Here is a 57,671-nt window from a genome sequence, read left to right on the forward strand (position 1 = left end):
GATCTACGTTCAGGATGAACTGGCAATCACGGAGGCCCTTAAACTCAGTTTCGGCCTGCGCTATGATGAGGCACGCTTCGACAACGAGGACCGCCTGGATTCCGAAGATTCGGATTCAGTCAATATGAACGCGTTCTCACCAAAGTTTGGCCTTTCTTACCAGCTTTTCTCCCACACCACCGTGTTTGCCAATGTCGCCAAGGGATTTGCGCCGCCGACCGTATCCAGGCTTTACGGAAGCTCGGGCAATCCCGACCTGGACCCCGAAAGCGCCTTGAACTACGAGGTCAGCCTGCGCACCGCCCCAGTGGACTGGCTTGACCTGACCACGGCCGTGTATTTAATGGATGTGACCGATGAGATCATTACTGTCCAGGTCGATGGCGAGTCAAAGAATGTGAATGCCGGTGAGACCCGGCACAAAGGAATCGAAGCGGAACTGAACCTGCACCTGCCCTTGGGGATTTCGCCCTTTGTCAACCTCACTTTCCAAAACGTGGAGTTCACGGATTACAAGGTTTACAACAGTCGCAGCGATACCACCAATGTTTACGATGGCAACACGCTGCCCGATGCACCGGACTTCAAGATGGTGGCCGGCCTGCGGTATCACCATCCGGTCGGCATCAGCTACAGCCTGAGCGCCACCTACGAGGATGAGAAATACACCGACGAGGCCAACGAATATGAAATCCCCAGCTTCACCGTCTGGGATACCCGTCTGGAATTCAAGAGCAAGCTCAAAGGCATCGGCTATAGCGTGCATGCCTCGGTAAAGAATATTTTCGACAAAACCTATTTTGCCAGCGGTTCCGGAGCGGATGTGTATCCGGCCTCTCCGCGTACGTTTTTGGTCGGCGTATCGTTATCCTATTAAAACAGGAGAGTGCCATGACAGTAAAACTGGGCTCCATTATGTGGGCCAGTCATCTGCCCATGCTGGTACGGGCCGGAAAGCATCCGGAATATCTTGATCTTACCGACTTTTCAGGAAAATACCTGGATACAATCAAAGGCAGCGGTCTAGATCATGAAATCAAGGTGGATATTGGGGATGAAAACGGCCGGCAGCGGCCAAGGCCTTTGTGACCTGGATGAGCAAAACCGCCTGGCAAACATTCCCTTTGATCATATCACCCGTGCCGCCCACGGTGTTCTGTCGCGCATCCGCAACACCCAGATCCAGGACGGGATGCATGTCTTCGGCAAGCCGCCCGAGGGAGAAAAACGCGTAAATTACATCAACGCGATCCTGCGCTATGACGCGGGTGAGCACATATCGCTCAGGAAATCCGTGGCCGCCGGTGGTGTGCTAAAGCCGTTGGAAAATCGAAAGGCGTAATTTGAATTTCAGAACTCATATCAAACGATTGAATCGAAAGACCATCTGTTTTTCAAAGAACGAAGAAATCCATGACAACGTCATCGGCATGTATATCAACCGTTACTATTTCACTGGTGGAAGCTATCTGGAATCTATTTGATCAACAGGTTTGACCCACTACCCGAAATCCGTACCGCTTTTCCAATCAAATAGATAAAAAGTTCAATCCTTTAACCGCTTAATAGCGTACCACCTCGACAGTTCATCGGCGCGTTACAAAAAAACTTGACTATTGATGATGCCATAATTAATAATCAAGATATGTATACAGAAAGAATGCTAACCGATAAGCTGTATAACTTGGCTGAGTTCTTTCCCGTTGTGGTAATCAGTGGCGCACGTCAGGTCGGCAAAAGTACATTGATCCAGAACACATTGGGGAAAAAGACCGAAATCGTTGTTTTCGATCCTGTTATCGACATCGAAAATGCCAGGCAAGACCCCGAGCTTTTCCTGAACAACCACCCACCGCCGCTGATATTGGATGAGATTCAATATGCACCGGAGTTGGTGGCATCCATCAAGCGGCGTATCGATCGTGACCGCTCACCCGGCCAGTATATCCTCACCGGTTCTCAACAGTGGGGCGTCATGAAATCCATGTCGGAGAGCCTCGCCGGTCGGGCTGTCTTTTTGGATCTATACAGCTTCAGCCTTCTTGAAATCGGCAGGCACGATTCCACAACGCCCTGGATTACCAATTGGCTGCGTTCTCCAGAAGATTTCCTCGCAGCATCCCGGACACAACGCACCGCCGTCACCACCCTATACGAGCAACTGTGGCGTGGTTTTCTTCCTGAGGCCCAATTTCTACACGTCGACGTCATCCCCGATTTTCTGAATGCGTACCAACGGACCTATATCGAACGGGATGTCCGGCTCATCGCCGACGTATCGGATTGGCAGCTTTTCGGCCGGTTCCTCCAGCTGGCATGTGCACTAACGGCCCAAGAAATCAATTACAGTCAATTGGGTAGAGAATTGGGGCTGACGCCGCAAACCGCGCAGCGGTGGATGGCGATTTTGCAATCCACGTTTCAGTGGTTCGAATTTCCCGCTTATTCGGGAAATTTGATAAAAAGGGTGAGCAATAAACCCAAGGGGTATATCGCTGATACCGGGCTTGCCTGCCAGGCGCAGGCGATTTCAACACCAAGAACCATCGGCGGGCACCCTTTGTGGGGGGCATTGTTTGAAACGGCCGTGGCCGCCGAACTGAAAAAGCAGACGGCCCTGTTATCGCCGAGACCCAATTTCTACCATTGGCGGGCGTACAGCGGTGCGGAAGTGGACATTCTGATAGAATATGATGGGATATTTCACCCGATTGAAATAAAGGCCAAAACCAATCCATCCCGCCGCGATACAATGGGCATCTCCGCATTCCGAAAAAAGTATCCACAGCTAAACATTGCACCGGGCCTCGTTATCGCGCCATGCGAAAAAATAGTCCAGTTGTCTGAATCGGATTATGCGGTGCCATGGGATCTGCTTTAGTGCCTTATTCCATCAGTAAAGGGGTCAAGTCCGCTTTTGACTCATTAGATCGCTTTGAACGTTAAGGCCGATTGGGCGTTTGAGCGGGTATCCCTTTGAGCTGTTTAGCTTGAATGGCTGATGAGATAGAAAGAAGCTGATGAGCCTTTAGCTTAAACGTCATCAAAGATTGAACGACCTGCTTTCTCAGCAAAAAGTTCGTAGACATCTTTCCGATGTCCGACATAATGGATCTCAACAATCTGATCCGTTTCGTTAACTTTGTAGATTATTCTGAATCGTTTAGCCCGGAAGGACCGATACCCCGACAATTCCCGTTCCAATGGTTTTCCTGAAAACGGTTCATTCTTCAATTTGTCTATTCTTGAACGAATGATGAAACTTAAGGGATTTTTTCGTTTTTCTGTAACCAATCAAGTAATGGTGATGCCGTTGCACGGTTTCCAGGTTGAATAAGCCCAAACGATTCAGTCCCGATTGAAAAATGAATCCATCAGGGCTTTATAATGCTCTCCTTGCCAGGCGGAATCAGGGTTGGTATCGACGGAGGTCAGGATATCCTTGAACACAAAAGGCAGAAAATCTGAAATACCCGGCATGACGACCCGCACCACGGGAAATTTCACAACCGGGTGCGTGAGGTCCAAAACGATGAAGTCGGTTTCAAGCCTCTGGCATATCCCTTTGACCGATTCAATCTCGGAAAAAATATCTTTGCTCTTAAAATTTCTGTAAGCGATGGTCTCTCCCTGCTCCAGAAAGGAAATGTCCTTTTCTGAAATGCAGCATTTGAACAACAGGTAGAGGTTGTTGACACGGGTGCGATGCCTGACCGGCCGATCGAAATGCGGACTGGGCATGGCCAGTGTGTTGCGGCCCTGCATGATCTCGGTAAAGCAGCGGCTAAGGGCCTCATCCATATGAAAAGAAACACCGGGGACCAAAATTTTATGCTCCAACCGTCCCGGCCGCAGGTTGTGATTGATAAAAAGCACGCCAATGCTGGGAATCAGACCATCCAGTGAGAAATCTTTTAAAATGATCTCCACGTTTTCTTTCTCGTAAAAATCCATCATGGACTTTAAATGGTCGTTTGTCACGGTTTCTTTGTCAATGCTGGGGATCTCGGTTTCCGGCTTAATCACCTGAATTTGTGTAAATCTTTCGAACACTTCACAACTTGCTTGAATCATCGCCTCTTCCAGTGTATTGCCGGCGGCCATGCCGTTGGAGGCATTGATATAGGCAACAAAATTGATGGGCACCTTGACGGTTTTGTCCTGCACCACCGAATAGCCATCCACCCAGTGTCTTGCCATTTGGCTGTTTTTTATCTTTTCAATGTCCACCGGGCTTAAATGGGGTTGCCTGCACAGCAACGATTCAATGGACAGGTGATCGGCGTCCAGATCGTCCGGGTGGCTGTTCACATAGCCTGTCATCCATTCATAGTTTAAAAAGCGACTCACCTGCCGACTGTACAGGGCGGGCAGGTTGAAGCGGACCTGTTCTTCGAAGTCCTGATAAAACAATCCCCCGCTGAATCGTTCGGCCAGTTCGGCATGGGCGCTGGCCTTGGCCAGCTCGGGTGTCATGCCCTTGCCCTGGCACTGCAATTTAACCGAGTCAATGGATATCTGTGACCAGTGAATTCGATCCGCAACCGAGTATGGCATATACTGGATATCGTATCCCAGCCGATCGAAGCCAGTGACGATTTTACCGATGGTGTTTTCCGGCGTATCGGTTTTCTTAAATTCGTTGCGGATATAATTTGTAAATTTCATGCGATCCTTTCCGTGGGCACTTTCATGTGCTTTTGCGCCCTTTCTATCCACCCCCAAGTTGATCTCAGCTTGGGCCAATTCATCAATAACAATGGCAAGCTGTACGATAACGCGAAAAACAACGTAATGAAAAGGCCACGGCCTGTCCAGCAGAAATTGTGCATATTTTGCTATTTAGTGTCCGTCCAGAAATGGCCAATTTTCCCGATATCGGCGTTGCGCGAAAAATTTAATCCTCGGAATATCAACCATATGCCTGTGGTTAAATTTTTCGGGCGCCTTGATCTCAACCAAATTTTCCTATTTCTGGATGGACACTATTTAGGGATTATCTGATGCCTTTGAAAACGAATCGGCTGTCCCTGCATTTCAGGATAAATGCAGGGACAGCCTGCATGGCGAGAATCTAATGGGGGTGATTAATCGCTTGCCATAGGATGCGCCATGTACGGTGCCCATTTCGCCTTTTGGTCCAGGCGGGGAATCCACATGGGTTCACAATGGGGATATTGCCATTTAAAATTGTCTACTTTTTTGATCTGGAAACTTTCTTCCAAGGGGTGCGAAAAGACCTCCCTTAGATGCCGATATTGGAGCCAGTTGAACTCTTCTCTGACTTCATTGGGTTTTATTGTTGGGGTAGCCCCATCCGGCAGGTACTTCAGGTTGTCTTTCAGATCGCGCAAGCGCTGAAGCAGTTCCGGTTTCGTATATTTCCATTTTATTTTGCAGTCATCCATCTGGCTGGCCGGTGTATCCGGTTCATACTTCCATGCCGACCACTTTTTGTACGGCAATGGGTTGGCTTTGTTGGGGGTACCGAATATCTTCATGGCATTCCATGATTGAACGCCATCCTTCCATGCCCCCATCCAGGTTTCCTGTGTATCGATTCTCTGGAGGACCACGGCATGACCAAGGCTGGGGTCGAGATTGAGAGTCCCGAACTGGAGCCTGCCACCGGTAACATAGATAAGAGAATCGGCAATACAGGGCGACTTGCCCCCCATGCCTCTTAAGATCGTACGGTCGACAACGTTGTCCGCAAACAGCTTGTCACAGATCAACCGGCAAATGGCAGCCGTATAATACAACGCTTCGCAGGAATGGCCATGATACTTGATGATATCCTTCATGCCAAATTTCAGGGTATGTTTGAAATACTGGCCGGCGGTGCCTTCAGTGAAAATGGACTGGAATTCCGGCAGGTATTTGCATTCTTCCATAAGCGGGGCATAAAAGGTTGCCTTTGAATCGGTATAGTCTGTGCCCCTGTAGATATATTTGGGCGGCGGGCCGAACGCTTTATCTTTTTTCCTGCTTTCCGCCTCAACAGCTTCCAGTTTTTTCTGTTTTTTACGCCAATATTCGGCAATGGCGCTTTCTTCATCCGCCGCCACTGTTTTGGACGAAAATCCGCAGCCAATCACCGCCGATCCCGCTGCAAGCGCCAACGTGCCGACCTTTTTCAAAAAACCTCTGCGTTTTCCGACATCCTGCTTTTTCGGCTGATTCATTGATTCATTTCCTTGCTTTAGTGGTCATATTGTTTGGCATATTCCGCATCATTGTACATCCCCTCACCATACAGGCTTTTTCCGTATTCACCGATGATCTTCTGTCCTTTTTCTGAGGCTAGAAAATCGATAAACTGAGAAGCGATTTCCTGGGTCTTGCCGTTTCCGGCAGGCTGGCAAAGACCGTGATAAGTATTGATTAGAACTGGATCTCCCCTGAAAAGCACCTTGAGATGGTTAAGATCCTTCTTGCCGGCAACCCAGGTTGACGAGTCGGTCATAAAATATCCATTCACCTGATCCGCTTTTTTCAGGGTTGCCATCATAAAATCTTTGGTGATGATATACCAGCTGCCCGCCGGCTTGATGCCTGCCGCGTTCCAGATCGCCAGTTCTTTTTTATTGGTGCCGGAATTATCCCCCCGGGATAGAAAATTGGCGCCTGCGTTGGCAATCCTGGCATAGGCATCGGCAGCGCTTTTGGCCCCTTTGATCCCTGCCGGGTCATCTTTAGGTCCCACAATGTAAAATTCATTGGACCCGATCAGCGTTCGCTTGATGGCCCAGCCATCCTCAACCGCCTTTTTTTCAGCTGCCGGTGCATGAACCATGACAAGATCGACAGCTTTACTCTGCAGCAATTTTAATGATTTGCCGGACCCGGCTTTTACCCAGCACATGCTGGTGTTGTGCTGGGCGTTGAATGCTTCTGCCAGCTCTTTTAAAAGGCCGAGTTCTCCAGGGCTGCCGGTTGCCAGTTTGAATGTCGGTTCCCCATTACCGTAAGTGGCTTTGCAGGCTCCCGCCTGGCAAAACCCTGCCACCAACAAGATCAGAAAAAACGATAAAAAAATAAGTTTGCATGTCTTGATTCGTTTCATTTTGCCCTCTCTTGAATTTTGGGTAAGCAATAGTTTTCGCTATCCGATATAGGGAGCGATCGTCGGCTATTTGCCGTCGGATGCGTTGAGCGGAAATTTTTTATCATGCCGGGAGTCTAAATAGACGATATAAAACGAACCCGCTGTGTCTGGCAAGGCATAAATGATTATCAGCGTTCCCAGTAATATGGACAAAAAGCACCCTTTTAGCCCAACCATCATCAACGGCCCCAAGAAGACTCATTTTCATTGATTTTGCTTATGGCAGGAAAGTGGTCGCTATGATGATGAAATCGCGCTGTATCTGACTGATAAATGGCAGGTGGCAATTTTTCTCATTCTTAAACAACACCGGGGGTAACCCTTCACTTTTTATCGGGAGGCAGAAAATCCGGATATAATTTTCGAGCACAGTCCGGGCATATGCTATGACTGAATTCAGCCTCGGAATGCTCGCTGATAAAGTTTTCGATTTGTTTCCAGTAGCCTTTGTCGTCGCGGATTTTTTTACATGACGCGCAAATAGGCAAAAGCCCGCTGAGCGTTCGGGCCTTGTCGATTGCATCCTGCAGCTTTTCGATAAGCTGCTCACGCTCCTTCTCCATGCGTTTGGCATCGGTAATATCCCGCATGGACTGGATGGCACCCACCACCTGGCCCTGGGCATCGACCAACCGGGAGGCCGTGGAAGCGAAATAGCGTCCGTCTTGTCCCATGGATGGATGAAAGGATTCGCTGGCGATTAGAATTCCATTTTCCTCCTTGACGCTCAAGTGGTCCGCCTCCCATTGTTTGTCCCGCTTGAGGGCCAGATCGATCAACATGGGTCGCGGCCTGCCATAGAGTGGTATGGCATGGGCGTAGTTCCCTTTGCCCATAATATCCTTTTGGTTGATCCCGGTTATGCGTTCGATGGCCCGGTTCCAGGCAATCACGCAGCCGCTTGTATTAATGACCCAGGTGGGGTCGGGCAAAAATTCAATAATGTCGTTCAACCGCTGACGTGAATCGGCCAGCGCCTGTTCGGCCCGTTTGCGATCTTCCACTTCCTTTATTAACTGCCGATTGGCATTGGCAAGTTCGCTGGTTCGCTGTTCAAGCTTATCGGCAAAGGATTCCTGCAATTCCACCAGTTCCCGGGTGGAACGGCTGATTCGCCTGGCCGTGGTGAAGGTGAGCACCGCAAATAGAATCGTCATGCCCCCCATGGCCAGATGAAGGTCATCATCCAACAATAGAAAACGAATGGTGATCGGGGCCAGCGCGGGAATGCTAAAAGCAAGGAAAACCGGAATGATCGGGGAAAAGACACCGACTGCACCAGCGACCATACCGCCCAGGACAAAAGCGATAAATGCCTGATGGGCAACAGAATGAACCGGAAACAGAAAAAGCGCGGTTCCGCCCCACAGAACGCCTGGGATGGAAATTCCCCAAAACAGCACCCAGGTCCAGCGCCGAATGTTTTTTTCCTGGTCGTCTGCCCTTAGAAATTTCAGATTCAGAAAAAACCTTGAAATGGAGGTCAATAAAATCAGGGAGAACCAGATCACCAGATTCCAGGCAGGAATTTGCCACCGCAATATGAAAACAAGAAGCGCAGCGTTCACAACCGTTGCAAGGATCGCGATGTTCGAGCGCATGTATATCTGCTTGACGAGTACCGCGTTCACCCTATTGGTCATTGGGGAAGCGGTATCCTTCACATCGGTCATGACACCACCATACTCAGGCAATAGCGGACAAGGCCGTTGATAAACGAAATCGACTGCAGCTTCAGATCAAAGCAAAAATCATGAATTTAATAATTTTGTCATAAAATAAATTTCTGTCAATCGATGAAAATGCATGAGTAGATATGTGACTGACGTCACGGGGGCCTTTAAGCCAACACGAATTGTCTATATTTCAATAAGTTGAATTGGCTCTTTGTGTTATTGCATCAATGTTTGCAGGATACGGACAGACACGCTGTGCTGGATGGTTTTTTCAATTTTCTTTTTTTCCTGGGTCCCCTGACCACGTTCAATTGAAGCCGGTATATGATCGCCCCATAAATACCGGCCATGGCAAACAGGAACGCCTCCACCAACATAAACAACAGTTCCGAACGGATATTGCGCAGTGTCGTGGTAAAGATGGCAATGCCCAGAATGTATATAACCACAAGGTTTAACGCGCCTAAACGGGTTTGCTTTTTGCGGCCCGACATTTCCGCCAAAAGATATCCCAACAGCGTAAAGGCTGCGATCACCTCAACAAACCTTGCGATAAACAAAACACGCTCTGCCTGATATAGCGAATGAAAGTCTCCACGCAGTGTCCATTCGCCCAGCGGTATGGTGGTCGACCATACAGACAAAAGGAAAAGATAAAATAGGTAAATCGGAAAAAGACGTTTTAGTGTCGGCAACTCAAACCGCCGTTCCGTTGTATGGTTTTTTTTCCAAACACAGCATGAAAGCTGGGCGGCAAAACCAACAAGCAGCCCAACCCCCAAAATGGCCAGGGGAAAACGCGTCAAGGCCGGAGCGGCACCGATCATGAACCATCCAGCCGCATAACTGAAAACCGCAAGCCCTATCCGCTTTGAACTGTACATAGAGCGGTTCACGATTGCGGATGAAATCACTCCGCCACCGTAGATCCCAATCAGAACCATCAACCCAATACGAGATATTTCATTGCCCATTGAAAATCCCCCCAACCACAATAACGGAACGAGGAGATAGACAGACCATATCAACGGCAGGCGAAACCCAAAAATTTCCGGCACACGTCCTTTTCTAACCATTACCTGATGGTAGCCCGCAACCGCAGCCCCCAGACAGGCTCCTGAACCGTTCATGATGAAGTCAATGACCGAAGAACATCGTGAGGGAAGGAAAAGTTGACCGACTTCGAGAAGACCACTGACCACCAAACCAAAGCAAAGCGCCATAATCGAAGACTTCAATCCAAATTGACCATGGATGATCTGAAAGAAAAAACCGAGCGGAACAAAAAGAACGATATTGGTAAAAACATCTGAGAGATTACCGCGTAGTGTGAACTGTACGGACTTCGGGATGCTAAATGCGAAAGGGATTAGTGTGATGATAGCGATCATGAGCGTCATGTAGGCCAGTAGCGTATAGCCCAACACCCGTTGGCACCGCTGTGTGCCAAGCAAATCAGCAGAGCATCTATTTTCTTTTTGCGCGTTAAGCATGGGAAAGATAAATGGGTAAAATTCAAGGTAGAATACATAATATCAAATCAGCGTAACATTGAAAAGGATAAGCGCCACACGTTTTTTGGCACTACTGAAAGGGAATGGGTAAATGTGGAAGGATGGTGTTCAATATGAAAAACCGCCTGGCCCATATTGCGGGCAAGGCGGTTTTCGTTCACCAATCAATTTGAACTCACTATTTTAGAATCCGGTTATCCGGAAAGATCCAGCTGACATTTTTTCCAGCATAGCGGCATGATTTAACTGGTCTATGGGCCAGTGTGTTAACCCCAATGTTGCATAAAAAAAACTAAAAACCATAGGTAAAGCCTAAAATAATATCAAATTCCGGGGCAAAATCATCGAGTCCGATCCCGATCCCGCCTTTAATGGACAAGTCGTCCATAATCGCATATTCAGCACCACCGGTAAGCCGAATATCATCTTCATCATCATTTTTGGTGATCGTATATATGTTCCACCGTTGAGAAATATATTGTTTGCTATAGGTGCTATAGGGGTTGCTGGCATAGGAAAATTCACCATTGACACTCAGACTTGGGGTTACCTGACAAATTACTCCACCGCTGAGTTGATATTGGATTTCTCCTTCCCACTTGTCCGATCCACCATTTTTATATTCCACGTCCATATCAGCGTTTTTGCGAATGCCTAAGTGGGCAAGCACCGCCCACGCATCGTTTACGTGGTATCGAAGGCCGCCGAAGAGTTCAACGTTGAATTCACCGCTGGCAACCGGATGCCCAATACTATCATCACCCAAGGGAAGCGTAACCAACAACCCTGCGGACGTTTCCATTTGGCTGGTCTGCAATAGTTGATATTTTAACCAAAGGTCGATATCGCCCAGGCCAAAACCATCATCATAGTCATCGCTGTCAGGGTCCCAATGAAGCAAATAAAACCGTAAGCCCATCTCTAATTGATCCAACATCGGCATAGGCATGGCAAACAGTGGCGCCAGCATAAAATCCGTACCTTTATCATCCCAATCCTGATAACGCAGTTCCGTGCTCAGCCATGGGCCACTGACCACAGCGCCGTCCCATTCCGGACGCTGTAACAGACGACTATCATTGGCTCCTTCGTTTTTCTGGGTAACGGGTGTTTGGTATGTCGCTTCGGAGTCGATCGTTTCATAGGTCGCGTCGTCACTCTGGGCCATACCAATAGTGGGAATGACAAAAATGAGTATGAGCGCTTTCAAAATCGCTTTCATTTTTTTCCTTTCATGGATAAGTTTTTGGTTTATGAAAAGATGATAAAAATCAACGTTAAATGTTAACGACTAAGGCGACAGACAAAAGGGTATCGGTGTATTTTAGGTTTTCAGATTCCGGTTTAGGACGATTATTATAATTGACTTCGTATGAAACTTTCAGTTCCAGCCAACTGTTTAATCGCGATTTGATCGCTGATGTGGATCGAACCGTGTAGGCTGATTCTTCTTTGAAATTTTTCAGATATTCCACTTCTTCTGAGAATTCAACTTTATCGTTGAATTTATAAATGTAACTGCCAAAACCGCGGCCTTCGAGAAATTCACTGTCTTCTTCGTAAGGGGTCTCACTTTCCGGATCTTCGATATACACCTCTCTGGCATAGTTGACACCAAGTTCCATGGCCAGCGTGTGACGTTCTTTGAAAGTAACTTTATATCCCGTACCAGGACCAGCATAATAGCGGTCATCAATGCCCGCAAATTCATCCTGCGTCCAGCCAGTTACCAGGTAATAATAAAAATTCTTGTAAAAATTATGATCCCCACGCAGTTCGGTAGCGTATTTTTCTGCAGTTTTCTCATTGTCTGTTTCCCCGTAAAGCGCCGACGCTTTCCATTGCGTAGAGAAATTTTTTGAAAAATCGTATTTCAGGGTGTTCTTGCCATTAAACGTTGAGATATCCGTGTTACCGGAAGCTTGAACAAAAGAGAGTTCTGCTTTGTCGGTCAGCTTCTTATCATCGCACCAAACATTTTGCGTCAGGACGATCGTGGCTATACAAAAAATACAACAATTGAGGATTAAATTCAGATTCACCTTTGGTCGCATCCAGATTCTCCTTATGGCAGATTTCACGTCAATTAAGCATTTAAGTATTTGAGAAATGTTAATCCTTTATCAGCAGAAACACATGCAATGGATGAAATAATATTAAAATACGGCAGGTTGAGATAAAAGCGGCAGTGAGTATATCGATAGATCTTGTGCGTGTCAATATATTTGATGTTTGAGAGAGAATAACCCAATAATTTAATAGATCGGTTATATAAATGGCAGTGGCACTGCGATGTCATCGCTTTAGGAATATACCGAGGTCGATTTTGCCTCTTTTTAGACACTCCTATCCAACAGTTGAGAGAAGTTTGCCGTTCGAACTGAACGACTTTGCACTAAAAAAAATCGCTTTTTTCCCAAAGGCAATTGAAAAATAAAATCAGATCTCTTATTCTGGAAATGGAGAAAAAAAATGAACTCAAAGTCGATAAAAAAGACGAATTTTCTTATTATTGGAGAAGCATCAACAACATATTTTTATGATCGCGTTCCTTATTGGTATAATAAATCAAACGAAATAGAATTCGATGATTCCCTACCACCGCTTCCGGAACTCGTTACCAATGAATTACCTGACATTAAAATTATTATCAGCCTCCGTGATCCAGTCGATAGAGCCATATCCGCTTATTACCATTGGATGAAAACAGGTATCACATCACCACGCTTAGGCCTTAAAAAAGTTGCTAAAGAATATCCAAAAATGAGAATTTTAGAATACGGATATTACGAAGAGTATCTAAAAATTTGGCAAAAGTATGTACCACAGGAACGAATTCTAATTCTAATTTTTTAAAAAGAAATAGTAAAAAATAATGAAAAAACGTTGGAAAAACTATATAATTTTTTAGGCTTGGCCCCCGATTTCAAACCAGTAAACAGACAGACTCCCATCAATCAGCGGTGGACATGGTCGCGCATTCTGTATAGGCATTATACCAGACCTATTTCCAAAGTCAGCCGCTTTGTCTACGCCTACCCCACGAGTCATTCCGACTCAAAGCATGCGGCAAATACGGGTCACAGTGACTCTGCCAGGCGCCTTTAAACAGAAACACGAAGACCTTGAAATAGCCTATCACCAGTTTTCAGCCATCCCTATCGGAATAATAATGCATTTATTTACAGACAGTTAAAATCATTTTAAAAAAAATAATCCCATTTTCTCAATAGCCTGTAGCCGAATGGTTCGTCTTTTGCTTTTGTCGTTTGGAATTGATGAACACGCTTTATGGAGTGCGCTTTCGATCACCAAATCGGCATTCATCACAGCTGTGATCTCCAGGCGCACAATTTTCCGTTGTACATGGCAAAACCATATAAGCTTGTCACAAGAAACCCCATCCCTTTAGATTACTTTTCCAACCGAAAAGTTTAACGGGATAGCTATACCCCAACCAATATAACTACTTAATTTTATTAACTTTTTTTCTAAAGCCTATCTAAAACCAACCGATAACAACAATCAGTAATCCTTACAGCAACATTAAAACTTGAGGATTGCTTTTTCATACCATGATTGGATCCAAATTTTTAAAAGTCGATTATCAAGATCAACTATTTTTCTAATAAGGAAGGAAATAACAGTGAAATTCAAATCAGTGAGGACAAAGATCGCGGGCATAGCAGGCGTGTGTCTGATTATTTCTTCGGTCTTTTTGGTTGGTTACAGTATTTTTTCAGCTCGATCGACACAGACGCTCGTCAATACCCGCGTTTCTGAACTAATCGAATCACGATCCCTGGACGGCCTGAAAAGCCTGGCCGGTGATTATGCAGGGAAAATACAGGTTACGTTTGTAGACGCCCTGGTTGCCGCCAGAACCATGGCCGACACCTTCACAGTCGCTAAATCAAGTGACAACGGGGGCCTCGAACTAGGCCGGGATCAGATCAACGCCATTTTGCTCAAGGTGCTCGAAGTCAATCCAAATTTCAACGGCACCTATTCCTGTTGGGAGCCCGACGCGCTGGACGGTCAGGACGTTGCCTTCAAGACCGGCAAAGACGGCAACAACGCTCAGACCGGCCGTTTTACCCCATACTGGAACCGCGATGAGAACGGCAACATCGCTGTTCAACCGCTGGTTGAGTATGACACGCGGGATCGCCATCCCAACGGGGTTCTCAAGGGGGGCTGGTATATCAACCCCAAAGAAAACCATACGGAAAGCGTACTGGCACCATTGCCCTATATTGTGCAAGGCAAAAAGGTCTGGCTGGCCACCCTCTCCGTTCCCATCTTAGCTGATGGAAAGTTTCTGGGCGTTGCCGGCACAGACTACAATCTGGATTTTGTCCAAAAGCTATCCGAGAATGTGGACGGCAAGATCTTTGACGGCCAGGGTGAAGTGGTTATCGTCAGTAACGATGGATTGGTGGTGGCCCACAGCGAAAAGCCGGAACTGATCGGCCAGCATTTTAAAACGTTTCAGGCTGAAAATTGGGAGCAGTATCTGGAGCAGATCAAAGCCGGTAAAAGTACTGCTTCACTGAATCCCCAAAACCACCAGTTCGAAGTCTTTGCACCGATCGAATTGGGCCGGACGGACAAGCCGTGGTCCATCATGATCCGCGTCAAACAGGAAACGGTCCTGGCCGATGCACTCGCCCTGGACAAAGAAATCTCCGCCGAAGGTCAAAGCAGCATGATGATGCTGGGGCTGGCCGGATTGGGGACCTGCGCGCTGGCTGTTCTGCTCCTGTGGTATGCTGCCGGAAGCATTGTGCGCCCCATCCAGGGTACCGTTGGAATGCTCAAGGACATCGCCGAAGGTGAAGGTGACCTGACCAAGCGGCTGGAGATTACCAGTCAGGATGAAATCGGGGACATGGGACACTGGTTCAATGTATTCATGGAAAAGCTCCAGGGCGTGATCAAGGATGTCGCACAGAATACGGGCACCCTCAATGACGCGTCTTCCAATCTGGCCACCATTGCCACCGAGCTATCCGAAAACGCTGAATCCATGTCCGGCCGTTCAAACGGCGTGGCGACAGCGGCCGAAGAGATGAGCGCCAACATGACCAATGTTGCCGCGACCAGCGAACAGGCATCCACAAATGTCAACATGGTCGCGTCGGCCACGGAAGAAATGACCTCAACGGTCAATGAAATCGCACAGAATTCAGAAAAAGCCCGAGTCATTACGGAATCGGCCGTCACCCAGACCAATGAAGCCTCAACGGAAGTGGGTCAATTGGGCCGCGCCGCCAAGGAAATCAGCAAAGTAACTGAAGTAATTACAGATATTTCTGAGCAGATCAATCTGTTGGCCCTGAACGCCACCATTGAGGCGGCACGTGCCGGAGAAGCCGGCAAGGGATTTGCCGTGGTGGCCAATGAAATCAAGGAACTGGCCAAACAAACAGCCGAGGCCACCCAGGAAATCAAATCCCAGATCGATGGCATTCAGGGATCCACGTCGGCGACCGTCAACCAGATCAGCCAGATCACCACGGTCATTAGCGAGGTCAATGAAATCGTCGGCACCATCGCCACAGCAGTGGAAGAACAGGCTGTCACCAGCCAGGAAATCGCCGGCAATATTTCTCAAGCCTCTCAAGGTATTCAGGACGTCAATGACAATGTCGGGCAAAGCTCGGTCGTGTCGGGTACGATTTCCGGAGACATCGCCGAAGTCAACCAGTCTGTCCAGGAAATTACCAACTCGGCCGGTCAGGTAAACATGAACGTCGAGGAACTTTCAAAAATGGCGGGGAATCTTCAAGCCCTGGTGGGGCGTTTTAAAGTATAGGCAAAGATTTCTCATACACCTTGAACTGGAAAAGTTTTTCTTCTCTATGGGTGGTCACACACTGAACAACTGCACAAGGAGGATCAAGCATGACAATTCCAAATGAGAATCATCCGGGCTGGCTAAAGGCAATCTCAGGCGAGGGAGATTTTAAGTTTGAATTCCTGGCGACAAAAATGGTCATGGGCAGACTTAACAGTAATTACAAAAAAGATTCTTCTCCTGCCGCCACGAAGCAGCTTATCGCCGATTTACGTGATTTTTTCCAACAAAACAGCAAACTGCCCAAGGCCCAGGCTGACTTGAAAAAAATTGTCGAAGGGAGGTAAACCATGACAACAGGCATGCATTCTATCAATGAGGTCAAGGATATGCTAACAGCGGGGAAACAGCTGTTGCTGGCCGGTGATGAAGCCGGTCTTCGTGAACTTCCCAAAGGATCCTGGATTGGCGGGACCATTCCTTATTTTATCACCAAAGAAGGTGGTCTGTGCACCAATGATCAGCTTTTTGTAACCCAACTGCCGGATTATGTAACCAACATTAAAACCGCCGTATATGACGAAAAAACGATCGCCACCGTTTACAACGATGCACCGCAACATGGTTTCAGTACGATTATCATCCCCGCCAGCTGCCCCACGCATCTCGACTTTGCGCTGAACGCGCCCACGCTCGAAAATTTTGCCACCCGTCCGCTGATCGGCTGGATTTCGGGCGTCCTTCTCGACGATCTGGGGAAAGTCACCCCCAAAGTTTTCGACGGCACCCAGGGCAAGGCCTTTGAAAATGCCGCCGTGGTGCTCAATGCCGAACTTCCCGAAAATAAGATCGTTGAGATTGGCATCGTCAATATCTTTGAGCAAGGCGATGGAGACACCATCACCTTTGCACAAAATGGGTTCAGCGCCCGGGAGGCCATGATCAACGGCGGCAAGGTCAATTTCGCCGATTATCTGGCCGAAAAAAAGGTGGATACCAAGTTGCCACTGGTGGCGGATCTATACGGTGCGATGATTAACACCAGCTTCAAAGGGGTGGACGAAGCCAATAAACAGGTGGATTTTTACGCTCCGGTGTTTGAAGGTGTCGAGTATAAAATCGCCAAACCGGTCGGTGATTATGTGGAAGATTTTCGGACCCGTATCCCGCAGGGTGCCGGAGATCATCTTGTTTTTTCGTGCAACTGCATCTTGAATTATCTGTATGCCGAACTGGAAGGCAAAAAAACGGCTGAATTCACCGGTCCCGTCACCTTTGGTGAAATCGCTTATCAGCTCTTGAACCAGACCCTGGCGTATCTTACCATCGAAGATGCCTGATACGAACAAAGAGCCTCTAAAGCCGATCCGCCCCACCACCGCCCCGGGTAACTCCCGGGGCGTTTTTTTTGTATCGGTTGGGACAACAGGCTAGTTGATCCAAAACGTGCAAAAAACGGCGTATGGTAAGCAGGACAGCAACTAATCAATAAATATATCGCAGCCGCATACCAAAACGGACGCCATTTTCATCGTCCAACTTTCGCTGCCATTTCACTTCAGCCAGGCAGATCGAACGAGGGCGCGCTGTTTCTGCCACGGCGGTGGGCAAAGATGGATATCGGTCAACGCGAACGATAAGAATGGTTCCTGATTTATATTTATTGGTTGCTTCGATGTATAATCCATCGTTTGAAAAGCTTTTCATGACGCCGTCCGATACAGGCATCGGCCCATGGCTGCCGTAAGGTCGGAAGGTAATTTCGGTTTCAGTTGAATTGTTCAAGATATTTGGCTTTCTTTCGCTCTGCGCGGCTCTATCGGGCATTTATTTCACTCACCATTTTAATGACAATGCTTGCAAGTTGCAGCAAATGAATTTCAATTATTATATAATGCAAAATACATTTTGACGGGAAAAGCCACAATTGGAAAATTTCTGAATCTGATTAGGAATTTTTCTTAACGGCCATTTTCACCCAAAAATAAAGCAACAACATGTGATATAGTAAAAATTTAGACCAAAAGATGAGACGGCTCCCCCTTAGGTTTACCTATTATCGGATGTAAGGAACCGGGATGATAAAAAATTATCTTATTGTTATCTCAGGGTTGATTCTATTTATAGCCGGCCCCAGCACGGCGGAAACCGTCAGCATGCCACTCACACTCGATTACCCGCTGCTGGGCGCCCTGGTCGTTCATCAGGCATTTGTCGAGACCAATCAAACGGCCACCGTCCTGGATGAAAAAGACGGTTGCAACCGCGTAAGCCTTTCCCGGCCCACCTTCAGTGAAGAACATTCACGGGTTCGCTTTGAAACCCGCGTTCACATCCGCCTGGGCAAACCGTTTGGCGACAATTGTTTGATGCCCATCGAATGGGAGGGCTATCTGGTATTCCACCAGCAGCCCAAGATTGATTCCGCTAACTGGACACTCTCTTTTGAAACGATCGATTCCAAAATATATGATCTGAACCGACAACCGGCCAACATTGCCCAGACGGTATTCAATATTATCCGCACCGATGTCTATGCTTATTTGAACGGCATCCGCATCGACCTTGCCCCGCCGGTCTCGGAGCTGAAATCTGTTTTCAGCCGGTTTTTTCAGCCGGCGGTAAAAGACCGTTCAATGAAAATGCTGCAAAGTATTCGGCCTGGCAAAGCACATGTAAATGCCCATGCCGTGAAGATCGATATTCTCATGGATGTTGAAAGCGATGATGCAACAGCTATAGAAAAAAAAACTGAGCAGATATCTGACGAGAAACTTGAACGGTTTCTTGATCAATGGGAAGCCTGGGATGCGTTTTTAGTTCACATGTTCGGTGTTCTCGCATCTGAACCGCTGGCACCGGAAGAACGCCAGATTCTGTTGGACACCCTGCTTGACACCCGGCATCGGTTTATCGCCGGGCTTACGGATAAAAGCCTGAAAAACGATTTCGTGCGTGAGCAATTTATCGCGGCTTGGGAAAAAGTAGCACCGATTTTCAGGACTCACCTGGCAGACCGGCCGTCACAGGCGCTGTTGGGGTATCTGGCCTTTTTCACCGCTTGCGATGCCTTAAATGCTTTGGACGAGATCGGACCGGCCCTTGGAATTGAAATCAGCCGCAGTGGTCTGGTCCGTCTGGTCCGTTTATTGACCGACCAGGAAGACGAAGGGGATGTTCTCACCTATCGTACGGGTATAGATATTCCGTTAAGAGATATTTTGGGTTTGGGTCCGCCGCCGCCGGCCTTGGGGCCGGCATTCGATGCAGATGAACTTGACCTTGAAGAAAGATATGAAAGCGCGGTGGATATCAAATCGGTTACCGACGCCATAGGGTCATTTTTTTGCAACCCGGCCTGGGCAAAGCAAAACCAATCGGCAGACGCGTTGACTGAGATTAGAAGCTGGCTTTATTCGAAAAAAAATATCGCGCCCCACATTGAACGCACAAAAACCTTGCTGGCAAGTTCCGCTCGGGACACCTTAAAAAAGCGTAAAACCGACTATAATTATACTGAATTTTTTCCTTTGGTGGTGTTGTCCACAGCCTGGCAGGAAAGCTGTTTCCGGCAATTTCTGGTAAAACAAAAAAAGATTGTCTATCTGCGATCCTACAATGGATCTTCTGTTGGACTCATGCAAATTAATGAGCGCGTGTGGCGCGGCATGTATGATCCGCATCATCTGCGCTGGGATATTCGTTATAATGCGCTAGCCGGCTGTGAAATACTCGATCTGTATGTCACGAAATACCTGCTAAGGCATACGAAAAATTTTAAAGCCATGCAAAAAATAAACGATGAGATTCGTGCGGGGATCATTTATGCCATGTATAACGGCGGCCCGGGTCAATTAAACAAGTTTCTCACTCGCAGCACCAAGGGGAAATTGTATGATAGCGACAGGCTTTTTCGGGAAAAGTATATCTGGGTCAAAAACGGACAATTGTCGAATATCAATAAATGTCTGATCGGCCAATAACCGATCTGCAAAAATAATGGATTTTTCTATGCGTATCCCCCCCTTTACAAAACATGCCAGTCTTTCGCTGACCGCAGCCGTACTGCTTTTCCATGTTTTGTTTTTTTCCGCGACCATGGCCGATGCTGCTCAAGAAAAGAAGCCAAGTCAAACGGCGTCTTCGGAATCTGTAAAGGAATCGTTTGATGACGCACTCAGAGGCGAGCAATCGGATCTGGTCGGCATGGAGCAGGGGCTTGAACGCTGGGAGCAGCTGAGAAGTAACACCATCCAGGAAATTGAATCGTTCCGTATGCAAAATGCCGCCCACGAAAATCTTTTAATTGCCCTGCATACCCGGATTGAGCCACTCGAGACGGCATTGAATGCCAATCGAATAGCGACGACCAGTCTTTCGGAGCGGATCGTAGAATTTGAGAAGATTGGGACGATTGCGCCTGGCTGGATGGCACAGCTTTCAGACCGCATCTCCATCGCCGAAAAAAGAATGATCGAACTGAAGCGGGGAGATTTGTCAGGTCCCCAAAGTCGGGGAATTCGCCAAAAACTGAAAAGCCTGCTCGACATTTTGTATGAAAAGAAAAAACGGGGTCAACTATTTTTAAAAAGCTACACCGAACTTCTCGACAAATTAAAGCAAACACGCAATGACCTGATAGAAACCCGTCGACAGTTGGAAATACGCCTTCAATCACAGGAAAAGTCAAAGCTGTTTGAGAGGAATCTGCTGCCATTCAAAAGGCTCACTATCAGTACCCTTGTATCAGAAATAAAAACAACATGGAATCACAGTGCCGGCTTTCTAAGGACAGGTTTCTGGCAACAACAGTGGATTAACTTTCAACGCAGCGGAGGAACGGCACAGGCGATTTTTCTGATTGTGTTTCTTTCAGCAGTGATCTTGAGAAATAAAATATGGCGGTATTTCCAATCAATCGAACAACGAATGGAAGGCCCCGGCTATTCAATGCGACGGCTGGCATTGAATATGCTGAGACGATCTTTCCTGTTGATGTGCGCGGCGGTCCTTTTGTGGCTGTACGACCTTTTGAATTTTCCCCATGTCAATTATCATTTTGCACGGTTTTTAAGTCAGTCGGTATTTACCCTATTGGTTACAAAATGGGGGGTCGATTATTTCCAAAACAGGATCGATGATTCCGGCTCGCACCTAAATTTTTTCATCCAGAACCGATTGGTAACGTTTTTCAAAATTCTGTGTGCGCTGGTCATCACCCACCTTGTTTTTATGGGCATGTTTGGCAGCGAGAGTGTGACCGTTTGGGTATTCAGCCTGGCCATTAAGATCTTTTTGTTCATCTGGACAATTATCTACTGGCGGGCAATCGACAAGATGGTGAGCACCATCACCCGTCGTGGAGAGACGATGCCATGCTATGCTTTACACTATACCGCCCGTGGATGGAGCTATCTGGTTTTCGGCGGCGCGTTATTGATCGACCTGATCGGCTACCATACGTTGGCTGCACACTGGTTGGTATCATGGGCCGAGACACTCGCACTGCTGTTGTGGGCATCCATAGGCTGGCGATCCATTCAAGAATGGCACCTTTCGCAAAAAGGAATAGTTGAGGCACAAGAAAATGTGGACGTGCCGATAGTGGCTGCACCGGTCGGTTGGTTTCTGGTCCAGATGGCACGGCTCTTGTGGTTGTCTGCCCTTTTGGCCGGCATCTTGCTGGCGTGGGCGGGCACCGATTTTATGGTTGAATCATTGAAAAAATTTTTCCAGATGGATTTCTCGGTTGGCAGCCTGAGGGTCAGCGTCAAAGGAATACTGCTGGCAGTCATCCTCTTTTACGTTACCCATGTGGCCACACGCATAGGGAGGCGCTTTCTGAGTGAAAAAGTTCTTGATTCAAGAAACTTTGAAAGAGGGCTCAAAGATTCAATCGTTACCATATCAAGCTATGTGATTTGGGGACTGGGCATTCTGCTGGCGCTTGGAATGCTGGGTGTCAACGCAACCTCGCTGGCGGTGGTATTTGGTGCCTTAAGTATCGGCATTGGGTTCGGCCTGCAAAATATTTTTAACAACTTCATCAGCGGGCTAATTCTACTTTTTGAACGGCCCATTCAGGTCGGGGACTATGTTGAGGTGAACGGTTTGTGGGCCGAGGTTAAAAAAATCAATGTGCGATCCACGATTGTACAGACCTTTGACAACGCAACGGTCATCATTCCCAATTCCGACTTTATCAGCCAGCAGGTGACCAACTGGAGTTTCAAGGATCCACGCATGCGTCGCCATATTGATATCGGAGTGGCTTACGGTTCGGATATCGAACTGGTACGACGCACGTTATTGGAAATTCCCAAAACCATTTCTCATATTTTAAAGTATCCCCAGCCGGATGTTTTGTTTATGGACCATGGTGAAAGCGCATTGATCTTCAGGTTGCGGTATTGGATCCACGTGGATTACTATTTCAGTACGTCTACCGATGTTCGTTTCGAACTGGATCATCGATTCCGCGAACTGGGTATCGAAATCGCCTTCCCCCAGCGGGATTTGCATATCCGCAGTGACCATACCGGTTCTTTTTCGAAAAATTCTGACGCAAACGCGCCTGAACCATTGCCGGACGAAAAAGAAGATGCCGAAAAAAAAATAAAATCCTAAACGGGTTCAGTAACTATCAGCCATGAACAGCTTCCAGCGATGGTGGAATAGCCACATAAAATTGATGAACTCGTAAAAAGTCGCAGTTCAGACGGATTCGTAAAAATTTATCCTTATTCTTTCCCATCTACTACCGATAAAAAAGAAGACTGATATCTGGAATAAAATGGTTATCACAACACAATCAATGCATCGACACACTGTTTCGGGTTGATGGCCAGCAGCTTTTTTTTTTGAGGGGAAACTGTTCATGAAAATCATCAGCAACATGAAAATCAGAACCAAACTTTTGTGGGCATTCGGCATTATGGTGGGTTTTATGATGGTAATCGGCTTCACCGGGTACAAAAGTGTAAAAAACATTCAGACCGAGCTGGAAACGATCTTTTCCGTTCAATTGCCCAGCATCGACTATCTGATAGAGGCCGACCGTGACTTGCAGCAACTGCTGGTGGCGGAGCGCTCCATGATGTTTGCCGATCCCAACTCAGAGAGTTTCAGACAGTTCATCAATGAATATGAAACCAATTTCAAACAATCTGCCGATCGTTGGGAAAAATACCAGAACCTGGCCGGTACGCAAGCGGAAAAAGCGTTGTTCAGTGTCTATCAAAAGGCCCGTGAAGCCTGGCAGAAAAATTCCCGCCAGGCGATCGAACTGGCAGACAAAGGGGACACCGAGCAGGCCGTTGCATTGACCCTGGGTCCGGCAAAAAACGACTTTGAAAAAATGCGCGATCAACTCGATAAACTGACCGAAATCAATCTTAAACTGGCACAAAACGCGCAGGAGAATGCCAACACCACCTACCAATCGACCCTGGTCATGCTGATGACGGCCATATGTTTGGGTGTCGCAGCAGGTATTGTGCTAGCATGGTTCATTTCGCGGCTGATCACGCGGCCGGTCAATGCCATGGTTGAAGGCCTCAAGGACATTGCCCAGGGAGAAGGCGATCTGACCAAACGACTTGAGGAAGGGGCCAAGGACGAACTGGGCGAACTGGCCACCTGGTTCAACACCTTCATGAACAAGCTGCAACAGCTCATCAAAGGAATTGCCGGTGGTGTGGACACCCTGTCTTCTTCTTCCACTGAGCTCACGTCAATCTCCGAACAGATGAGCCAGGGCATCCAGAGCGCCTCCGAAAAAGCGAATACCGTCTCCGCAGCCACCGAAGAGATGACCACCAACATGAACAACGTGGCCGCGGCCATGGAAGAGTCCGCCACCAACACCAACATGGTGGCCACCGCCGCCGAACAGATGTCCGCCACCATCGGCGAAATCGCCCAGAATGCCGAAAAAGCACGCGGCATCTCCGACGAGGCCGCCCACAAGTCAGCCAATGCCTCAGCCAACATGGATCAATTAGGCGAGGCGGCCAACGACATCGGCAAGGTCATCGAGACCATCACTGACATTTCCGAGCAGGTCAACCTGCTGGCTCTCAACGCCACCATCGAGGCCGCCAGGGCCGGTGAGGCCGGCAAGGGTTTTGCCGTGGTGGCCAACGAAATCAAGGAACTGGCCAAGCAGACCGCCGCCGCCACCCAGGATATCAAGGAAAAAGTTGAAGGCATCCAGAGCACCACATCCATGACCGTGGGCCAGATCAGCGAGATCACCCAGGTAATTACCGATGTCAACGACGTTGTGGCCACCATCGCCACGGCCGTGGAAGAGCAGTCCGCCGCCACCAGGGACATTGCCACCAACGTGGCCCAGGCTTCGCAGGGTATTCAGGAAGTCAACGAAAACGTCAACCAGAGTTCGACGGTATCCGGGGAAATTTCCAACGACATCTCCGGGGTGAGCGTTTTTATGAACGAGATGTCCACCAGCAGCAGTCAGGTCAACCTGTCCGCCCAGGAACTGTCCAAGCTGTCCGAAACCCTCAAAAGCATGGTAGGTCAGTTTAATATTTAAACGCTGATCTGGCAGGGGGCGATACGGGGTAGAAGACGCTCCCTGCCAAGCGTAAATAGATAGTGTCCGTCCAGAAATAGGAAAATTTGGTCGAGATCAAGGCGCACGAAAAATTTTACCACAGGCGCCCGAAGGAAGTGCCCTTGGGGTGCATATAGTTGATATTCCGAGGATAAAATTTTTCGCGCAACGCCGATATCGGGAAAATTGGCCATTTCTGGATGGGCAATAGATAGCGCTGCGCCAAAGGGATCTGCTCTCCATTGAAGCCGGAAACAGACGACCGCTAATCCATGCCGGTCGTTGTCCTTGAACGATAAAAATAACGAACAACATCGCCAGAACGTTCATATCGGGATAATATGAACATTTTTTCATATCATATTGATTTTCTCTGAACTATACTTCTTAAAATGCGTCCACTATATCTGCTTACCCACCTTTCCCTGAAACGTTATAAACGTCTATTATTTATTACAATATATAAAAACCAGAACTTTTGGCACCCTTCTTGTTGGCAGTAATCGGGTATTCGCATTTTGATATACTGAAACGGTACGATTGTCGCGAAGTATAAAAAATAATGAAGGAAAGCAAGAAATGATCAAATTTGAAACATTACAAGAACTTATCGAAGCTTACGCCAAAAAAATCCACGAAAGCAATCTGTCGTCTGGAGATACGTTTACAAAAGAACCGGATATAGCCCAAAAAGATGGTTACGAAATCCGTACGGACGATAACCAAAAAGGCCTTTTTCGTATTTCAAACCTCAATACTGAACTTGATCGCGCCAAACGCCTGTGCGTCCAGACAAATTTTACTGTCAATAAAGGGCAAGGCTATCCAACAATATCTCCGGCGTTTCGCATTCGCACCTTTGGCTATGCGCTGCAATAATGGCCCCCAAAAAACACCGAAATTCTATGCCCCGCAGTAAAGTAAACAATAATGAGCAAAAGGCGGTCCCCTTCCCCTGCCGCCCTGGCTCAAATTTTTTTATAATGTTGTTTACAACCTACCCTTGATACGCCTTGGAATATCGACTCCGCTGGGATAAACTGCCAGCAACTGCAATATGGCTTTCAAAACGGAGGTACGAAATGGCTGCCAACAATGCGACATCCCTCGCCCTGCCCGACCGGCCCGTGCTGCTCGACGGGGGAATGGGACGGGAACTGCAATTCCGTGGCGTCGCTCTCTCGGAGAGGATCTGGTCCGCCCAGGGGCTCATCACCGCCCCCGATGTGGTCCGCCAGATCCATGCGGACTACATTGAAGCAGGCGCCGACATCATCACTACCAATACCTACGGACTCATCCGTGACGATCTGGCGCGGGTCGGGATGGCCGACCGGTTCGCCGAATTGAACCGGCTGGCCTGCCGGCTGGCCCGCGATGCCGTAAACAAGGCCCGGCGATCGGTTTGGATCGCCGGTTCCCTGCCGCCCCTGCGGGGCAGTTTCCGACCGGATCTGGTGGGACCGCATGCAAAGATTCTCCCCTGCTACCGTGAGCAGGCCCGTCTATTAGCCCCTCATGTGGACCTTTTTCTCTGTGAAACCATGTCCAGCGGCGCTGAAACCCAAGCCGCGGCTGAAGCGGCCTGTGAAACCGGCAAGCCGGTATGGGTCTCATGGAGTTTGCACGAGGACGAATCCGGCCGCCTGCGCAGCGGTGAGACCATCAACGAAGCGGCATCCCTATTGGCCGATCTGCCCGTTTCCGGATTACTCGTCAACTGCTGCTCTCCGAAAAGCGTGACCCGGGCCATACCGCTCCTGGCCGCTGCCACCACCACTGCGCAGCGCATCGGCGGGTATGCCAATACCTTTCACCCGATTCCAGCGGACTGGCGGCTGGATGGCGACAAGGCCACCGATGGCCTGCTCTCCCTGCGCAACGACTTGGGGCCGGACGCTTATGCAGAGCATGCGACCCAATGGCTGGCCGCCGGTGCCACGGTGATCGGTGGCTGCTGCGGCACACGGCCGGCGCACATCCGCAAGCTGCGCAGCCTGCTATAGTGTTTAAGATAAAGATGATCCGTATGACCAAAACGTTCAGACGGCTGGCACGGTAACCCATGCCGGCCAGTCCATTCACAGTCGTCCAGTGCTGGGACGACGGGGTGACCACGGACGCCCGGTTGACGGACCTTTTGCGCCGCCTGGGCATACCGGCCACATTCAACCTGTGCGCCGGTATGCACGACAATCAGCGCCGGTTCGGCTGGATGCATGCGGGCCAGGAGGTGTGGCGCCTGGGATGGGATGAAATGAACGGCGTCTATGACGGGTTTACCATTGCCAACCACAGCCTGACCCATCCGAATCTGTGCGAGATGTCCGCAGCAGCGGCACAGCATGAAATATCCGTCGGCCGTGAGCGGCTGCAGCAGTTTTTCGGGCAGCGGGTCGCCGGATTTGCCTACCCCTTTGGTGCATACACCCCCGCGGTAATGGCGCTGGTCCGCGAAACCGGTCACGTGTATGCCCGCACGGTCGAATCAAAGGCGGATGGCTTTCCCCCGGCGGAGCCCATGGCTTTTCACCCCAGCTGCCATTTTCTGGCGCCGGATTTCTGGCAGCGCTACGAAGATGCCAAACGCTGCGGCGTTTTCTATTTCTGGGGCCACTCCTTTGAACTGGTCGACGAGACCCTTTGGCAGGCGTTGGAGACTACATTCACGCGAATCAGTGCGGATCCGGATTCGCGCTGGGGCAACCTGCCGGATCTGTTTGGCGGATGACAATTATTTTTTTTATATCAATCGATGAAATTCCCGCTGAACACCTCCAAAATTGCAAGTGTTGCTTCACTGCCCTGGGATTTGACAAATTTGTTCCAATAGATATAGTATTACTTAGTAATAACCCTAACACCCGGAGCCGATGTTGAGAGTAACAAAACCCATAACCATATCAATAATGCCGGAAATGCTGGAACAAGTGAACCGGATAGCCAAAGAAGAGAGCCGCACCCGTAGTGAGCTACTACGGGAGGCTGTGCGCCGATATATTGCCGAAAAAGAATTGTCTCGGTTGGGTCGCTACGGCCAAACTAAAGCCCAAGAGCTGAACCTCGAGCCAAAGGACGTTGATCGCTTAATCAGAGAGTACCGTAAAGAAAAAGCGAATGCTTAAAGCAGTACTCGACACCAATATCATCATTTCCGGGCTTCATTTTAGCGGCTCGCCGGCACAAGTTTTAGAATTGATAGCTAAAGGGGCAATCCAAAATGTCATTTCCCAAGATATCTTGGATGAGGTTCAAGGTGTGCTGGTCCATAAATTTTTATGGGAAAAGGAAAAGGTTCAGGATACCATCAGTTGGCTCCGTCTTGTTTCCGAGATCGTCCAACCCCAAGAGAAAGTTTGCGCTGTTTCTTATGATCCGGATAATAGGATCATCGAATGTGCGATTGCAGGGAAAGCCACCTTAATTATTTCCGGCGACAAAAAGCACCTTCAACCACTCAAGGAATATCAGGGCATTTTGATTGTCGGACCTAATGAATTTTTAGATGTGTTCCACCAGCGCTGGTAATAAACAATCAAGGCCGGCAGAAAACCCGGGAAAAGCCTCCAGACCGGTATTCTTCGATATCAAAAATATTTAGAATCTCCATTTGGTAAAACGGTGTGAGACACATTTATCCATCCATGCTGGATAGTTCCGGCGATGTTGACGTGTATGTGTGTTGCAGAAACTGTTGCCCCGTAGGATGGGAGGATGACACAGCGTTATGCCCATCTGCGGGACAGCCCTTTTTAGAAAGGGGGCGAAGAATCAGAATTGAGAATATCGATTTATGATGTGGTTGATGGGTAAAGTGGTGACAAACCTATCATAGAAATCAGAAAAGGCACCTACAATCACCTGTAAGTGCCCTATATCATTCTTTGGTGATCCCAGCGGGATTCGAACCCGCGTTACCGGCGTGAGAGATCGTGCCGGCGCGTATTCCGCCTGATTTTATTACCTTTTTTGACCGTAAGAATCCGTTTAAGGGAACAAAAAGCCGTCAAAAAAGCCGTCAGAAAACCCCACCTAAGTTATTGATTCTGCGTGGCCATCCGGCTATGCCAGGGTTTATTTTGGTATCCGGAGCAAGCTGGCCTCTTTACTTGGTCAGTATTAACATATATGTTATTATGCGTAGCAAAAATGCCAACCAAAAGATTGATGAAAAATGCCGCTATCTAAAGAATTCAAAGAGTTGGTTGTCGCCAAAGCCGAAAACGATCCTGTTTTTCGCAAGGGACTTATTATTGAAGCTATAAACATGATCCTCAGCGGTGAGATCACAGCCGGCCGCATCATGCTCCGTGACTATATCAATGCGACCGGTGCTATGGATGACATTTGTAAACAGCTCAACAAACAAAAACCAGCGATCTGCCGTATGCTTGGTCCATCAGGGAATCCGACTCTTGAAAGCATTGTTCCAGTCATACAAGCATGTGCCGACCGTGAACAAATCAAACCAGTTGTCTGCATAGATAGCACCATCACATAAAGAATACCGAATGCCCTTCATAAACGTCCAGCTCCTAATACTTTATTATAGAATTCCAAAGAGTTGACGATGTAACAATAGATACAACGCCTTGAAGGGTAAGCGCATAACTCTATCAAAAGGGGCCGTTAATCGTGGACACCCAGTGGGAACCTTCTGAAATTATAATTGATCGGCGAGTCGAGAATGACTCGGTTACACGATCCATCATTGGAAAATGCCCATCGGTCCCCGTGAAATATGTCGATGATGCAAAACCTAATACAGTTGTTGCTGCATCGGATATTTTATCAAATGCTGGCAGCACCATGCTCGAAAAAATCATTGCTGGCAAACAGGTATTATTTGTAGCGCCCCCTTCCAGCGGTACGGTTGATCAGTTCGAAATGACCGACGATAGGATTCTATGCCCGCATTTTGACCGCCTAAAATATGCTTCAAACGGCTGCTTCTACCAATGTGATTGGTGCTATCTGAAGCTTACGTATCGTGCTAATCAACCATTCATAAAGGTTTACGCCAACTATGGCCAAATCATAAGACAGTTAGAAAAAACGCTTTCAAACAGGTCTGACCCAGTTATTTTTAACAGCGGCGAAATGGCTGATTCTCTTGCCTTGGAACATTTAATAGGCGCCGGCCAGAAATTCATTCCATGGTTCGGGGCAAGCGACAATGGTTATCTTTTCATGCTTACCAAGAGTGACAACGTAAATGAGATTCTGGACCTTCCGCACAATGGGCATACGATAATCGCCTGGAGTATGAACCATGATTGGGTCTCACGAAAATTTGAAATCGGCGCACCACCATTCATGCGTCGATTAAATGCCGCCCAAAGGTTACAAAACGCAGGATACCCAGTAAGAATTCGACTTGACCCCATAGTACCCTTCGATGGATGGGAAAAAGCCTATGCGGAAACGGTAAGAATAATTTTCGAGAAGATTCGACCTGAGAGGATAACTTTGGGAACGCTGCGTTTCGAAGCGGGCTTTTACAAGAATCGCCACAGCATTTTCACGTCTGGGCCTGAGTTGCCATCAATTTTGGAGGGAATGCAACCGATGTTTGAATCAAAATTGATGGACAGTGGCAAAACAAGCGTTGGAAAATATAGCTATTCTGAAGACCAGCGTATAGAAATATTCAGATTCATCATAGAGGAAATCAGGCGGTATTCAGATTGCCGAATTGCCTTGTGCAAGGAATCGGCAAGAGTTTGGGATGATTTGGGCCTTGAAAAATCGAGATGCAGTTGTGTCTGTCAACTGGATTATACGGATATGTCGTGAATAATTATTTCTCATGACTTTTAAAAAAAATCCTAAAATTATAGAGAAGGCTGCAAAAGAATTAATGGATACCCGCGCTAACGCCTCCGAACTGCAAGGCTGAGATAGAAGCCTTCCTCCTCATATATAAGCATAGCGCTCGTCAATTGCCGCAATGTTGACGCGAGAACCTCCCGGCTAACCCTCGGGAACTCCGATTCGATTTCTTCGAGATGACGAGGGCGCAAGCACATAAGATAGAGATCGCGAGCGCTCTTGGACAATCGGCGCGTCGTTGAGTCGCCGTTGACGTTCAGGTGAGTTACGATTAAAAAGTCGCCGCCATCTTGGTAGTACAGCAGCGGTGGCGAGTATGGTGTAGAACGAATGGAATTGTAGGAATCGGTCCATTGGATCAGCGCTTTGTGTACCGGGCTCCAAAGTGCTTCCAGATCTTCTTCGTCTACGTCGTACGATTGTTGGGGAAGCAGCACGGAATTAGCGATCGATTCTGGAAGAAGAACGCGATAATTGTCGTGATTCCTCACTCCGAAGATGCCAAACTGGTCCTGATCTCTCCAAATCCTACTGCCAGCGCCAAGCCAGAACCAATTGGGATTGAGGGGCCTAAACACATTCGCATAACTTATGCACCGTAGCGTTTCTGCGACCTCTGTTTCAGTGCTGCCAGGGAAGCCAAGGATCATGTTCGCTTGGCAAATCAGTCCGAGTTCCTCGCAATCTCTCATGATCCGCAGGTTATCGATTGCTTTTATTTTTTTGCCCATGCGTTTGAGTAGAGCCGTACTCAGCGCTTCAATCCCGACTTGAACACCCTTCCCGCCACCCGATTGGATTCGGTACAATACCTCCTTGCTAGTTTCGGCGCGCACGGACGGAAACACATGAACATCTTTCCCAAGCTTGCGCAGTCCCGCAAACAACTTATCCGCCATAGTGGGTGACAAATAGTTGTCCAATATGTTTATTTTTAATATTTGGTGCCGATTGATCAGCTTAGCAATTTCGCCGACCATCTGATCAGGTTTTTTTTTTCGATATCTAAGCCATTGATGGTTCATGTTGCAGAAAGCACATCCTCGTTCCTTTTTGGAGTTTACGTTCGACGCATAAGGGCACCCGCGCGCGCCCTCCACGGGTAGGCTGGGAAAAAACCGCTGTTGCGAGGTCACGGTGCCAAGTCGCTCGAAGTACTCCGTGTAGTCAGGCGCAGGGAGGGCGCGAATTTCGCATTCCTTTAAAGCCGTGGTTGTGTTAGGAAATGTGCCATGCAACCGGCAATGAACGTCTGGATGCGTTGGTCCACGATTCGGGCGCTCACTGAGCCACTCAAGAATGCTCAAGAGTGGGCTTTCACCTTCGCCCGTCACAACAAAATCTACTTCCGGGAAAGCGGCAAGCCAATCCCCTGCGCGTCCTCTAAAGAAAGTGGTACCGCCGACGATGATAGGTATTTCGGGGAACCGTACTTTGAGTTGGCGAATGAAATAGATGGACGAAAGAAGTTGATTGAACGTGATCGTCACGCCTACGATATCATAGCGATCCCAATCCACGGAACCAATGAGGGAATCGGTGGCACGTTGGACGGTTTTGCACAAATCGGGAAATGATGTCTGGTGAGAGAGTCCGCGCCGAAGGTTGTGGAGATGGTCTTCGCTTTCGAAAAGCGCCTCAGCGGCTCGGCTCCGATCGGGATATACCAATGCCGCGTATATGCATTCACCTGCCCACCGAGCAAGGGAGATCCTCCCGTAAAGGGCAAATCCGAGGGCCTCGGCAATCATCAAGTAGAAACTGTGCGTCGTTGCCGCAACGCGGGGATGCTCGCGCTCGACATACGCCTTGAGCGCGCCGAGTTGAATCGATGGTCGATCGTAGAGCTGCCACGGTAGGGATACGAGCGCGACTTGCAGAGGAAAACGTGTTTCTGTTTCGCGGGCATTCACTCGGGCACCCTCGCGTCGAAGTCGCCGTACCTTTGCGGATTCATTTCGAACAACGCTTGGCGAAAAACCCACGATAGCGACGATGAACGTGCATTCGATTGAGGAGAATGGGCGCAACCGTGGGCGAGTTCGAGGTAGATTCTTTCCTGAATTGTGGCATCGTAGAAGTCTCTTATACATTCGATGTAATCTTCAGCTCGGCCACCCAATTCCAAGCCCCCGATGCATCCGCCAAAACACATCGGGAGGTACGGACACTTAAGGCATGTCTCAGTTTCCCATCTGTAACGCGAGGGCTTGGCAACACGGTCGTCCGAGTTATCGGCGACAAACGAAACGGCCATTTCTTTGTGGCCAAGTCTAGCTGGGCAACGATAGACTATACCGTCCGGTGCGAGAAGATAAGAATTCGGCCGGTTGCCAACGCAGATACGAGGGCCCAATAACCGGTGATTGAAGCCATTCGCGAAGGTTTCCCAAACTAAATCCAGGGACGCCTGACGCAACCATGGCTCACCTTTACCAGTTGTGCATTCGTGGTACGCGGGTAACTCGACATTGTGGGGAGACTGTCTGAGAAAGCCAAAATGCACCGACCGCAAAGAACTGAGCGACACACCCGCCTCGACCAAACCTCGGAAAAGCCCATGCATTTCGTGGTGGTTTTCACAGGTTGAATTGGCGCGGATGGAGATATCGACCACATCAGCGCATTGCGCAATATTCTTGACAATGGTGTCGTACGAACCTCGGCCGGATTTAAAGGGACGATACTTATCGTGGTTGGACTTGGTGCCATCTAGCGAAACATCGACTTCGGTTATGCCGCACTTGCGCAGGCGGTGTGCCACTCGGCGAGTCAGAAGTGTTCCGTTGGTCACAAGAGTCTGTCGGTGAGAGGCCTGCAAATGAGCGGCGATCTCATTTGTTCTACGAGAAGCGTACTCAACAAGATCAAGAGTCAGTAGCGGTTCGCCACCGTACAAAAGGGTACGAATAGAGCGAATTCGGCGCCGGACTCGCTCGAATTCAACAGTCTTCAGCAAGAAATCATCGACCATCTCCTGAGTTACCGCTTCCCCTTTTTTCAGGTTTCCTTCGAAACAGTACTTGCAGGCGAGGTTGCAGCGGTAATTCAACGCAAACCCGAGATACAGTCTTTCGTCGCGTGAAATCCAATCCTCGTATTTTTTCCGCATCTGGAGCCTTTCGGATCGCGCTGAGTCTACGACGATTCCGAGGCGCTTGAGAGCGTTGAGGTCGCTTGCTGTTGGGTTCCCTTGTCGAATGGATTCGAATGTAGATTTCGGGACAAATGATTTTGACCCAGTCGTCGTGGAGAACACCAAGAACTCGCTGGGAGTTCGAGGACTGGGGAGGGTCACAATGTAATTGGACAACTCCAACGCCAGCTCCTAACACAAAAACGAAAAACCACGCTGTTGTAGGGTGATGGTGGTTTCGTCAAGAATCGCGCCAATATTTTATCGGCAGGTGGCTACCCATCATGTGATGCGGTAAGAACAAATCGCCTCAACCACGGACCATTGAAGCAGCCCCTTACGACGTTTGCAAGACGACAACGTCTGGGATACAGAAAATTACCTATTCGTCTGGGATTTCGGTTGCGTTATCATCATCACATGTGCAAGCAGGGGAATGGGTTCCAACATCAATTACGAAAACGTTCGAGTCGTCTCCGGAGACTTGGTTGACGTTTTCGGACCCAATCTTTGCCGCGGTACTCATCGCAGGGCCTGAGTTTGCCGAAAGGTTAGAAATGGCCATCGGTTTCACTCCTTTCCTCTTTTTCACGTTGATTCGATAGCACACACAAAACACGCCATGTCATCGGAGTTAAGAAGGTGATAGGAACTCGCTTTTCGCGGCTGTCCACATCACCACCCCCAGAATCGTGCCCTGTCAGTTTGTAGATCCAAGGTGTAGTACAGGCCGGAATCGGCCAAGAATATGATGGCATCATGTACCAACCGTTCGCGCCCGGTGTCAAGCCAAAATCCAAAGGCAAGGGGCGGGAAAATTTGGAGCCACGCAACTATGTCTTGGCTATCTGAAAAAACGCACCACTCCAAAACCTGGCATCACAACAACTGGCGAAAGGCTTGACTTTGATAGGCATCAAGACGTGGTGGTCGCGCAGAAGACCGCTCAGGTTGCGATTACACTTTGTAAAATTTGTATGGGACGCGAGCCAGGTAAGTGGGGTACATTGAGACTATTCCCAGGAACGGCACCTTTTCAATTTCTGGGATAGATTCCCAAAACGACCATACCCTGATAACACCAGACACGCAGATAGCATCAATGCTAAAAATGGTCCCCTCCCAATCCACTGACCAGGAGGGGTTCTCATATTACCATTGTCCAGAGCCTGGATCTTTAATGAAGCATCCCCAATATATTCCCGCCAACCCGCGACAACCTGAAACTGGACTCCGCCGACAAATCCACCCACTGCGCCGCCCGAGTGTAAGTGTTGACCACAGCAAACATCGTATCTCCCATCTCATGTGGCCACGCCCACTCCACCGCCTCCTTTTCCTGGGCATTTAGACCGAACTGACGATTGAAACTGGCCAGCGTCGATTCAGGGTCATCAACCGGTGATTCCATTGAAATCTTGAATTGCGATCGCTGGGCGCCCAATTCATAGGACACTTCATCCAACACCTGAGGGAATTCGTTCAGGATCTTGGTGCTTACGTGCCTGTAAGACGCCGATACATCAGACTTTGCCACCAACCCATTTGTGCAGACCAACCGAAGCACAAATGCTGCAATGGACAGGGACGCCAACCCGACTTCAGAATTGCTGATTGATATTCCTGGTTTGAATTTATCGCCGTTAATATCGAATGCCTGCTTTCCATCCGGTATACTCAACGACATGAATTCCGGGTCAAGATGGCACTGCACTTCAGTGTCCGGTCCATATCCCAGTGAATCCAATCGTTCGCAGACCTCGAAATTATCCACAGGAATATACTTGGTCGTAAATACCGCCCGCACATCCTGTGCATCAAAACGGAAAAGTAACTGGGCATTCTTTTCCTTAGTGATCCAATGATTAAGATTTTGGGCCTGCACATCGGGTGGACACCTACGCAAATACGGATACGGAATGCCAAGGCGGTTAGAAATTGATCGTTGTGCCACAGGCCGAATCTCATGGGGTTCACCGGCGATTCGGAGCACATCCAAGTTGTCAAAGGATACATCGGGGACATCGATATTCATATCACGGCAGTTTGCCGACATTTCATCGACGCGATCAAAAACCTTACCGAGAGTAGTTAATTGCTGCTGTTTCATAATATTCTCCATTGATTTTGAATCCGGGAGATACGCCTTTCACCACCTGGCGCATTATATTTCCCCTGACGGCTCTAACAGGGTGCGTATCCATAAAAGCGGACGGGTGGCTCCCGGAATAGATTTGGTTATCGATTTATTGATTCAGATTGCTTACAGGTGGGGATTGGTTGGTTTTGTAACGGTGAAAATTCGTGTGAGGTTTCTGCTTGACGAACAGGAGGCATTTTTAATAATTCGTCGCGATCCTTTTCATCCTTAAGCAGCTTTCTCAATTGTCTGTTTGTCATTTTTCGAAACGGATACGCTGCCATTGGGATTGCCCTCCTCATCGAAAATAATGGGATCGCCGGTGTCGATCATGCAGACCGCTACAGGTAGGTGAATTGTCGGATAAAGGGTTTCGATCTCAGTTTTGATCAGGTCGGCGGTGGAGCCAAGTGGACTTTTATCGCTGCGTTTGGCATTCACAAGAAGGATGCCAGCATCAACCCGCTGTTTGTCATACCCGATCTGCAAGCGCACCAGGCCTTCAAGGATGTATTCGTAAGCGGAAATATTACCATCGATGGCGATTTCCCGCTTAACACCTTTATACATATAGCGCCGGTTTTCGACTATTCGCATGCTGTCGGTATCAACGGTCCAGTCCATTTCATACAAGGCCATACGGAGCAATTCCCGCTTATACAATGCGCCGGTCAGCACATCATCGATGTATTGCATGGTTGCTTCGACATCGCTTAACATGTTTTTTTCTCTCAGTATTTCTTCGGAACCCCTGAAATGAAGGATCTCGAACATCGCTGTGCCTCCTTTAATAAATAGGTGGATCGTTCTGAATGATCGTATAGGGATAATTGCCGAACTGTCTCTATAGTCGTTGTGGGATGGTTTAGGCGGCGGATTTATTGGTGGTTGCAGGTTCGCGCTTACCGAGGATTTCGTCGAGGAAGATGGATTTCTTGGATGGTTGCCCAAGGTAGTTGAGCGGATATGACAGGAACAGCAGATACATGGCCCGGCTGATTGCAACAAAGCAGATTCGGCGCTCTTCTTCAAGATTACCCTTACCGCTGGGCATCAATCCTTCAACCAGTCCGATTACAAATACCACCGGGAACTCCAGGCCTTTTGCTTTGTGAATAGTCATCAAACTCACGCCTTCCTTGTCATCGGCCACGGCTTCATTCTGAAAGCTATCCGTGTATTCGAGAAAAGCGCCGATGGTTGAATACCTGGCCGCCGCAAGCTGAAGTTGGTTGATATTGGCGATCTTCACATCATCGGGACTGGGAATGTCCTCATCGACGATAAAACGGTCATAATCAAACGTGGTGCGAATCTGCTTTATCACCTGCATCGGTTCCAGGTATTGGGCGCTTTCAACCAACGGGTCCATGAACGCCAGCATCTCCTTAATGAGCTTCCTGACATAGGGCACCATGATGATCATGGTTTGTAGTCCACGGTAAAGACGGATACCACGATGCCTGCTATACTCCTTCAACTGGTCTTTTATGGCATTGCTGACATATCTGACAGGCACATTGAGGATGTTCAATAAAGCTTCGTCGCCCTCATCGGTATCGGGGTAAAGGATCACACGCAGATAATCGAGAAGGCAGCGTACCTCCCGGCGATCGTAAAATGTCTGCCCGTTTTGAACATGAAATGGGATTTTGGCCTGCATGAATGCTTCCTCGCAGTAACGACTCTGGAAATTGCACCGGTATAATACGGCAATGTCACTGTATTGATACCCACGACGTTCAACCAGATCGACAATTTCATTGACCACACCCAGCGCTTCGGTTTCTTCATTCGACGCTTCCAGCACAACCACATCGTTACCGTCAGGATTGTCAGTCTTCAGGTCTTTGTGGATCTGCTTGATGTTGAACTGGATCAGGTTTTGACAGGCCCGCAGAATCTGGGGCGTTGATCGATAATTGAGATCGAGGATGAACTGGCGGGAACCAGGGAACATGGATTGAAAATTGAGAATATTTCCGACAGATGCCCCGGTGAATGAATAGATCGCCTGATGGTCATCCCCGGCTACCCAGAAACTGGATGGATCAGGATTGCCATTATCACGAATCAGCAGGCGCAGGATTTCAAATTGTACGGGATTGGTGTCCTGGAATTCGTCAACCATGATCGACTGGAAACTGCCCTGGTATTTTTCACGGATTTCATCTTTGTCACGCAGCAGGCAATACGTCTCAAGCAACAGATCATCGAAATCCAGGAGCATCTTATTGGATTTTGCCTCCTCGTAGGCCTGATAAATGTTGGCCACCTGCATCATGGTCTTGTCACCTTCGAACAGGGCCTGGAATTCAGCCGGATCGATGATGTTGTTTTTGGCCAGGGATATCTCACGCAGCACTGTGCCCACGGTCAAATCCTTTACCCGTAAACGTTTCATAACGTTTTTAATGAACACCAACTGCTCTTTGCCAGACAGGATATCAAACACACGCCCTTCGACCTTGAGCAGATGCATGCAAAATGAATGGATGGTTGAAAGGCGTACACGTGTTGATAGATCACCCAATACAGGGACAAGGCGTGATCGCATTTCGTCGGCGGCATTTCTGGTGAACGTCAAACCCAGGATATGCTCTGGTGGTATCCCATATTCGTTGACCAGTATGCCGATCCTTTCCATCATCGTGCGCGTCTTGCCCGACCCTGGAACTGCAATCACCGCAGCAATGCCATCCTTGAATTGGGCGGCCTCCCGCTGTTTTGGATTCAATTCATCATTCATGCGGCCTCCTCACGTTCATAGTTGCGAATGGTATTGATGGCCATCTTGATCCTGAATCGTTTGGCCACCAGCTCATTTATCATTGAATTGGTCTTATCCGCCTGGATCAGCTTGGATAACTCTTTCCCATAATCTTTATGCAGCTCCTGAAGGAATGAGATGACCGCTTCCGGTGGATGGCGGCGCAATAATAACCCAACATTCAAAATTTCATAGACACGGTCCCCACCTGATTCTACAAATGTCAGAAATGCCTGAACGTCATTGATTGCTCGCTTGGTCATAGTTGATTTCTCCTTCCAGATATTCGTCACATGCCTGTTTGTAAGCGCATCCCTTGCATTTCCAGTTGGTATCGTTGGCGACAAACACGCCCTTGGATATACCGTCCCAGACTTGAGCAGCTTTCTTGATAAGGCGTCGTTCGTCTAACTGACTGCGGGATGTCCAGTATTGTTCAAATTTCGGCGTTTTCGTTTTAATGAGCGTATCGAAACGCAAAAGGATTTCCCGATCACCGTATCCATTGTGCTTGGCGGCGATTTGATACATAGTTAATTGCTGGTTAGATGAAATTTCATCCCGACTATAGGATCGACCCGATGTCTTGAAATCGGTAATGATGATGGTGCCGGCACTATCCTCTTCGACCAAATCCATAGCGCCGATAATTGGGATGGGTATACCAGGCAGGCGGATTTCGAACGCTTCCTCAATTGCCAGGATGGTGAATCCATCGTCGGGCAGTTTGTTGTACCATGTCGTCAACAGATCTTTGCCATACATCAACAGGGATTTATAATCATTGTCACCGCTGTAACGGATATCGTCGTTGCCCTTTGCAATGCCAGTCCACACGGTTTCGAAAATCTGGTGGACATCCTTTAACAGCATCTTCTCACCGATCATGCGGGCGCAGTAGAACTGCTCAAGGACCCGGTGGATGCATGTGCCGAATTCCAGAGCCTCTGCCTTGAACTCCATAGGCAATTTGTCGATCCTACCGAATTTGTATAGGAGCGAGCATTCCACATATTCACCTATAGACGATGCGGATAGGTGCGGTTGTTGCCTAAGCTCACTTAAAACCATTGTAAGTCTCCTTCATAGGCATCCTAAAAGCGCAGGATGCTGCGGATTTTTCAAAATAGAAAGGCGATAGGTTCCCTCCCGGTCGAGTTAGGATCCGCCTATCGCCTTTGGTTATGCATAAGTTAACATATCGTTTTCGTTAGGTTACGCGGCTTGCTGCAATTGTCGGATGAACGCTGAAGCATCGCTTGCCGTTAGGGTCTCAATTCCACACCCGTAGGCATCGGAGACCATCTGTTCCAACTGTTCAACGGATATGCCACGGCGTCTGGAAAGATTGTAAATGGCACGTTTCTGCGCCTCACTCATCCGAGGACCGGTATTACCCTTTCCAGCATTCTGGTCAGCAGGTTCTTTTTCGGTCTGGGTTTCCATGGTGGTTGCCACTGGCGCCGGTTTCGCTTTCGGTTTAGCAGATGCAGCAGGGGCTTTCTTTGGCGCTTTCGCTGCGGGTTTTTTAGTGGGTTTAATTTTTTGGTTAGGATTTTCATGTTGTCCTCCTTCGGGTATAGCTTCATTGAAATCGGCAAGCTCTTCAACCGCAGTCATGCCAATATTTGTGAATGATCGAAGTGCTCTGGCAATGGCTCTTGTACTGGCCAATCGTAGGAGATGTCGGACCACTTTGCTTGAACAATTGTTGGGGTTGGCATCTCCGATATCAATGAAGGTCTCGCCCATCTTTGACATGACCGTTGCCCGGCAGACTGCAAAATTCCCATTATCCTTCGTGGGCATCTTAACGATATCGACCTCAATCGATGAAATCCCTTTTTGATGACCCAGATCCAGCAAGCCGGGATATTTGACGAATTCTTTGCCTTCGATCTGCATGATCCATCGTTCGTCAAGTTTGGGAACCTGCTTTTCCAGGAATACGGCCCCCTCCACTTCGCGATTGGGCACAGATTGAAAAACGGCCAGGATATGCTTGCATTTGAAATCCGGATCACGTTTGGCGTTTTTGGCAAAGTCCCCGCATGTGCAGGAATCGCCATCATCAGAAACATGGACGTTGTAGAGAATTTTTCCCATTTCTGATTCAACAAAATATTGTCCATCATCTGTTTGAAGAACCCTCAAATGGTCTGCCTTTTCATTGCGTTTCTGTAGTTCGGTTGCGGTCATTTTTACCTTTCCTTTTCTTTTCCTTAAGCAAAATGTTGATCCAATCGACGACTTCGATGGCGATCCTTACGAACAGGTCAATGGTTCGTTGCGTCATTCCGCTCCTTCACATTAAAAGGGATGTTGCTGTTTCTCGTTCCGATCATCAAATCCACGGCCGTCTGTCTTAATGAACTCGATTGAATTGACGATCATCTCGAAGCTGCTGCGCTGTTCCCCTTCATTGGTTTTCCACTTGGATTGCTGCAGATAGCCAACAGCACATATGCGGGCGCCGGAATGGAGATACTTTTCTGCAATCTCGGCATTCTTGTTGAAGCAGACACATTTTATCCAGCTGGTCTTTTCACGGCCGGATTTGAATGCCAGGGAAAAGGATGTTACCGGGTCACCCTCAGATCCGAAGAAGATTTCTGGGTCGTTACCGAGATTTCCTGTCAGGATGAGTTGATTGATCATAGGATGTGGACTCCTTTCGCTATGGGTTGAGTGTAAATGGGGGTTAATGAAAATCGGGTATTTTTAAAAGAAGGGATGGGGTCTCTCAGGAAGTAATATGTATAGCTATCGTTGGAATAATTGGAATTTTTTAGAGGAAAGGGATGATAATCGGTCTCTGGAAAACGGAAATGCTTTTCAAACGAAAATTTTTGGCAACCCGGAAGCGAAGGTGAAATCCGTAGATCGCACTTCCGCAACTTGATGTCTTTTTTCTACGGACCTATAAACCATAAAAAGGCACCGTGTGACAGATTTGGTCCCCCCGGCACTCACATGCTGCTCCTAAAACAATTGAAAGGAGGAGCAGCCACCATGAATCTGGATCAATTGCGCCAACAGTTTCACAATGAGCAATCCTCTCTTCTGTTATTCGAATTGATTCTCTGGAAGGATTGACGAAAGTGCCCACGGTGCGGCTGTCAACAGTCATGTGTATTGAAGAGCCAAAATGTCGGGCCCGGTTTGTATGAATGCTATCGGTGCAAAGTCAGTTCACGGTCACAACCCCATGTTCAGCTGTCGCGGGGAATGCAAAAATGTACCAAAAATGGGAACGAAAAGTGTACCACCCATGACAATCAATTGGTGGTAGAATCCTTCTTTAAAGGAGGGCGCCGCCATGATTTCCTGGGAGGTTTTTATGGACATTATTGCATTGCATCGACGAGGGTTATCTGAACGAAAAATATCCGAAAGACTTGGCTGCCATCGAAAAACGGTTAAGCGGTACATCCAGGCTGGACAGAAACCAGAATATCGTAAAACCAAGCGTCGAGGAAGCATTCTCACCCCTTACTACCCGATCATCGAGGATCTGTTGGAAGAGGATGACTACCGCGCCACCTGGATTTATAACCGGGTTAAGCAGATAGGCTATCCAGGCGGATATGACACCGTCAAGCTTTATATCCGCAAGATTAAAAAGAAACTCAGGCGCCAAGCTTACCTCCGTTTCGAGACAGTCCCCGGGCTACAAGGCCAGATGGATTGGGCCGACTTCCAGGTTGCGGATTTCCAGGGTGGCAGTTTCACGGTTTACCTGTTCGTGCTCGTTCTTGGTTTTTCCCGGGCCATGTTTGCCATGTTCGTTGACCGCTGCACGTTACAGTCCTTCATGGACGCCCATATTCATTCATTTCACTATCTGGGCGGGATCCCCATGGAGATGCTCTATGACAACATGAAGAATGTGGTGATCAGCCGAACCGGAGGCCAGACGGTTTTCAATGTCGAGTTTTTTCATTTTACCCAGCACTATGGCTTCAAGCCCATGACCTGTCCACCCTACAGTCCATGGGTAAAGGGCAAAGTGGAACGACCGGTGGATTACATACGGGAGTCGTTTTGGCGTGGTTACCATTTTACCACAATCGAGCAGGCCAACCGGGATCTTCTCCGTTGGCTGAACGAAACCGCCAATTGCCGCGAACACGGCACCCATCGGCAGCGGGTGGATATGCGCTGGCAGCAGGAACTGAAAAGCTTAAGTCCATGCCCTGCCACGGATTACGATACATCACTCAAGGAGTATCGCAGGGTCTACAAGGACTGCTTCATTTCCTACAACGCCAGTCAGTATCAGGTGCCGCCGGATGTGATTGGCAAAAAGATTTTGCTAAAGATCAAGGATGGTGTCATCCGCTTTTACGATGACGACCGGCTATTGGTTACCCACTGCGAAGCCGAGCAAAAAGGCACCCGGGTGTCGGATGCGACTATTACCGCCCAGATCCTGAAGCAACGGAAGCAAGGCAAAAAGAAATATGGCCGCATCAAGGGCAAGGCGACCCGCGGATTGGTGAACGGCAGTCTATATCCACAGGTGCTTTACCGTCCGTTATCTTTCTATGATCAGATTGCCCAGGGAGGTGGAGCATGGATCAACTAATCGCTGACCGTCTCCAAGACAACCTCAAACGGCTTAAGCTTACCCAAGCCGCAGAGATGCTCGACACCGTGGTTGCCAATGCCGAAGCGGACAAGGACTCATATCTGGCCTTTCTGGATCAGCTGTTGGAAGAGGAAGTCGCCGCCAAGGAAAAACGGCGTGTTCAGACCGCCATGAAAACTGCGGGGCTACCCTCAGCCAAGACCATCGAGGAATACGACTTTACCTTTCACCCCAAGCTGAACAAGAAGGAGGTGATGGCCCTTTTCGATCTGGACTTCATCGGCAAGCAGGAAAATGTGATCTTCCTGGGACCGCCTGGGGTGGGTAAAACCCATCTGGCCATATCCCTGGCAACCAAGGCCTGCCATCACGGCTTCAAGGTGTATTTTACGACCATGGACACACTAATGCGCAAACTTAAGGAGCCCCAGTCCAGGCACAAGGCGTATCTGACCTCTGCCCTGGTGGTGGTCGATGAGGTTGGCTACCTACCCATCGATAGCAAGGAGGCGTATCTGTTCTTTCAGTTCGTCTCTTACCGTTACGAGCGGTCATCGACGCTGATCACCTCTAACAAGAGTTTCGGGGACTGGCAGGAATTGTTCGGTGAACAGGTCATCGCCACGGCCATCCTCGATCGCTTGCTGCATCACTGCCGGGTGATCAATATCAAGGGGCACAGCTATCGACTCAGAGGGCACAGTTTTTCAAAGAGCGATTTCGCCACCGCCGGTTCTTCCGGGTCGGCGGTTCAGACTGAGGGAATGGAGGTTCAATGAACCCCATAGTGGTACACTTTTATTTTCCCATTTCTGGTACACTTTTCATTCCCATTGACAAAGGTAAGGTCGAGAGGCCTTACACCTTCATCCGTGAAGGCTTCTGGCGCGGTTACGGATATCTTTGTCTCGACACCGCCAACCGCGATCTGGGGAGCTGGTTAAAGAGAAAAGACCAGCGGGTGCACGGTACCACCCATGAAGTCGTCGCCACCCGGTTCGAAAGAGAACAGCCGCATCTGGGATCGATCCCACGACAACCGTTCGATACCGCTTACCGGATCTTTCGAAAGGTCCATAAGGATTGTACGGTTCGTTTCGAAGGCAACAGCTTTGTCGTGCCGCATCCGCTGGTAGGCAGAACCATTGTCCTGAGAGTTAAAGAACAGACCATGCGCATCTTCGATGATGACCGCTTGGTGGTCACCTATGAAATCCCATCGACCAAAGGTAATCTTGTTCAGGATAAACGCTTTTATGCAGCCCTGAAAAAAGACCGTGAGATGAACCGGCGCAAATACGGCCGCCCCAAGCCGGGTAAGGGCCGTGCCAAACGCACCATCAGCCCAAGCAAACCCTTGTATGATATGCCGGTGGATATCCGCCCGATCGATGTCTACGACCAGTTCGTCCAGGAGGTGCAGCCATGACGGATACGCTGGTTACCGACCGGATTGAAGCGAACCTCACCCGCCTGCGTCTGCCCCGGATACGGGAAATCCTGGATCAGATCATTCAATCGGCGGAACAAAAAAAACAGAGCTATCTGAGCTTTTTGGATGATCTGCTTGAAGAGGAAGTAGCGCAAAAGGAGCAGCGCCGGATCGAGACTGCCTTGAAAATATCCGGTTTGCCCTTCATCAAGGGCATCGATGAATTTGATTTTACTTTCCAACCCAAGTTGGACCGTCAGCGCGTCATGTCGCTGTTCGATCTGACCTTTATCCGTCAAAAAGGAAACGTCATCTTTCTTGGCCCGCCCGGCGTTGGGAAGACGCACTTGGCCGTGTCCTTGGCATTGAAAGCCTGTCAGGCGGGACTCAGCATCTATTTTACCACCATGCCGGACCTCATTATCAAATTGAAAAAGGACCATGAAGCTGGCCGTCCCGGAAAAGGCCGAAGCTACTATAAGTCCTCACTGGTGATCGTCGATGAGGTCGGTTACACGCCGGTCACCCGTGAAGAGTGCAATCTGTTTTTTCAATTCATTGCCAATCGGTACGAAAAAGCCAGCACCGTAATAACTTCGAACAAGGCTTTTTCCGATTGGGCGGAATTACTCCAGGACCCGATCATCGTGACGGCAATATTGGATCGCCTGCTCCATCACAGTGCGGTGATCAATATCAAAGGGAATAGCTATCGGCTTAAAGGTAAGGCGATGAATTCTGTTCAGTGAATGAGAGGATGTGGCTCAATTCTGACGACCCAAAATGGCTCAATTTTAAAAGACCGTTGACAGTCGTAAACGCCGAGACATTATGGATTCTCTTACGGTTCATCCTGACCATTACCAACCACCAGGCCAGACTATCAAACCTTCAATCTTTGCTCGCGGTAGTCAGGTCCCGATGTATTGGGGGCCGCGAAAGTTTACCGGCTCTTTTTGGAGCGACGATTTAGATAGCATGGAGAAGAAGGCTATGGCCTTTGATAACGCTTTTCCAAAGTTTGCAGGTGCCCGAGCTATCGCTAGAACAGTATCCGAGCAATCTTCCGATGAAGATGGAATAACACGTAATTTTCATTGCATAGAGGTTATCATTCCTCGTCGCTGCCGCATTGCAGCCATTTTTGAGGATCTCGACTACACGGCTCCAGTTTGGCTCAATGCTGCAGCACTAATATTATTCATTTGGGGTCTCCTTTATTGGTGAGCTTAAAGAAGGAAAATCATGGGCCGTTGGGGGACGTGATATTCTGCCGGTTGACCCTCTTTACAGAACCAGGTAGTGCTTTAATCACTTTTTAAGTTTTTGAGGCGGCCCTGGCTACTCCAAAGCCTTAAGGTTATTGCCATCACAAATTTTAAAGATAGATAATATTGCCCTAATGTATCAAGAATAATAGAATAATAAAAAAACCTATTACAATATAAATAAAAACCTTTTGCGATCCAATAATAGCCTGCAATCGGTTCATATCATTTTTAAGGCTATTAATACTTTCTATAATTATTTCCTCAAATTCAGCTGTTTGTTCTTCCTGTTTGTCAATCGGCCCTTCCTCTATATCGTTGTCCTCAATCTCATAGATCTGAGGTAAAAACCTTTCGAGTTTTTCGGTGTATCCATACCTATTGGCCCATTCACCTGAAAAGCTTTTAAATGTTGCCCAAGTATCTCCATCAATGCCAAAATCTGATAGAAATTCTAACTCACCCCGTGGAGGAATACTTTTTTTGCGATCATTGATAAAATCTGCCATGAATTCTAACTTATCCGGTAGAGAAATATCTTTTTTGCTATTATTCCATGGGACAGCGCGTTTGGCGAGTCTATAGAGGCGTAGTTCTATCAATTGATTTTCCAGCTGCCATCCCTTCAGGCTCTTTACTTTTCGTTCGAATTTCCATTGTGCATCCCCAGCATATTCCATAATATCAGTATGATATTCGAGGATGATGTCGTGCATGGCTTCATAAAATACAAGGCTCAAATCACTTGCCATTGAAGATAGATCACGCAGTATATCTCTTTTTTCACTATCAGGTTTTTCTAAGAGCTCAGAAAAATCATCATACGTGAGATCGAAATTGTACGCTATAGCAGCACTGCGAACTCCATCAAATCTTTCCAATGGTTGATTGAAAAGCTTGTGGCGATAATCTTTAAGAACAATATCTTCTCGAAAAAGCAGCGTTTCAATCTGTTTCTTTGTCAGTTGATCAAGAATATTTTCCGGAATTACTGAAATTGAACTATGGTTTTCAATTATCGGTCCTACTGTTTCTGGAAGATTTTCAAGGAGTATATACGAAATGTCCTTCGGTACTTTTAAAATCAGATTCCATAATGCTTCATGATCATTTTTGAACTCTTTCTCTGTTAAATATTCACCATAGCCATCGTTTGGGTTTCCTTTATTAGTTTGATAGTATTCTATGAATGATGGATTTTTAAGGTAGTCTTCCAAAATCTCGGATAGATCACTTTCAGAGACACGAGCTTGCCCAAGAAGGTTATCTACTGCATATGTAATAATCGAAGCTATTACTGTTCCCCAACCTTTAAATTTACGTATTATCGCTAATCTTGCTTCCTGAGGATGGCTAAAGAAAAATTCCTCATTTTTAAAATCAGCGATATCAAGCAAACAATATTTTACTAATGGATCTGAATCCGTCTCGATTCGTTCTTTAAGAGCCTTTCCTTCCTCGTCATAGTCATCAAAGAAACAAAATTGTTTGGCCGCTAAATATCTGACAAACGCATTTGGGCTGTCTAACGCTTTGTATCTAACTTTTTTAGATTGATATTCTGGTACCTTTGTTTCCTCCAGTGCGAGCAATATTTGAATTTGTGTTTCTACACTTAGCCCATCCCAAGCTGCGATCAACTTCGATGTGCCACTTGGAGTAGGTTGCAACAAATCTACCAAATACGCTGGAACCTTGTTCTTTGCATCTTCAGACATCAACTATTCCTCTCACATATTTAGAGGCTCAAAGTGCGGTTCTAATTAAGCAAGTCGGAAGCAAGAGCTTCACCAACTACCAGCTGTCTTAGTTGCTCTGGATTTGAACTCTCCACACCAATCATCAAAACAGACGAAAGGCCAACGCGGTTCGTCAATGTCATCTGATTTGATAGTCATCGAAAGGTTTATTTTAATATTTTCAGGGAAAAGTTTTTTGGGCGGGTATCTGTGGCACTCCCCATAGCTTGGATTTTCTTTTTCATAATAAAGACAATGTTCGCATTGGCCTTTGGGCATATTATAAACCTCCATTAAAATAGCTTGGAAAAAGCATGAAAATCTCATTCACATTGATAACATTTTTGACAGTGAGTGTACAATATCCTTAGCGCATTCTTCATCAGGGCAACATTCGTCACAAAAAGCAACCTCTCCTTCTGGAAGGGAATATATTTTTCTGTAAACTTTGAAATAGGGATCCTCATGGACCAATCGATCTCTGTTTTCAAGACCAGGTACCCCGAAATAGCGACATTTGGGATTTTGGCAAAAATCAGTTATCATTTAATAATCGCTCCTTTTTTGAATTTATTAAAAAATAACGATAAAAATTATCGTTGTCAATATTTATAATTTTTACATATGGTTACAGCATATCAAGCATATCAAGCATATCAGCTTGCGGTGTTTGTGGTGACGCGAGACATAAATATGATAACTGCCGCGAACTTAATTTCGGCCTGATTGCAGATACACAAGACAGGCCGCCAAAGCAATCCAGCGTTTCACATCTCCAAATGGAGGTAAACACCATAAACACCTTAACACCTCCAGCACCATCATTGAAAAATGATTAAAATTCAATTGGTTCCATCGCTTAAGAGGTATTCAATCGCCACATAAACACCTGTGAACACCCTAAACACCTACTTTTCCCTGTTGGTGCCCGCATTTCAATCATCAGAATTCCACAGCGATCACCAGCTTCTTCGTCCCGTAACCGATCAATATCTTGACAAAATCCTACCATCAGGTCTATCCTACCCAAGATCCCCATTTTCCATTTTCAATACAGCCCCACAATCGATATAGCAGGAGCGCCGCGCCAATGAACAAGATCGAACTGATCCAGGCATTGAAGGACGCCACCGACCTAACCAAATCCGAGGCTGCCACCGTTCTTGACCTTTCTTTCAATGGAATGGCCGATGCATTAGCCAAAGGGGACCGTGTTGAAATCCGGGGATTGTGTTCATTTTTCGTCAAAGAATATGATGGATACACCGGCCGGAATCCTAAGACCGGGGAACGCGTCAAAATTAAACCGAAGAAACTGCCGTTCTTTAAACCGGGTAGGATAAGTCATAGCGAAATGGGTAGGGCACGAAAACATTCCGCCGATCGTATATGTCCCACCACACAAAGACACCGAATAAAGCATCCCAGTCAATTGGTACGCCGACTTCCGTAAAATGCCAATTACTGTGCAGGAAATATATCAAACTATCGGGTGGAACCCATCCTCTGTCTTACAAGAAACCCATAAAGGATTGGATGATATCAAAGAATTGATAGAGCATCTGCAGAACAAATAAAATCCGTCAACATACAATAAGCTATATGGTTCTCTTAATTCAATAATATGTAGAGGAAATCATGCTCCTTTCAGAAAAGCTCAGAAATAAGATCTTAGAGAAAAAAGACGAACTTTCATTGAAGGGGGAACTATTATCCCCCTCGCAAATTGAAAAATACAGCAAAACATTTAAAGCAAGATTCGGCCCAGACAAATTAAACAGCATTGATGGCGAAACCCTCCTTGATACAATGCATTCCCCCGGTAACTCAGACAGTTTAGTTTATTGGCTTGAGTTCAAAAACGATGAAGAATTTCCAGGTCCTAAGTTTGGAAGCATCAGCGGTGGAAGCGCCCTAAAATTTGGGATCTATCGAAGAAAAGAGACCGGGATCTGGATGACCGGAAGCCCACAAAACCAAAAGGAATTAGATTTAGAAAGTGCAATAGAGATAGCGAGAAAACATAGGGACCAATTAATGGGAGGCTATGAATTATTAGAAAAACTACCTCATAATGCGACAGATTCCGATTATATTGACCTACAAAAAAATATTGAATTAGTAGCACCAGATCTACAAGACAAAGCTTGGGGACATAAATATTTCCATCTAATGTTTACCAATAAATTAGACGATTATCATAACCTTGATTACCAAAGATATTTTCTGATCAAATTGTTGCAGAAGCCACCGGTAACACAAGGAAGGTATACATGTGGAGGCCTATACATAGCAATCAGCAAGGAATTAGAGATGCCAGTATCTGTGCTTACAGGTGTCTTGAATAAAATGTGTGGCAGCCCTAATAGGTATTGGCGCATCGGAACAAAGCTTGGAGGGGGAGAAAGCCGATGGCAATTGATGCAGCAAGAACAATGTGTAGCAATCGGATTTGCGAAAATAGGTGACCTTACTGGTCTTGAATATAAAAAAGAAGAAAAAGAAAAGATTCGTTCTGAGTTTCTTAAAAAAGACCCATTAAAGCCACCACAAACCGTTGGTAGAAAAACACAAGAAATTTTTAATTTTGCAGCAGTGATAAAAGAGGGTGACATCGTCCTCCCATCAGATGGAGAAACTGTTTTAGGAATAGGTAGAGTCGACGGCGAATACTTTTATGTTAAGAACTCTGACACGCCACACCGGATACCTGTCAAATGGTTATCATTTGATAAATGGAAAAACAGCCAACACGAAGGTCTTAGATCAAGTGTCCGTGAAATAAAAAAAACAGAGAACTTGCTAAAGACTGAGGAGATGATACTTGATGCAAAGCCTGTAATTATCCCATCCAAATCTAAAATAATCTCAACAACAAAAAAAGTTCCAATTAAATTTGAAGGGGTCCCAGGCAGGATACAAGCGATCCTCGAAAGAAAAGGTCAAGTGATCTTATATGGTCCCCCTGGAACCGGGAAAACCTATTGGGCTAAAAAAACCGCACAAGACCTCGCCAGCCAACACAAATTCGGAAAAGCATACGAAGAATTATCAAAAGAAGAAGCCAAGATTATCCATAGTGTTACAAAAGATGGGCAAGGCCTGGTCAGGTTGTGCACGTTCCACCCAGCTTACGGTTACGATGATTTCATAGAAGGGTACCGCCCAAAAACTGTAAAAGACCAGATGGTGTTCGAGTTACGAGACGGCATACTGAAACAATTATGCGATGATGCTGACAATGAACCTGACAACAAATATTATCTCATCATAGACGAAATAAATAGGGGGGACATACCAAGGATATTTGGAGAGCTGCTCACAATAATTGAAAATGATAAGAGAGGAACTCCAGTCCTGTTACCAAATTCTGGTACCAGTTTTTGTTTTCCACAAAATGTCTACCTACTTGGTACAATGAATACGGCAGACCGGTCAATCGCTTTGCTCGATGCAGCCCTCAGGCGCAGATTCGGCTTTATAGAACTTATGCCTGACACATCAGTGCTCGGAAACACGGTTATCGAAGGCATTCCTTTAGGCCCATGGCTCGAAGCTTTGAACGCAAAAATATGTGACCATATTGGTCGAGACGCACGTAACCTGCGAATAGGGCATGCTTACTTTTTAAGTAAAGGGAAACCAATCAATACATATACCAAATTAGTTCAAGTGATGCAGGACGACATTTTTCCGCTCATTGAAGAATACTGTTATGAAGATTACGAAAAAGTTTTCAAGATCCTCGGAGGAAGCATTGTTGACCAAGAGAATCAAAAAATTCGGAAAGAGCTATTCGAATCATCAAGAAAAGACGAGTTAATTCAAGCTTTGAAAACATTGGATACGAATCTGGATTCCTCGACAGCTGCTTTGTTATCTGAAATGGAAAACCCAGAAGATGACGAAGAAAATGATGCAGATCAAGAACTAAATGGTCAAGATCAAACTGAATAAAGCAATGTCTGAAGTCCAAATAACCATACAGGAATGGGAGTCCAAGTACCCTGATCCAGGTACAGAATTAGAAGATTTGTCTTTACCATCTGATAAATCAGTAAGAGATCTCGTTGAAGATATTAACAAAACCGGGCGAATTGAAATATTAGAATTAAAAAAAGGCCTCTGTATCAAAGCAAAATCTTACGTTGGGGTGATCAAATTAGGTGACATCAAAATAATTGTTCAACCTAAATTAACTGGTCAACCAATCCTGAACCTCTTTAGATATGCATACGGACTAAAAAATTTACACCTTTATACGGAATCAAAGATTGGCGCTGAAAAACACACTTTCCAAGATTTGCTGATTTACCAACTCTATCTCGAAACAGAACAACTTTTTTTTAAAGGAATAAATAGAGAATATCTTAAGCTTGAAGAAGAATTGCCGACAATCAGAGGAAAAATCGATTTTAGACAATTAGCAATCCAAGGAGGAATAAGGAAGGCCGCGATCCCTTGTCTTCATCATCAAAGGCAAGATGACACCATACTGAACAGGCTGATGAGGGCAGGACTCAAGTTTGGAGAAAACTTAACTGGAAATATTGATTTAAGGGTTAAGCTAAGACGTCTTTCAGCGATTTTAGGCGAGACCATATCAGATGTCAGGTTAACTTGGGGCATCATAGGTGAAGCCAGGAGGCAGATGAACAGGCTCACATTGGCGTATGCTTCGATTTTAACAATCATTGAATTATTGATGGAATCAGCTGGGATCTCTTTTGAAAACAGGAATGAAAGAAGTTTACCTGGGTTTTTGTTTGACATGAACCGTTTCTTTCAAGCCTTGATCTCCAGGTTCCTTCACGACAACCTAAAAGGATACACTGTAAAAGATGAATATGGCCTTAAAGACATGATGGCATATATGTCGCTATATAACCCTTACCCTAAGAAACGGAAGGCACCTACTCCAAGACCGGACTACGCAATCCTAAAAAATGGCAAAATCGAAGCGTTATTGGACGCTAAATACCGCGACTTGTGGGAAAACAGTTTGCCGCGTGAAATGTTGTACCAATTAGCGATCTACGCGATGAGCCAAAAAGAAAACAGTATATCAACAATTCTTTACCCAACCATCAACGCATTAGCCGAGGAAGCCAGGATAGAGGTCAAAGACCCTATCTATGGTAGCCATCAAGCCCAAGTGAACCTGCGACCGGTAAACCTACTATACGTAAACGAATTAATTGTGGGTGGACAAACACAAGAAACAGAAAGAAAAATGACAAGATTCGCAAAGTATCTAATGCAAGGATAAAATGAATAACATTTCCGGTACCCACTATCCCCCCAACAACTGGCACTCACAGACCAACCGCCGGCCAATCTGCTCTTCAATGACATCCCGCGCCTGCATGTCATCGTATCCTCATTTACGACAGCATTGCTCCAGATACTGAAATGGTTTCCAGTTTGGATTCCGCGAATCATGATTCTGGCCACATGAGTATCGGATCTCCCTTAAATTGCCATTTTGGTCAATGATCTTGGATTTTTGGAGCTTGGACCGAAGCAGTTCAAGGTATTCCTTCATGAACCGCTGGTAAATCTCTGGTTGGTCCAGCTCTACGTATGTTTTGCTGGGTAATGTGAATGTGTTGTGCATTTAAAAGTCCTCCATATAAAACGCAGCTTACTGCGTATAATTGAATTTTGTTTTCGGTGTGAAAATTTGGAACTATCAGAAGCGCGGTCTAAATCCCAAGAACGAAATCCAGTTACCGGATGTCTTTTTTATATCTGAGCGCTTTCCGCTTTTTCATCTAAACAATAGGTCTAATATTCTTGATCGAAATCGCCTTGACAATGGCCACACCCGACCGTCTCTGCTTTCCTATCTGTTTGCTGTTTTTTGCTGTTTTGGCCGACGAGTGGAATAATTGTGGTCAAGATCAGGGAAATGTATTTTCCAAAAGTTTACCAAGAATTCCAGATGGATTCTGGAAGATTCTATTTAATCAAATACCACATCATTTTAAATGGTAAGTAAACCTGCTCTCTTTGCTTCATCCTCCGAGAGAATTGGAATCTTAGAATTTTCAGTATCCCGAATCATTTCTACGAAATCGTGGAAAGTATAAAACTTAAAACCAAGCTCTTTAAATAATTCATTTTCTTCTTTTGGAATCATTTCATAGAACAAAGATTTTAGATATTCCATAATTTCTGAAACTGAGTCAAAATCTCCAAATCCGCAACCAATAAATTCCAAATAATTTTTTATATCTTTCAACCCAGATGTTGTAATTGTACGACCATTAATAAGATAGTATGTTGAAATAACAATAATTGTAGTTATTATGTTGTACATAATTGAATCATCAATATACTTTAAGACTGAACCGCTTATACCATAAATAACACTAAATAATTCACTAACTATATCTAAAATATCACGATTGACAAAATCTTCCAATATATCATCTCTTTCTAAGAATAAAGCGCTTCTATGATATTCAGTAATATCAACCAACCAGTATTGTATATCTTTTCTTATTTCATCTGGATCGCCATCATCCATTTCAAATATTTGTTTTATAATTTCATTGATATCAAATAATTTGTTAATTACAACAAAGTCATCAAGAAAACCAAAATATTCTTCATAAGAAGAGTCAATTTCACTTTTCGATTCACCAATAAATCTTTCACCCATAGCATATTCAACAAAGTCTATTTTCCCTTTACGTCCACAATATCGGCAAAAACAAACACCGATTTCTTTCGCGTAATCTAATGATATATATTTTGCATATTTATCCATATTTGGACCACATTTAGTACCATTACACACTGGGCAATAAATATATCCGTCTTCTTTGAATTCAATTTCCATTTTCTCATTCATTTTTTATCCAATCGTATTTAGTTTTTTATATCTTATCTCCATGAATCCCTGATCACAGGTTCAACGACCATCGGCACCTCTGGCAATATGCCTTTGAATGCCTGCTCCATACAGCTTTTAACCGTCACCGCCACATCATCAGCAACATCTTCCCTTGCCTTGACAATCACTTCGTCATGAATGATATGGACAATTTGGGCATCATAGCCGGCCAACTGATCATCCAGATCAATCAACGCCAACTTGAAACCATCGGCCGCTGTTCCCTGCACTGGGTGATTGTATAAGACATTGACTTTTGTATCCTCCGATACCTTCAGCATCCTTCCCAATCGAGTCGAAATGGCGCCATCATCCTTTGCCGAAGATTTAATCCCATCCCGCCAGGCGCTCATCCCAGCAAATTCAATGTTGTAGCGCAATATCATTCCATGGACATCATCCAGGTCATACCCGAATCCCAAGCGGGCCAGGCTTTCATAAATTGAATAGGCAGATCTACCATTATTAAGGCCCAGCATAATTTCTTTGCCCAATTTCCGGTATCGATCTCCCGACACATCCGGCCCCATTATGATCTTTGCCGTTTCCAGATAAATGTCCTTTCCTGCCTTAAACAAATCAATGGCAACCTGATCATTCGACAATCCGGCAATGATCCTGGCTTCCTGCTGGGAATAATCCGCCAAAATGAACTTGTATCCTTCCCTTGCACGAAACAGAGACCGCATCGGCCCAGTTTTCTGCACTGTCTGCAGGTGTCGGTAGAAACGACCGGTTTTGGTGTTCAGCTGATCAATGGAATCACGTACACGATCATCGGCCCCGGTCATTGCCATATACGATTCGACATCCCGGAGTTCACGAACAGTTTTCCAATATTCAATCAGATTGGCGACCAGGCATTTCACATCAGCCTGAGATATCCACCGCAGCGAATCTTCATCGATCTTTGCCAACGACAGATCGTAGATTGAATTAAGATGCTCTTGAATTTTGCCTCGGTCATGCAGTGGGATATCAGGCGGGATCGACTTTTCCAGTTCAGCAGCCAGAGCATCAATTTTATCGCCGAGTTCATCATGTAGCTTCAGCAGCGCATCCACATCAATGCTGATGCCGACGGTTTCAATCTTAGCCGTCACCCAGATCAATCGTGTTTCAATGCCGAAAACCGTGGTCAAGCCAATTGATTGAATCAAGGGCTCCTGCCTGCTCCAGACCTCAACCAGACGATGAATCAACCCACTCCGTTCCAATCCATCCGATAATTCATAGCGACTAAAAATCGTTTTAAGTGACAAGGCCCGATACTCGATCTCACCGTTGGCAATGAGCTTTTCAGCAATAATCACATCGATAATTTCGCATTTCGGCAATCCACACAAAAGAAAGGCCTTTGCTACCTGCTTGCCGTTATTGGTAATGATCTTTATATCCTCACCAATTGGAATGCTCGTAAAGAATGCCTCCAACTCTTGAGGTTCCTGCTTTAAAGAAATCGATACAAATTCAGATCCCCAAGCAACAGACATCATTTGCTCATCATCGGCCATATAAACAGAGATATATCCAGCATGGATAGGAACAAACGGACATGAGCTTTGCTCTTCAACCTGATAAGTATCCAAATTGATCTTACCAACAATTTCGAGCTGATTGATATGACAATAAAAAGCTTTAACTCGATCAGGATTCCCAGCACCATCAATAGCATTACCACGAGCATGTGGAAGTTTGATTTTGAATTTCTCGAAGTGAGGATTTATTTCTTTAAAGTGATTTATCAGATCCGACCATTGTTTGGTGGTGGAAAGAATTAATGGATCATTAGTCCATTCGATTGATTGCTTTTTAAGTTGATTAACTATCCTTAATAATAGGCTTCTCTTGAGTTCAAGTGATTTTTGGATATATATATTACATATAACCAAAATTAACTTAATTTTCTCATCAACATGAAAATTATCAACATCTTTAAAGCAACTATATCTACTACTATCAAAATCTTCCGAACAACCCAATGTGCTGGTTATACATTCACCTTCAAGCTCAGGAATTAGCTCTTTTACATCATAGATTAATCTTGCTATATTTGCCTGAAATTGTTTAGCAATCGTGCTCTTTTTCTTGACATAGACATTGGCCAGAAATCCAATATCCGCTGTAAGAAATCCGAACTCATCAACGAATGGCTTTAATCGATCGATTGCCAATTCTTTCCAATTTTTATTTTGAGACTGATCGATTATTATATCCGGTTCAGGAAGCATAGACGGCCATTTGCTTCCAGCCAAAATAATATCCACGCTTGATTTACGAACAGGCCGAATCCTGTGGATGCATTGAACAAGCTCCCATTGCATACATGCCTCTGTCCAATCTATACGTTTATCCGAATCCTTCTCGTCAGGGAAGAGTATACAAGCATCTTGGGCAGCTGCATTTAAATTCGGATATGGCAGACCAATTACCAATACTGCATCGCATTCTTGAAAACTGTTGATCCCACGGGGGCCATAGAAATGAAATCCCATGAAAGTCCGTGTTAAATCGATTTCATTTAGGATTTTCATAATTTGTGATTCATTGCATTCATATGTAATGAACATGACCTTTTCTGCCTGCGTATGCACAAGCATGTCTGTAAGAAGTTTAACGAGATAGGATTCTTGAGGGTGATCCATCGAGACCCTGTTTATGCTCTTTTTAATGTGAACACGCTTGCTGTTCCATGCCACATCTGCTTTGACTGTTTTCAGTCTTCTTCGAACCAAAGACTTTAAAGCGCTGGCATCACCGGTTGCATCGAGTACCTTAATTGGAGTGCCTGGATATCCGAGCGGTGTTATTTGTTTTGTAATGAATCGGGTTGGTTTTTCCTTATCCATTAAAACGTATGAGAGCGTCGTAGGCGATATCAATCCCTTTATCCAACTAATGGCATTCAGATCGATCCCTTGCCGGTATAAGTCGGTCCTGGACAGGTTATCAAGGGTATTTGAAAGAGAAGTCAGTCGCGAAATGATATCCTCCTCTGTTGTATTCATACCCTTGGCCAACAATTCAATGATGGTCGCTTCCTGAAGAGTTGATTCAGTTAATTTACGACCATTTATAATCATCTTGGGTTCAGCGCTATCGCTCGATACAAAGTTGATGGATATACGATGAAATAAATTCAGCAGATCCGTGATCAGGTGTTGATCCGTTCCTTTGACCACCTTT

The 57,671-nt window shown here is 46.7% G+C and carries 50 protein-coding genes and 1 pseudogene (2 of these 51 only partly in view); 27 read left to right on the plus strand and 24 right to left on the minus strand.

The genetic code is table 11. The features are described from left to right. From Dvar_RS33520 to Dvar_RS33540, 5 genes are all read left to right on the plus strand, one after another. Positions 1-877, plus strand: the 3' portion of a protein-coding gene (locus Dvar_RS33520; RefSeq protein WP_419664198.1) for a TonB-dependent receptor domain-containing protein. Its footprint begins 155 nt before the window's first position; only the last 877 of its 1,032 coding nucleotides appear in the window; its start codon lies beyond the left edge, outside the window; it ends in the stop codon at positions 875-877. A gap of 14 nt (positions 878-891) precedes the next feature. Beyond that, positions 892-1,089: a hypothetical protein gene (locus Dvar_RS33525; RefSeq protein ID WP_419657481.1), complete on the plus strand. Its 198-nt coding sequence runs from the start codon at positions 892-894 to the stop codon at positions 1,087-1,089. Further along, the gene (locus tag Dvar_RS33530; protein WP_419657482.1) at positions 1,055-1,342 is read left to right on the plus strand and encodes a cobaltochelatase subunit CobN; all 288 of its coding nucleotides are present in this window, start codon (positions 1,055-1,057) and stop codon (positions 1,340-1,342) included. Before Dvar_RS33525 ends, Dvar_RS33530 begins: the two co-directional genes overlap by 35 nt. Before the next feature lie 28 nt (positions 1,343-1,370). Then, positions 1,371-1,484 (plus strand): IS1 family transposase, encoded by a 114-nt coding sequence (locus Dvar_RS33535; protein WP_419664199.1) that lies wholly within the window; start codon positions 1,371-1,373, stop codon positions 1,482-1,484. Positions 1,485-1,660: 176 nt separating this feature from the next. After that, positions 1,661-2,881 carry an ATP-binding protein gene (locus Dvar_RS33540; RefSeq protein WP_419657483.1) on the plus strand — a complete coding sequence of 407 codons (1,221 nt, stop codon included), beginning with the start codon at positions 1,661-1,663 and terminating at the stop codon, positions 2,879-2,881. A 152-nt stretch (positions 2,882-3,033) separates the two neighbouring features. Here Dvar_RS33540 and Dvar_RS33545 read toward each other — a convergent pair whose 3' ends face one another. The 8 genes from Dvar_RS33545 to Dvar_RS33580 all read right to left on the minus strand — a co-directional run bounded on the left by Dvar_RS33545 (position 3,034) and on the right by Dvar_RS33580 (position 12,352). After that, a complete protein-coding gene (locus tag Dvar_RS33545; RefSeq protein ID WP_419657484.1) occupies positions 3,034-3,294 on the minus strand; it encodes a type II toxin-antitoxin system RelE family toxin in 261 nt (86 codons plus the stop codon). A gap of 54 nt (positions 3,295-3,348) precedes the next feature. Then, entirely contained in the window at positions 3,349-4,668 is a 1,320-nt protein-coding gene (locus Dvar_RS33550; protein ID WP_419657485.1) for a YcaO-like family protein, read from the minus strand. A 419-nt stretch (positions 4,669-5,087) separates the two neighbouring features. Further along, positions 5,088-6,185 (minus strand): formylmethanofuran dehydrogenase subunit E family protein, encoded by a 1,098-nt coding sequence (locus Dvar_RS33555; protein WP_419657486.1) that lies wholly within the window; start codon positions 6,183-6,185, stop codon positions 5,088-5,090. 17 nt (positions 6,186-6,202) lie between these two features. Beyond that, positions 6,203-7,066, minus strand: a complete 864-nt coding sequence (locus Dvar_RS33560; protein WP_419657487.1) for a substrate-binding domain-containing protein — start codon at positions 7,064-7,066, stop codon at positions 6,203-6,205. A gap of 365 nt (positions 7,067-7,431) precedes the next feature. Continuing rightward, the gene (locus Dvar_RS33565; protein ID WP_419657488.1) at positions 7,432-8,781 is read right to left on the minus strand and encodes a PAS domain-containing protein; all 1,350 of its coding nucleotides are present in this window, start codon (positions 8,779-8,781) and stop codon (positions 7,432-7,434) included. 227 nt (positions 8,782-9,008) lie between these two features. Then, positions 9,009-10,208 (minus strand): VanZ family protein, encoded by a 1,200-nt coding sequence (locus Dvar_RS33570; RefSeq protein WP_419657489.1) that lies wholly within the window; start codon positions 10,206-10,208, stop codon positions 9,009-9,011. A 382-nt stretch (positions 10,209-10,590) separates the two neighbouring features. Beyond that, the gene (locus Dvar_RS33575) at positions 10,591-11,520 is read right to left on the minus strand and encodes a hypothetical protein (RefSeq protein ID WP_419657490.1); all 930 of its coding nucleotides are present in this window, start codon (positions 11,518-11,520) and stop codon (positions 10,591-10,593) included. A 55-nt stretch (positions 11,521-11,575) separates the two neighbouring features. Further along, positions 11,576-12,352 carry a DUF481 domain-containing protein gene (locus tag Dvar_RS33580; protein WP_419657491.1) on the minus strand — a complete coding sequence of 259 codons (777 nt, stop codon included), beginning with the start codon at positions 12,350-12,352 and terminating at the stop codon, positions 11,576-11,578. A gap of 418 nt (positions 12,353-12,770) precedes the next feature. On the opposite strand from Dvar_RS33580, the gene Dvar_RS33585 reads away from it, so the two are divergent. The 4 genes from Dvar_RS33585 (at position 12,771) to Dvar_RS33600 (ending at position 17,438) form a co-directional block, all read left to right on the plus strand. Next, positions 12,771-13,154 carry a sulfotransferase domain-containing protein gene (locus Dvar_RS33585; protein WP_419657492.1) on the plus strand — a complete coding sequence of 128 codons (384 nt, stop codon included), beginning with the start codon at positions 12,771-12,773 and terminating at the stop codon, positions 13,152-13,154. 790 nt (positions 13,155-13,944) lie between these two features. Further along, positions 13,945-16,116 (plus strand): methyl-accepting chemotaxis protein, encoded by a 2,172-nt coding sequence (locus Dvar_RS33590; RefSeq protein ID WP_419657493.1) that lies wholly within the window; start codon positions 13,945-13,947, stop codon positions 16,114-16,116. An 89-nt stretch (positions 16,117-16,205) separates the two neighbouring features. Beyond that, on the plus strand, positions 16,206-16,445 hold the full coding sequence (locus Dvar_RS33595) for a hypothetical protein (protein WP_419657494.1): 240 nt from the start codon (positions 16,206-16,208) through the stop codon (positions 16,443-16,445). Positions 16,446-16,448: 3 nt separating this feature from the next. Beyond that, positions 16,449-17,438, plus strand: a complete 990-nt coding sequence (locus Dvar_RS33600; protein ID WP_419657495.1) for a DUF6976 family protein — start codon at positions 16,449-16,451, stop codon at positions 17,436-17,438. A 145-nt stretch (positions 17,439-17,583) separates the two neighbouring features. On the opposite strand, the gene Dvar_RS33605 is transcribed toward Dvar_RS33600, so the two are convergent. Continuing rightward, on the minus strand, positions 17,584-17,925 hold the full coding sequence (locus tag Dvar_RS33605) for a hypothetical protein (RefSeq protein ID WP_419657496.1): 342 nt from the start codon (positions 17,923-17,925) through the stop codon (positions 17,584-17,586). Positions 17,926-18,176: 251 nt separating this feature from the next. Here Dvar_RS33605 and Dvar_RS33610 point away from each other — a divergent pair, with 251 nt between their 5' ends. From Dvar_RS33610 to Dvar_RS33655, 10 genes are all read left to right on the plus strand, one after another. Continuing rightward, positions 18,177-20,081, plus strand: coding sequence for a lytic transglycosylase domain-containing protein (locus Dvar_RS33610; RefSeq protein WP_419657497.1), 1,905 nt, complete (start codon positions 18,177-18,179; stop codon positions 20,079-20,081). Between the two features lie 28 nt (positions 20,082-20,109). Next, positions 20,110-22,725, plus strand: coding sequence for a mechanosensitive ion channel domain-containing protein (locus Dvar_RS33615; protein WP_419657498.1), 2,616 nt, complete (start codon positions 20,110-20,112; stop codon positions 22,723-22,725). Between the two features lie 250 nt (positions 22,726-22,975). After that, positions 22,976-24,655, plus strand: a complete 1,680-nt coding sequence (locus tag Dvar_RS33620; protein WP_419657499.1) for a methyl-accepting chemotaxis protein — start codon at positions 22,976-22,978, stop codon at positions 24,653-24,655. A gap of 600 nt (positions 24,656-25,255) precedes the next feature. After that, positions 25,256-25,555 carry a hypothetical protein gene (locus tag Dvar_RS33625; RefSeq protein WP_419657500.1) on the plus strand — a complete coding sequence of 100 codons (300 nt, stop codon included), beginning with the start codon at positions 25,256-25,258 and terminating at the stop codon, positions 25,553-25,555. A 203-nt stretch (positions 25,556-25,758) separates the two neighbouring features. After that, positions 25,759-26,682, plus strand: coding sequence for a homocysteine S-methyltransferase family protein (locus Dvar_RS33630; protein WP_419657501.1), 924 nt, complete (start codon positions 25,759-25,761; stop codon positions 26,680-26,682). 59 nt (positions 26,683-26,741) lie between these two features. Further along, complete coding sequence (locus Dvar_RS33635; RefSeq protein WP_419657502.1) at positions 26,742-27,407, plus strand: polysaccharide deacetylase family protein; 666 nt, start codon at positions 26,742-26,744, stop codon at positions 27,405-27,407. Between the two features lie 142 nt (positions 27,408-27,549). Beyond that, on the plus strand, positions 27,550-27,801 hold the full coding sequence (locus Dvar_RS33640; protein ID WP_419657503.1) for a ribbon-helix-helix protein, CopG family: 252 nt from the start codon (positions 27,550-27,552) through the stop codon (positions 27,799-27,801). Next, entirely contained in the window at positions 27,794-28,204 is a 411-nt protein-coding gene (locus Dvar_RS33645; RefSeq protein ID WP_419657504.1) for a putative toxin-antitoxin system toxin component, PIN family, read from the plus strand. The genes Dvar_RS33640 and Dvar_RS33645 overlap by 8 nt, the downstream gene beginning before the upstream one ends. A 646-nt stretch (positions 28,205-28,850) precedes the next feature. Beyond that, the gene (locus tag Dvar_RS33650) at positions 28,851-29,177 is read left to right on the plus strand and encodes a hypothetical protein (protein WP_419657505.1); all 327 of its coding nucleotides are present in this window, start codon (positions 28,851-28,853) and stop codon (positions 29,175-29,177) included. Positions 29,178-29,311: 134 nt separating this feature from the next. Continuing rightward, positions 29,312-30,472, plus strand: coding sequence for a radical SAM protein (locus Dvar_RS33655; RefSeq protein WP_419657506.1), 1,161 nt, complete (start codon positions 29,312-29,314; stop codon positions 30,470-30,472). A 77-nt stretch (positions 30,473-30,549) separates the two neighbouring features. Here the strand turns inward: Dvar_RS33655 and Dvar_RS33660 are convergent, their stop codons facing one another. The 11 genes and pseudogenes from Dvar_RS33660 to Dvar_RS33710 all read right to left on the minus strand — a co-directional run bounded on the left by Dvar_RS33660 (position 30,550) and on the right by Dvar_RS33710 (position 41,212). After that, a complete protein-coding gene (locus Dvar_RS33660) occupies positions 30,550-32,421 on the minus strand; it encodes a RiPP maturation radical SAM C-methyltransferase (RefSeq protein ID WP_419657507.1) in 1,872 nt (623 codons plus the stop codon). Then, a complete protein-coding gene (locus tag Dvar_RS33665; RefSeq protein WP_419657508.1) occupies positions 32,418-33,620 on the minus strand; it encodes a radical SAM protein in 1,203 nt (400 codons plus the stop codon). Before Dvar_RS33665 ends, Dvar_RS33660 begins: the two co-directional genes overlap by 4 nt. Before the next feature lie 1,201 nt (positions 33,621-34,821). Beyond that, a complete protein-coding gene (locus Dvar_RS33670; protein ID WP_419657509.1) occupies positions 34,822-35,754 on the minus strand; it encodes a DUF932 domain-containing protein in 933 nt (310 codons plus the stop codon). 258 nt (positions 35,755-36,012) lie between these two features. Further along, positions 36,013-36,558: a hypothetical protein gene (locus Dvar_RS33675; RefSeq protein ID WP_419657510.1), complete on the minus strand. Its 546-nt coding sequence runs from the start codon at positions 36,556-36,558 to the stop codon at positions 36,013-36,015. Positions 36,559-36,649: 91 nt separating this feature from the next. Then, a complete protein-coding gene (locus tag Dvar_RS33680) occupies positions 36,650-38,533 on the minus strand; it encodes an ATP-dependent helicase (protein WP_419657511.1) in 1,884 nt (627 codons plus the stop codon). Beyond that, entirely contained in the window at positions 38,530-38,817 is a 288-nt protein-coding gene (locus tag Dvar_RS33685; protein WP_419657512.1) for a hypothetical protein, read from the minus strand. Before Dvar_RS33685 ends, Dvar_RS33680 begins: the two co-directional genes overlap by 4 nt. Continuing rightward, positions 38,795-39,625 (minus strand): RecB family exonuclease, encoded by an 831-nt coding sequence (locus tag Dvar_RS33690; protein ID WP_419657513.1) that lies wholly within the window; start codon positions 39,623-39,625, stop codon positions 38,795-38,797. Before Dvar_RS33690 ends, Dvar_RS33685 begins: the two co-directional genes overlap by 23 nt. Positions 39,626-39,769: 144 nt before the next feature. After that, positions 39,770-40,459 (minus strand): hypothetical protein, encoded by a 690-nt coding sequence (locus Dvar_RS33695; RefSeq protein WP_419664248.1) that lies wholly within the window; start codon positions 40,457-40,459, stop codon positions 39,770-39,772. Between the two features lie 81 nt (positions 40,460-40,540). Beyond that, positions 40,541-40,753 (minus strand): annotated as a pseudogene (locus Dvar_RS33700) (SWIM zinc finger family protein); the annotation flags it as partial. Then, positions 40,722-40,850, minus strand: coding sequence for a hypothetical protein (locus Dvar_RS33705; RefSeq protein WP_419664249.1), 129 nt, complete (start codon positions 40,848-40,850; stop codon positions 40,722-40,724). The pseudogene Dvar_RS33700 and the gene Dvar_RS33705, both read right to left, overlap by 32 nt. 14 nt (positions 40,851-40,864) lie before the next feature. Beyond that, positions 40,865-41,212 carry a single-stranded DNA-binding protein gene (locus tag Dvar_RS33710; protein WP_419657514.1) on the minus strand — a complete coding sequence of 116 codons (348 nt, stop codon included), beginning with the start codon at positions 41,210-41,212 and terminating at the stop codon, positions 40,865-40,867. Positions 41,213-41,894: 682 nt separating this feature from the next. Between Dvar_RS33710 and istA the strand changes: the two genes are divergently transcribed. The 5 genes from istA (at position 41,895) to Dvar_RS33735 (ending at position 45,804) form a co-directional block, all read left to right on the plus strand. After that, positions 41,895-43,142, plus strand: a complete 1,248-nt coding sequence (gene istA / locus Dvar_RS33715; RefSeq protein WP_419664200.1) for an IS21 family transposase — start codon at positions 41,895-41,897, stop codon at positions 43,140-43,142. Further along, positions 43,130-43,924, plus strand: coding sequence for an IS21-like element helper ATPase IstB (istB, locus tag Dvar_RS33720; protein WP_419657515.1), 795 nt, complete (start codon positions 43,130-43,132; stop codon positions 43,922-43,924). Before istA ends, istB (Dvar_RS33720) begins: the two co-directional genes overlap by 13 nt. Continuing rightward, positions 43,921-44,574: a Mu transposase domain-containing protein gene (locus Dvar_RS33725; RefSeq protein ID WP_419657516.1), complete on the plus strand. Its 654-nt coding sequence runs from the start codon at positions 43,921-43,923 to the stop codon at positions 44,572-44,574. The genes istB (Dvar_RS33720) and Dvar_RS33725 overlap by 4 nt, the downstream gene beginning before the upstream one ends. Next, complete coding sequence (istB, locus tag Dvar_RS33730) at positions 44,571-45,326, plus strand: IS21-like element helper ATPase IstB (RefSeq protein ID WP_419657517.1); 756 nt, start codon at positions 44,571-44,573, stop codon at positions 45,324-45,326. The genes Dvar_RS33725 and istB (Dvar_RS33730) overlap by 4 nt, the downstream gene beginning before the upstream one ends. An 82-nt stretch (positions 45,327-45,408) precedes the next feature. Beyond that, positions 45,409-45,804 carry a hypothetical protein gene (locus Dvar_RS33735; RefSeq protein ID WP_419657518.1) on the plus strand — a complete coding sequence of 132 codons (396 nt, stop codon included), beginning with the start codon at positions 45,409-45,411 and terminating at the stop codon, positions 45,802-45,804. 172 nt (positions 45,805-45,976) lie between these two features. On the opposite strand, the gene Dvar_RS33740 is transcribed toward Dvar_RS33735, so the two are convergent. Both Dvar_RS33740 and Dvar_RS33745 read right to left on the minus strand, forming a co-directional pair. Beyond that, entirely contained in the window at positions 45,977-47,563 is a 1,587-nt protein-coding gene (locus Dvar_RS33740; protein WP_419657519.1) for a hypothetical protein, read from the minus strand. A 69-nt stretch (positions 47,564-47,632) separates the two neighbouring features. Beyond that, entirely contained in the window at positions 47,633-47,863 is a 231-nt protein-coding gene (locus tag Dvar_RS33745) for a hypothetical protein (protein WP_419657520.1), read from the minus strand. Positions 47,864-48,674: 811 nt separating this feature from the next. On the opposite strand from Dvar_RS33745, the gene Dvar_RS33750 reads away from it, so the two are divergent. The 3 genes from Dvar_RS33750 (at position 48,675) to Dvar_RS33760 (ending at position 52,853) form a co-directional block, all read left to right on the plus strand. Further along, the gene (locus Dvar_RS33750) at positions 48,675-49,037 is read left to right on the plus strand and encodes an HU family DNA-binding protein (RefSeq protein ID WP_419657521.1); all 363 of its coding nucleotides are present in this window, start codon (positions 48,675-48,677) and stop codon (positions 49,035-49,037) included. A 185-nt stretch (positions 49,038-49,222) separates the two neighbouring features. Then, positions 49,223-51,541, plus strand: a complete 2,319-nt coding sequence (locus Dvar_RS33755; protein WP_419657522.1) for an AAA family ATPase — start codon at positions 49,223-49,225, stop codon at positions 51,539-51,541. Beyond that, a complete protein-coding gene (locus Dvar_RS33760) occupies positions 51,519-52,853 on the plus strand; it encodes an McrC family protein (RefSeq protein ID WP_419657523.1) in 1,335 nt (444 codons plus the stop codon). Before Dvar_RS33755 ends, Dvar_RS33760 begins: the two co-directional genes overlap by 23 nt. A gap of 717 nt (positions 52,854-53,570) precedes the next feature. On the opposite strand, the gene Dvar_RS33765 is transcribed toward Dvar_RS33760, so the two are convergent. Next, entirely contained in the window at positions 53,571-54,443 is an 873-nt protein-coding gene (locus tag Dvar_RS33765) for a hypothetical protein (RefSeq protein WP_419657524.1), read from the minus strand. Positions 54,444-54,475: 32 nt separating this feature from the next. Beyond that, a protein-coding gene (locus Dvar_RS33770) for a DNA polymerase (RefSeq protein WP_419657525.1) crosses the window boundary here: on the minus strand, positions 54,476-57,671 show its 3' portion. It continues 1,562 nt past the right edge of the window; only the last 3,196 of its 4,758 coding nucleotides appear in the window; its start codon lies beyond the right edge, outside the window; its stop codon occupies positions 54,476-54,478.

It is taken from the genome of Desulfosarcina variabilis str. Montpellier, assembly GCF_048565275.1.
GTDB lineage: Bacteria > Desulfobacterota > Desulfobacteria > Desulfobacterales > Desulfosarcinaceae > Desulfosarcina > Desulfosarcina variabilis.

Bases quoted from the DNA above. Each gene is read 5' to 3' on its own strand.
- Dvar_RS33525 (WP_419657481.1), top strand. From the start codon at position 892: ATGACAGTAAAACTGGGCTCCATTATGTGGGCCAGTCATCTGCCCATG.
- Dvar_RS33530 (WP_419657482.1), top strand. From the start codon at position 1,055: ATGAAAACGGCCGGCAGCGGCCAAGGCCTTTGTGACCTGGATGAGCAA.
- Dvar_RS33540 (WP_419657483.1), top strand. From the start codon at position 1,661: ATGCTAACCGATAAGCTGTATAACTTGGCTGAGTTCTTTCCCGTTGTG.
- Dvar_RS33550 (WP_419657485.1), bottom strand. From the start codon at position 4,668: ATGAAATTTACAAATTATATCCGCAACGAATTTAAGAAAACCGATACG.
- Dvar_RS33555 (WP_419657486.1), bottom strand. From the start codon at position 6,185: ATGAATCAGCCGAAAAAGCAGGATGTCGGAAAACGCAGAGGTTTTTTG.
- Dvar_RS33560 (WP_419657487.1), bottom strand. From the start codon at position 7,066: ATGAAACGAATCAAGACATGCAAACTTATTTTTTTATCGTTTTTTCTG.
- Dvar_RS33565 (WP_419657488.1), bottom strand. From the start codon at position 8,781: ATGACCGATGTGAAGGATACCGCTTCCCCAATGACCAATAGGGTGAAC.
- Dvar_RS33575 (WP_419657490.1), bottom strand. From the start codon at position 11,520: ATGAAAGCGATTTTGAAAGCGCTCATACTCATTTTTGTCATTCCCACT.
- Dvar_RS33580 (WP_419657491.1), bottom strand. From the start codon at position 12,352: ATGCGACCAAAGGTGAATCTGAATTTAATCCTCAATTGTTGTATTTTT.
- Dvar_RS33585 (WP_419657492.1), top strand. From the start codon at position 12,771: ATGAACTCAAAGTCGATAAAAAAGACGAATTTTCTTATTATTGGAGAA.
- Dvar_RS33595 (WP_419657494.1), top strand. From the start codon at position 16,206: ATGACAATTCCAAATGAGAATCATCCGGGCTGGCTAAAGGCAATCTCA.
- Dvar_RS33600 (WP_419657495.1), top strand. From the start codon at position 16,449: ATGACAACAGGCATGCATTCTATCAATGAGGTCAAGGATATGCTAACA.
- Dvar_RS33605 (WP_419657496.1), bottom strand. From the start codon at position 17,925: ATGCCCGATAGAGCCGCGCAGAGCGAAAGAAAGCCAAATATCTTGAAC.
- Dvar_RS33610 (WP_419657497.1), top strand. From the start codon at position 18,177: ATGATAAAAAATTATCTTATTGTTATCTCAGGGTTGATTCTATTTATA.
- Dvar_RS33615 (WP_419657498.1), top strand. From the start codon at position 20,110: ATGCGTATCCCCCCCTTTACAAAACATGCCAGTCTTTCGCTGACCGCA.
- Dvar_RS33620 (WP_419657499.1), top strand. From the start codon at position 22,976: ATGAAAATCATCAGCAACATGAAAATCAGAACCAAACTTTTGTGGGCA.
- Dvar_RS33625 (WP_419657500.1), top strand. From the start codon at position 25,256: ATGATCAAATTTGAAACATTACAAGAACTTATCGAAGCTTACGCCAAA.
- Dvar_RS33630 (WP_419657501.1), top strand. From the start codon at position 25,759: ATGGCTGCCAACAATGCGACATCCCTCGCCCTGCCCGACCGGCCCGTG.
- Dvar_RS33635 (WP_419657502.1), top strand. From the start codon at position 26,742: ATGCCGGCCAGTCCATTCACAGTCGTCCAGTGCTGGGACGACGGGGTG.
- Dvar_RS33640 (WP_419657503.1), top strand. From the start codon at position 27,550: ATGTTGAGAGTAACAAAACCCATAACCATATCAATAATGCCGGAAATG.
- Dvar_RS33645 (WP_419657504.1), top strand. From the start codon at position 27,794: ATGCTTAAAGCAGTACTCGACACCAATATCATCATTTCCGGGCTTCAT.
- Dvar_RS33650 (WP_419657505.1), top strand. From the start codon at position 28,851: ATGCCGCTATCTAAAGAATTCAAAGAGTTGGTTGTCGCCAAAGCCGAA.
- Dvar_RS33665 (WP_419657508.1), bottom strand. From the start codon at position 33,620: ATGCGGAAAAAATACGAGGATTGGATTTCACGCGACGAAAGACTGTAT.
- Dvar_RS33670 (WP_419657509.1), bottom strand. From the start codon at position 35,754: ATGAAACAGCAGCAATTAACTACTCTCGGTAAGGTTTTTGATCGCGTC.
- Dvar_RS33675 (WP_419657510.1), bottom strand. From the start codon at position 36,558: ATGTTCGAGATCCTTCATTTCAGGGGTTCCGAAGAAATACTGAGAGAA.
- Dvar_RS33680 (WP_419657511.1), bottom strand. From the start codon at position 38,533: ATGAATGATGAATTGAATCCAAAACAGCGGGAGGCCGCCCAATTCAAG.
- Dvar_RS33685 (WP_419657512.1), bottom strand. From the start codon at position 38,817: ATGACCAAGCGAGCAATCAATGACGTTCAGGCATTTCTGACATTTGTA.
- Dvar_RS33690 (WP_419657513.1), bottom strand. From the start codon at position 39,625: ATGGTTTTAAGTGAGCTTAGGCAACAACCGCACCTATCCGCATCGTCT.
- Dvar_RS33695 (WP_419664248.1), bottom strand. From the start codon at position 40,459: ATGCAGATCGAAGGCAAAGAATTCGTCAAATATCCCGGCTTGCTGGAT.
- Dvar_RS33705 (WP_419664249.1), bottom strand. From the start codon at position 40,850: ATGACGCAACGAACCATTGACCTGTTCGTAAGGATCGCCATCGAAGTC.
- Dvar_RS33710 (WP_419657514.1), bottom strand. From the start codon at position 41,212: ATGATCAATCAACTCATCCTGACAGGAAATCTCGGTAACGACCCAGAA.
- istA (WP_419664200.1), top strand. From the start codon at position 41,895: ATGGACATTATTGCATTGCATCGACGAGGGTTATCTGAACGAAAAATA.
- istB (WP_419657515.1), top strand. From the start codon at position 43,130: ATGGATCAACTAATCGCTGACCGTCTCCAAGACAACCTCAAACGGCTT.
- Dvar_RS33725 (WP_419657516.1), top strand. From the start codon at position 43,921: ATGAACCCCATAGTGGTACACTTTTATTTTCCCATTTCTGGTACACTT.
- istB (WP_419657517.1), top strand. From the start codon at position 44,571: ATGACGGATACGCTGGTTACCGACCGGATTGAAGCGAACCTCACCCGC.
- Dvar_RS33735 (WP_419657518.1), top strand. From the start codon at position 45,409: ATGGATTCTCTTACGGTTCATCCTGACCATTACCAACCACCAGGCCAG.
- Dvar_RS33740 (WP_419657519.1), bottom strand. From the start codon at position 47,563: ATGTCTGAAGATGCAAAGAACAAGGTTCCAGCGTATTTGGTAGATTTG.
- Dvar_RS33745 (WP_419657520.1), bottom strand. From the start codon at position 47,863: ATGCCCAAAGGCCAATGCGAACATTGTCTTTATTATGAAAAAGAAAAT.
- Dvar_RS33750 (WP_419657521.1), top strand. From the start codon at position 48,675: ATGAACAAGATCGAACTGATCCAGGCATTGAAGGACGCCACCGACCTA.
- Dvar_RS33755 (WP_419657522.1), top strand. From the start codon at position 49,223: ATGCTCCTTTCAGAAAAGCTCAGAAATAAGATCTTAGAGAAAAAAGAC.
- Dvar_RS33760 (WP_419657523.1), top strand. From the start codon at position 51,519: ATGGTCAAGATCAAACTGAATAAAGCAATGTCTGAAGTCCAAATAACC.
- Dvar_RS33765 (WP_419657524.1), bottom strand. From the start codon at position 54,443: ATGAATGAGAAAATGGAAATTGAATTCAAAGAAGACGGATATATTTAT.